The 53,928-nt window shown below is 72.1% G+C and carries 56 protein-coding genes and 1 tRNA gene (2 of these 57 only partly in view); 20 read left to right on the forward strand and 37 right to left on the reverse strand.

All coding sequences use genetic code 11. The annotated features are described in order from the left end of the window. Together ACZ5ID_RS05015 and ACZ5ID_RS05020 are read left to right on the forward strand one after the other, a co-directional pair. Positions 1-360, forward strand: the final stretch of a protein-coding gene (locus tag ACZ5ID_RS05015; RefSeq protein WP_468894193.1) for a C40 family peptidase. 660 nt of this gene lie to the left of the window's left edge; the window shows 360 of its 1,020 coding nt (coding positions 661-1,020); its start codon lies off the left edge, out of view; it ends in the stop codon at positions 358-360. Positions 361-505: 145 nt separating this feature from the next. Continuing rightward, positions 506-1,987 carry a PP2C family protein-serine/threonine phosphatase gene (locus ACZ5ID_RS05020; protein WP_468893519.1) on the forward strand — a complete coding sequence of 494 codons (1,482 nt, stop codon included), beginning with the start codon at positions 506-508 and terminating at the stop codon, positions 1,985-1,987. Between the two features lie 172 nt (positions 1,988-2,159). Here ACZ5ID_RS05020 and ACZ5ID_RS05025 read toward each other — a convergent pair whose 3' ends face one another. The 6 genes from ACZ5ID_RS05025 to ACZ5ID_RS05050 form a co-directional block, all read right to left on the reverse strand. Next, on the reverse strand, positions 2,160-2,501 hold the full coding sequence (locus tag ACZ5ID_RS05025; RefSeq protein ID WP_406556262.1) for a DUF2516 family protein: 342 nt from the start codon (positions 2,499-2,501) through the stop codon (positions 2,160-2,162). Between the two features lie 106 nt (positions 2,502-2,607). Then, positions 2,608-3,249, reverse strand: a complete 642-nt coding sequence (locus ACZ5ID_RS05030; protein WP_468893521.1) for a hypothetical protein — start codon at positions 3,247-3,249, stop codon at positions 2,608-2,610. A gap of 29 nt (positions 3,250-3,278) precedes the next feature. Continuing rightward, positions 3,279-3,710 (reverse strand): helix-turn-helix domain-containing protein, encoded by a 432-nt coding sequence (locus ACZ5ID_RS05035; RefSeq protein ID WP_468893523.1) that lies wholly within the window; start codon positions 3,708-3,710, stop codon positions 3,279-3,281. A 123-nt stretch (positions 3,711-3,833) separates the two neighbouring features. After that, positions 3,834-4,418 (reverse strand): YceI family protein, encoded by a 585-nt coding sequence (locus ACZ5ID_RS05040; RefSeq protein ID WP_468893525.1) that lies wholly within the window; start codon positions 4,416-4,418, stop codon positions 3,834-3,836. Positions 4,419-4,635: 217 nt separating this feature from the next. After that, complete coding sequence (locus tag ACZ5ID_RS05045; RefSeq protein ID WP_468893527.1) at positions 4,636-6,696, reverse strand: HelD family protein; 2,061 nt, start codon at positions 6,694-6,696, stop codon at positions 4,636-4,638. 154 nt (positions 6,697-6,850) lie between these two features. Then, entirely contained in the window at positions 6,851-7,459 is a 609-nt protein-coding gene (locus ACZ5ID_RS05050; RefSeq protein ID WP_468893529.1) for a TetR family transcriptional regulator, read from the reverse strand. A 120-nt stretch (positions 7,460-7,579) separates the two neighbouring features. On the opposite strand from ACZ5ID_RS05050, the gene ACZ5ID_RS05055 reads away from it, so the two are divergent. Beyond that, positions 7,580-8,554 (forward strand): zinc-binding dehydrogenase, encoded by a 975-nt coding sequence (locus tag ACZ5ID_RS05055; protein WP_468893531.1) that lies wholly within the window; start codon positions 7,580-7,582, stop codon positions 8,552-8,554. 151 nt (positions 8,555-8,705) lie between these two features. Here the strand turns inward: ACZ5ID_RS05055 and ACZ5ID_RS05060 are convergent, their stop codons facing one another. From ACZ5ID_RS05060 to ACZ5ID_RS05070, 3 genes are all read right to left on the reverse strand, one after another. Continuing rightward, on the reverse strand, positions 8,706-9,887 hold the full coding sequence (locus tag ACZ5ID_RS05060) for a phosphotransferase (RefSeq protein ID WP_468893533.1): 1,182 nt from the start codon (positions 9,885-9,887) through the stop codon (positions 8,706-8,708). Between the two features lie 166 nt (positions 9,888-10,053). After that, entirely contained in the window at positions 10,054-10,749 is a 696-nt protein-coding gene (locus tag ACZ5ID_RS05065; RefSeq protein ID WP_468893535.1) for an HAD family hydrolase, read from the reverse strand. Between the two features lie 110 nt (positions 10,750-10,859). Next, positions 10,860-11,756 carry a winged helix-turn-helix domain-containing protein gene (locus tag ACZ5ID_RS05070; protein WP_468893538.1) on the reverse strand — a complete coding sequence of 299 codons (897 nt, stop codon included), beginning with the start codon at positions 11,754-11,756 and terminating at the stop codon, positions 10,860-10,862. 161 nt (positions 11,757-11,917) lie between these two features. On the opposite strand from ACZ5ID_RS05070, the gene ACZ5ID_RS05075 reads away from it, so the two are divergent. Continuing rightward, complete coding sequence (locus ACZ5ID_RS05075) at positions 11,918-12,106, forward strand: hypothetical protein (protein WP_468893540.1); 189 nt, start codon at positions 11,918-11,920, stop codon at positions 12,104-12,106. A 15-nt stretch (positions 12,107-12,121) separates the two neighbouring features. Here the strand turns inward: ACZ5ID_RS05075 and ACZ5ID_RS05080 are convergent, their stop codons facing one another. The 3 genes from ACZ5ID_RS05080 to ACZ5ID_RS05090 form a co-directional block, all read right to left on the reverse strand. After that, the gene (locus tag ACZ5ID_RS05080) at positions 12,122-13,429 is read right to left on the reverse strand and encodes a GNAT family N-acetyltransferase (RefSeq protein ID WP_468893542.1); all 1,308 of its coding nucleotides are present in this window, start codon (positions 13,427-13,429) and stop codon (positions 12,122-12,124) included. A 62-nt stretch (positions 13,430-13,491) separates the two neighbouring features. After that, entirely contained in the window at positions 13,492-14,448 is a 957-nt protein-coding gene (locus ACZ5ID_RS05085; RefSeq protein WP_468893544.1) for an asparaginase, read from the reverse strand. Between the two features lie 49 nt (positions 14,449-14,497). Continuing rightward, positions 14,498-15,106 carry an RsiG family protein gene (locus ACZ5ID_RS05090; RefSeq protein ID WP_468893546.1) on the reverse strand — a complete coding sequence of 203 codons (609 nt, stop codon included), beginning with the start codon at positions 15,104-15,106 and terminating at the stop codon, positions 14,498-14,500. 143 nt (positions 15,107-15,249) lie between these two features. Here ACZ5ID_RS05090 and dtd point away from each other — a divergent pair, with 143 nt between their 5' ends. Beyond that, a complete protein-coding gene (gene dtd, locus ACZ5ID_RS05095; RefSeq protein WP_468893548.1) occupies positions 15,250-15,675 on the forward strand; it encodes a D-aminoacyl-tRNA deacylase in 426 nt (141 codons plus the stop codon). 62 nt (positions 15,676-15,737) lie between these two features. On the opposite strand, the gene ygfZ is transcribed toward dtd, so the two are convergent. The 6 genes from ygfZ to ACZ5ID_RS05125 form a co-directional block, all read right to left on the reverse strand. Further along, positions 15,738-16,718 carry a CAF17-like 4Fe-4S cluster assembly/insertion protein YgfZ gene (ygfZ, locus tag ACZ5ID_RS05100; RefSeq protein ID WP_468893550.1) on the reverse strand — a complete coding sequence of 327 codons (981 nt, stop codon included), beginning with the start codon at positions 16,716-16,718 and terminating at the stop codon, positions 15,738-15,740. A gap of 10 nt (positions 16,719-16,728) precedes the next feature. Further along, positions 16,729-17,187 (reverse strand): Fur family transcriptional regulator, encoded by a 459-nt coding sequence (locus ACZ5ID_RS05105; RefSeq protein ID WP_468893552.1) that lies wholly within the window; start codon positions 17,185-17,187, stop codon positions 16,729-16,731. Positions 17,188-17,272: 85 nt separating this feature from the next. After that, positions 17,273-17,845, reverse strand: a complete 573-nt coding sequence (locus ACZ5ID_RS05110) for a heme-binding beta-barrel domain-containing protein (protein ID WP_468893554.1) — start codon at positions 17,843-17,845, stop codon at positions 17,273-17,275. A 238-nt stretch (positions 17,846-18,083) separates the two neighbouring features. Continuing rightward, positions 18,084-18,956: a hypothetical protein gene (locus tag ACZ5ID_RS05115; protein WP_468893556.1), complete on the reverse strand. Its 873-nt coding sequence runs from the start codon at positions 18,954-18,956 to the stop codon at positions 18,084-18,086. Further along, positions 18,953-19,744, reverse strand: a complete 792-nt coding sequence (locus ACZ5ID_RS05120; RefSeq protein WP_468893558.1) for a hypothetical protein — start codon at positions 19,742-19,744, stop codon at positions 18,953-18,955. Before ACZ5ID_RS05120 ends, ACZ5ID_RS05115 begins: the two co-directional genes overlap by 4 nt. Beyond that, positions 19,741-20,451: a hypothetical protein gene (locus ACZ5ID_RS05125; protein ID WP_468893560.1), complete on the reverse strand. Its 711-nt coding sequence runs from the start codon at positions 20,449-20,451 to the stop codon at positions 19,741-19,743. Before ACZ5ID_RS05125 ends, ACZ5ID_RS05120 begins: the two co-directional genes overlap by 4 nt. A 103-nt stretch (positions 20,452-20,554) precedes the next feature. Here ACZ5ID_RS05125 and ACZ5ID_RS05130 point away from each other — a divergent pair, with 103 nt between their 5' ends. Then, positions 20,555-20,920 (forward strand): DsrE family protein, encoded by a 366-nt coding sequence (locus tag ACZ5ID_RS05130; protein ID WP_468893562.1) that lies wholly within the window; start codon positions 20,555-20,557, stop codon positions 20,918-20,920. A 94-nt stretch (positions 20,921-21,014) separates the two neighbouring features. Here the strand turns inward: ACZ5ID_RS05130 and ACZ5ID_RS05135 are convergent, their stop codons facing one another. From ACZ5ID_RS05135 to ACZ5ID_RS05170, 8 genes are all read right to left on the reverse strand, one after another. After that, positions 21,015-21,272 (reverse strand): DUF3099 domain-containing protein, encoded by a 258-nt coding sequence (locus tag ACZ5ID_RS05135; protein ID WP_344080574.1) that lies wholly within the window; start codon positions 21,270-21,272, stop codon positions 21,015-21,017. 114 nt (positions 21,273-21,386) lie between these two features. Then, a complete protein-coding gene (locus ACZ5ID_RS05140; RefSeq protein ID WP_468893564.1) occupies positions 21,387-21,674 on the reverse strand; it encodes a DUF1416 domain-containing protein in 288 nt (95 codons plus the stop codon). 47 nt (positions 21,675-21,721) lie between these two features. Then, positions 21,722-22,567, reverse strand: coding sequence for a sulfurtransferase (locus ACZ5ID_RS05145; protein WP_468893567.1), 846 nt, complete (start codon positions 22,565-22,567; stop codon positions 21,722-21,724). Between the two features lie 167 nt (positions 22,568-22,734). Then, the gene (locus ACZ5ID_RS05150; RefSeq protein ID WP_373979218.1) at positions 22,735-22,842 is read right to left on the reverse strand and encodes a putative leader peptide; all 108 of its coding nucleotides are present in this window, start codon (positions 22,840-22,842) and stop codon (positions 22,735-22,737) included. A 276-nt stretch (positions 22,843-23,118) separates the two neighbouring features. Continuing rightward, on the reverse strand, positions 23,119-23,868 hold the full coding sequence (locus tag ACZ5ID_RS05155) for an LmeA family phospholipid-binding protein (RefSeq protein ID WP_468893570.1): 750 nt from the start codon (positions 23,866-23,868) through the stop codon (positions 23,119-23,121). Between the two features lie 54 nt (positions 23,869-23,922). Then, on the reverse strand, positions 23,923-25,296 hold the full coding sequence (locus ACZ5ID_RS05160; protein WP_468893572.1) for a hypothetical protein: 1,374 nt from the start codon (positions 25,294-25,296) through the stop codon (positions 23,923-23,925). Positions 25,297-25,306: 10 nt separating this feature from the next. Then, the gene (locus ACZ5ID_RS05165) at positions 25,307-25,561 is read right to left on the reverse strand and encodes a MoaD/ThiS family protein (protein ID WP_468893575.1); all 255 of its coding nucleotides are present in this window, start codon (positions 25,559-25,561) and stop codon (positions 25,307-25,309) included. A 33-nt stretch (positions 25,562-25,594) separates the two neighbouring features. Then, entirely contained in the window at positions 25,595-26,401 is an 807-nt protein-coding gene (locus ACZ5ID_RS05170; protein ID WP_468893577.1) for an alpha/beta hydrolase family protein, read from the reverse strand. A 229-nt stretch (positions 26,402-26,630) separates the two neighbouring features. Here ACZ5ID_RS05170 and ACZ5ID_RS05175 point away from each other — a divergent pair, with 229 nt between their 5' ends. Both ACZ5ID_RS05175 and ACZ5ID_RS05180 read left to right on the forward strand, forming a co-directional pair. Beyond that, complete coding sequence (locus ACZ5ID_RS05175) at positions 26,631-27,443, forward strand: response regulator transcription factor (RefSeq protein ID WP_468893579.1); 813 nt, start codon at positions 26,631-26,633, stop codon at positions 27,441-27,443. A gap of 24 nt (positions 27,444-27,467) precedes the next feature. Further along, a complete protein-coding gene (locus ACZ5ID_RS05180; RefSeq protein WP_468893582.1) occupies positions 27,468-28,490 on the forward strand; it encodes a LacI family DNA-binding transcriptional regulator in 1,023 nt (340 codons plus the stop codon). Between the two features lie 234 nt (positions 28,491-28,724). Here the strand turns inward: ACZ5ID_RS05180 and ACZ5ID_RS05185 are convergent, their stop codons facing one another. Both ACZ5ID_RS05185 and ACZ5ID_RS05190 read right to left on the reverse strand, forming a co-directional pair. Continuing rightward, positions 28,725-29,213, reverse strand: coding sequence for a RidA family protein (locus tag ACZ5ID_RS05185; protein WP_468893584.1), 489 nt, complete (start codon positions 29,211-29,213; stop codon positions 28,725-28,727). Further along, positions 29,210-29,368 (reverse strand): DUF4177 domain-containing protein, encoded by a 159-nt coding sequence (locus ACZ5ID_RS05190; RefSeq protein ID WP_003967454.1) that lies wholly within the window; start codon positions 29,366-29,368, stop codon positions 29,210-29,212. Before ACZ5ID_RS05190 ends, ACZ5ID_RS05185 begins: the two co-directional genes overlap by 4 nt. Before the next feature lie 71 nt (positions 29,369-29,439). On the opposite strand from ACZ5ID_RS05190, the gene bagA reads away from it, so the two are divergent. Both bagA and bagB read left to right on the forward strand, forming a co-directional pair. Continuing rightward, the gene (gene bagA / locus ACZ5ID_RS05195; RefSeq protein WP_468893586.1) at positions 29,440-30,402 is read left to right on the forward strand and encodes an ATPase BagA; all 963 of its coding nucleotides are present in this window, start codon (positions 29,440-29,442) and stop codon (positions 30,400-30,402) included. A gap of 2 nt (positions 30,403-30,404) precedes the next feature. Continuing rightward, on the forward strand, positions 30,405-31,694 hold the full coding sequence (bagB, locus tag ACZ5ID_RS05200; RefSeq protein ID WP_468894195.1) for an ATPase BagB: 1,290 nt from the start codon (positions 30,405-30,407) through the stop codon (positions 31,692-31,694). 45 nt (positions 31,695-31,739) lie between these two features. Here bagB and ACZ5ID_RS05205 read toward each other — a convergent pair whose 3' ends face one another. Next, entirely contained in the window at positions 31,740-32,117 is a 378-nt protein-coding gene (locus tag ACZ5ID_RS05205) for a WhiB family transcriptional regulator (RefSeq protein ID WP_468893588.1), read from the reverse strand. A gap of 483 nt (positions 32,118-32,600) precedes the next feature. Between ACZ5ID_RS05205 and ACZ5ID_RS05210 the strand changes: the two genes are divergently transcribed. Then, the gene (locus ACZ5ID_RS05210) at positions 32,601-34,874 is read left to right on the forward strand and encodes a transglycosylase domain-containing protein (protein WP_468893590.1); all 2,274 of its coding nucleotides are present in this window, start codon (positions 32,601-32,603) and stop codon (positions 34,872-34,874) included. Positions 34,875-35,452: 578 nt separating this feature from the next. Here ACZ5ID_RS05210 and ACZ5ID_RS05215 read toward each other — a convergent pair. Next, on the reverse strand, positions 35,453-35,917 hold the full coding sequence (locus tag ACZ5ID_RS05215) for a GatB/YqeY domain-containing protein (protein WP_468893592.1): 465 nt from the start codon (positions 35,915-35,917) through the stop codon (positions 35,453-35,455). A 130-nt stretch (positions 35,918-36,047) separates the two neighbouring features. On the opposite strand from ACZ5ID_RS05215, the gene ACZ5ID_RS05220 reads away from it, so the two are divergent. Both ACZ5ID_RS05220 and ACZ5ID_RS05225 read left to right on the forward strand, forming a co-directional pair. Beyond that, positions 36,048-36,986, forward strand: coding sequence for a metallophosphoesterase (locus ACZ5ID_RS05220; RefSeq protein WP_468893594.1), 939 nt, complete (start codon positions 36,048-36,050; stop codon positions 36,984-36,986). Between the two features lie 162 nt (positions 36,987-37,148). Continuing rightward, positions 37,149-37,222 (forward strand) — tRNA-Pro (locus ACZ5ID_RS05225). Between the two features lie 596 nt (positions 37,223-37,818). Here ACZ5ID_RS05225 and ACZ5ID_RS05230 read toward each other — a convergent pair. Beyond that, a complete protein-coding gene (locus ACZ5ID_RS05230; RefSeq protein WP_468893597.1) occupies positions 37,819-38,745 on the reverse strand; it encodes a nuclease-related domain-containing protein in 927 nt (308 codons plus the stop codon). Positions 38,746-39,190: 445 nt separating this feature from the next. Here ACZ5ID_RS05230 and ACZ5ID_RS05235 point away from each other — a divergent pair, with 445 nt between their 5' ends. Next, entirely contained in the window at positions 39,191-40,120 is a 930-nt protein-coding gene (locus ACZ5ID_RS05235) for a phosphorothioated DNA-binding restriction endonuclease (protein ID WP_468893599.1), read from the forward strand. Between the two features lie 15 nt (positions 40,121-40,135). Here the strand turns inward: ACZ5ID_RS05235 and ACZ5ID_RS05240 are convergent, their stop codons facing one another. After that, positions 40,136-40,363, reverse strand: a complete 228-nt coding sequence (locus ACZ5ID_RS05240) for a hypothetical protein (RefSeq protein ID WP_468893601.1) — start codon at positions 40,361-40,363, stop codon at positions 40,136-40,138. A gap of 129 nt (positions 40,364-40,492) precedes the next feature. Between ACZ5ID_RS05240 and ACZ5ID_RS05245 the strand changes: the two genes are divergently transcribed. Then, on the forward strand, positions 40,493-40,681 hold the full coding sequence (locus ACZ5ID_RS05245; RefSeq protein WP_468893603.1) for a hypothetical protein: 189 nt from the start codon (positions 40,493-40,495) through the stop codon (positions 40,679-40,681). Between the two features lie 70 nt (positions 40,682-40,751). Here the strand turns inward: ACZ5ID_RS05245 and ACZ5ID_RS05250 are convergent, their stop codons facing one another. Beyond that, positions 40,752-42,524 carry a S8 family serine peptidase gene (locus ACZ5ID_RS05250; RefSeq protein WP_468893605.1) on the reverse strand — a complete coding sequence of 591 codons (1,773 nt, stop codon included), beginning with the start codon at positions 42,522-42,524 and terminating at the stop codon, positions 40,752-40,754. A 297-nt stretch (positions 42,525-42,821) separates the two neighbouring features. On the opposite strand from ACZ5ID_RS05250, the gene ACZ5ID_RS05255 reads away from it, so the two are divergent. Together ACZ5ID_RS05255 and ACZ5ID_RS05260 are read left to right on the forward strand one after the other, a co-directional pair. Continuing rightward, positions 42,822-43,583: a TetR/AcrR family transcriptional regulator gene (locus ACZ5ID_RS05255; RefSeq protein ID WP_468893607.1), complete on the forward strand. Its 762-nt coding sequence runs from the start codon at positions 42,822-42,824 to the stop codon at positions 43,581-43,583. 37 nt (positions 43,584-43,620) lie between these two features. Further along, positions 43,621-45,282, forward strand: coding sequence for an FAD-binding dehydrogenase (locus ACZ5ID_RS05260; RefSeq protein ID WP_468893609.1), 1,662 nt, complete (start codon positions 43,621-43,623; stop codon positions 45,280-45,282). 81 nt (positions 45,283-45,363) lie between these two features. Here the strand turns inward: ACZ5ID_RS05260 and ACZ5ID_RS05265 are convergent, their stop codons facing one another. The 3 genes from ACZ5ID_RS05265 to ACZ5ID_RS05275 form a co-directional block, all read right to left on the reverse strand. Then, positions 45,364-45,921, reverse strand: a complete 558-nt coding sequence (locus ACZ5ID_RS05265; protein ID WP_468893611.1) for a hypothetical protein — start codon at positions 45,919-45,921, stop codon at positions 45,364-45,366. A gap of 174 nt (positions 45,922-46,095) precedes the next feature. Further along, a complete protein-coding gene (locus ACZ5ID_RS05270; protein ID WP_468893613.1) occupies positions 46,096-47,634 on the reverse strand; it encodes an alkaline phosphatase in 1,539 nt (512 codons plus the stop codon). A gap of 182 nt (positions 47,635-47,816) precedes the next feature. After that, positions 47,817-49,352: an LCP family protein gene (locus tag ACZ5ID_RS05275; RefSeq protein ID WP_468893615.1), complete on the reverse strand. Its 1,536-nt coding sequence runs from the start codon at positions 49,350-49,352 to the stop codon at positions 47,817-47,819. A gap of 91 nt (positions 49,353-49,443) precedes the next feature. Here ACZ5ID_RS05275 and tatA point away from each other — a divergent pair, with 91 nt between their 5' ends. The 3 genes from tatA (at position 49,444) to ACZ5ID_RS05290 (ending at position 52,582) form a co-directional block, all read left to right on the forward strand. Continuing rightward, on the forward strand, positions 49,444-49,680 hold the full coding sequence (gene tatA / locus ACZ5ID_RS05280; RefSeq protein WP_468893617.1) for a Sec-independent protein translocase subunit TatA: 237 nt from the start codon (positions 49,444-49,446) through the stop codon (positions 49,678-49,680). Positions 49,681-49,849: 169 nt separating this feature from the next. Further along, positions 49,850-51,616 (forward strand): S9 family peptidase, encoded by a 1,767-nt coding sequence (locus ACZ5ID_RS05285; protein ID WP_468894197.1) that lies wholly within the window; start codon positions 49,850-49,852, stop codon positions 51,614-51,616. A gap of 201 nt (positions 51,617-51,817) precedes the next feature. Next, complete coding sequence (locus ACZ5ID_RS05290; RefSeq protein ID WP_468893619.1) at positions 51,818-52,582, forward strand: SURF1 family protein; 765 nt, start codon at positions 51,818-51,820, stop codon at positions 52,580-52,582. A gap of 94 nt (positions 52,583-52,676) precedes the next feature. Here ACZ5ID_RS05290 and ACZ5ID_RS05295 read toward each other — a convergent pair whose 3' ends face one another. Then, positions 52,677-53,928, reverse strand: partial view of a hypothetical protein gene (locus ACZ5ID_RS05295; RefSeq protein WP_468893621.1) — the 3' portion only. It continues 35 nt past the right edge of the window; 1,252 of the gene's 1,287 nt are visible here — the last part of the coding sequence; its start codon lies beyond the right edge, outside the window; its stop codon occupies positions 52,677-52,679.

A 53,928-nucleotide genomic window follows, 5' to 3' on the forward strand; every position in this document is an offset into this window, starting at 1 on the left:
AGCGCGAGCGAGCAGGGCCGCAGGGCGGTCAAGTTCGCGACCGACCAGATCGGCAAGCCGTATGTGTGGGGCGCCGAGGGGCCGCGCTCGTTCGACTGCTCGGGACTGACCTCGCAGGCCTGGCTCGCGGCGGGCCGCGGTATCCCGCGCACCTCGCAGGAGCAGTGGGCACAACTGCCGCATGTCGCCATCAAGGACATGCGCCCGGGCGACCTCATCATCTACTTCGCGGACGCCACCCATGTCGGGATGTACATCGGCGACGGCGCGATCGTGCACGCCCCCCGGCCGGGCCGCAACGTGACGGTCGCGGGCGCGGGCACCATGCCGATCCTGGGAGTGGTCCGCCCGGACAAGTGAGGCAATGTGGCATATGCCATGCGCCATTTGCCGAACAGACACCGAACGCCATTCCGCTGCGCGGCCCACTGCGGCTAGGGTCCCGGACTGGCGGCAACGCAGCCCGGCGTTCCGCGGCGCCCTCGGGAGGAGGGAGACCGGAACGATGCCCGCACCGCACATGGAGTCCCCCCTGACGCCCCCGCGAGGGCCGGACGAACCGGTCCCGGCCGCCTCGTCCGCCGCCGGCCCGTCCACTGCGGCCCCCGCTCTGCCGGGAACGCGGACACCCGGCCGGCCGGGCGGCCCGGACGGCCCGGACGCCTTCACGGGCGCGGGCGGGGCGGTCCTGCCCGCTTCGCCGCACACCAGCGGCACCCACGGCACACGCGGCGCGATCGGTCCCGGACCGAGGGCGGACGCCGCGGGCGCCGCCGCGCACCCCGCCACCGCGCACCCCACCGCCGCACAGCCCGCCACCGCCCTCAACCTGCTCGTCATCGAGGACGACCCCGGCGGCCCCTTCACCGTCTCCGAGCTGCTCGACAGCACCGGGACCCGGGTCCGTATCCGTACCGCGCGCAATCTCACCGAGGCCGAGCGGCTGCTCACCGACGACGTGAACTGCATCCTCCTCGACCTCGCGCTGCCCGGCCGCGACCCCGACGACGAGCTCGCGGCGCTGCGGCATCTGCTGCGCCTGGCCCCCCGGCACCCGGTCCTCGCCCTCACCGCCTCCACCCACGCCGAGCGCGCCGCCGAGGCCGTCCGCGTGGGCGCGCAGGACTACCTCTTCCGCGACGAGCTGGACGGCAGGCTGCTGAGCCGCGCCATCCGGTACGCGGTGGAGCGCAAGCGCGCCGACACCGCGCAGTACAAGCTGGCGGAGTCCCGGCTGCGCGCCCAGGAGAACGCCCGCCTTGAGCGCGGGCTGCTGCCCACGCCCCTGCTGGAGGGCTCCGAGCTGCGCTTCGCCGCCCGCTACCGGCCGGGCCGGTCCCGCGCCCTGCTCGGCGGCGACTTCTACGACACGGTCCGCACCCCCGACGGCACCGTCCACGCCATGATCGGCGATGTCTGCGGCCACGGCCCCGACGAGGCCGCGCTCGGCGTCGAACTGCGCATCGCCTGGCGGGCGTTGACGCTGGCGGGACTCAGCGGCGACGCGCTCCTGACCACGCTCCAGCAGGTCCTGGAGCACGAGCGCGACGACGACGAGATCTTCGCGACGCTCTGCACGGTCGACATCGCCCCGGACGGCCGCCGCGCCGAACTGAGCCTGGCGGGCCACCCGGCCCCGCTGATCGCCCGCGCGGACCGACCGGCGGGCCTGCTCGCGTACGAAAGCGGCGGCCCGGCGCTCGGTCTGCTGCCGCAGACCCGCTGGCCGCGCCGCCGGGTGGAACTGGGCGAGACGTGGAGCCTGTTGATGTACACGGACGGGCTGATCGAGGGCCGTACCGGCGTCGGCAACCAGCGGCTGGGCCAGGAGGGGATGACCGACATGGTCAACCGTCTGCTGACGGAGGGCCTGCGCGGCGAATCACTGCTGGAGGCGGCGGTCACCGAGGCCCGCGAGCTCAACGGCGGTGAACTCACCGACGACGTAGCGGTGGTGCTGCTGGAACGGGCCCGGCCGGGCGGCTGACCCGGCCGGGGCCGGGAAGCTCCGGGTACCGGGGCCGGGCTGGACCGAGCCGAGCTGGACCGAGCCGAGCTGGGCCGGGCCGCACCGAGCCGGACTGGCCTGAGCCGGACCGGGACCCGGACCGGACCGAGCTGGACCGGCCGGGGCCGAGCTGGACCGGATCGGATCCGGTTTATCGGCCGCCGTTGTACGGCCCGTACGGACCGTCGCTGCTCGATCCGCCACGACGGCCGCCGCGCCCGCGCCCACCGCTGATCTGCCGGACGGCGGGACGGACGTCCACGATGTAGACGATCACCGCCACCGCGCCGATGACCGGCAGGAACGACAGCACCGGGAACAACACGCTGACCAGCAGTGCGATGGACAGGATGATCAGCCAGAACGGCTTGGTCTGCTTGTCCACCGCGCGGTACGCGTCTTCCCGGCGGAAGGCCGCGTCCACTAGCGCGAACAGGCTCAGTGCGGTCAGGGCTGTACTCAGCAGCCACATGAACCCCGTGAATCCCTGCATCAGCACGGTCGTCCACCACCTTTCCCGGGATCGTCCCTACGCGGCCAAGGTACCCGTCCGACGTGGCGGACACCGCAAGGGTGCCCGCCGCGGCGACGGACCCGGCTCACTCGGAGGGCTTGACCGCGGTCTTCTTGGCCGTGCTCTTGCGCGCGGCCGGCTTCTTGGCGGTCTCGGTCCCGGACGCGGTCCCGGAAGCCGGCTCGCTCGTGAGGTCGACCGGAGCGGCCGGGGCGACCGGCGCCTCGGCCGTGGTCCCGGTCCCGGAGGGCGACGCGGTCGCCGGACCCTCGACGGCCTCGGCGACCACCAAGATCTCCTCGGCGGCCTCGCCGCGCCACTTCTTGACGGCGGCCTGACCGTGCTCGGCCACCTTCTCGTACCCCTCACGGCCCTTGACCAGCGACTCGACCGCGAGGCCGACCGCCTGGAGCGCGAGGTGCTGGACGGAGTCGCCGAGCTTCTTCACATCGCCGTCGAGCGCGCCGACGACCTCGGTCACCTTGGCGGTGACGACGGCCTGGGCCTCCTTGGCCTGGGCGACGACCTTGTCCTGGACGACCTTCGGGTCGGTCCTGCGTACGGCCTCCAGCCGCGCCGGGACCTCGCTCTGGATCCGCTCGACCAGGCCCGGGATCTTCTCCGGGACCTTCGCGGCCTGCTTGGCGCCGAGGTCGAGCGCGCCTGCGACGAAGAAGAGGGGCTTGGGGTCGGTCAGGGCATTACGCAGCTCATCGGTGACAGCCATGCTGGTTTCCTCCCGGATCGGTACGTGGGTCAGCTCTTGGGAGCCGAGGCGGCATCGCCCGTGTCGCCGTTCTCGCCGGGCCCCGGGCCCGCGGCCGGAGCAGATGCGTCCGCGTCGAGCCCGTTCTCCTTGCGGAAGGACTCGTAGATCTGGATCAGCACCTGCTTCTGCCGCTCGTCGAGCGAGGGGTCGGCGAGGATGGCACTACGTGTCCCGGCCGCTTCCGGCTCGCGTTCGTCGAGGATCCCGGCCTGCACGTACAGCGTCTCGGCGGAGATCCGCAGCGCCTTGGCGAGCTGCTGGAGGATGTCCGCGCTCGGCTTGCGCAGCCCGCGCTCGATCTGGCTCAGATACGGATTGGACACCCCGGCGGCATCGGCGAGCTGCCGCAGCGAGAGCTGGGCGGAACGCCGCTGCTCGCGCAGGAACTCACCGAGATTGCCGACGTTGAGCGATGCCATGCCTCGATACTGCCCCCTGACTGCTAACTATTGCAAGCGACTGCTTGCAAAAGTGCGCCGCGCCACTCCAACGGGCCATGGCCGCCCCACCCCGGAGCCACCCCACCCAAGCCCCACCCCACCTCAGACCCGCCCCGCCTCCACCTCCAGGGTGATCTTGATGGTGTCGCCGAGCGCCGCGCCCGTCGGGCCGCCGGTGACACCGAAGTCCTTGCGGCTGATCTGGGTCGTCGCGGAGAAGCCCGCCACCGAGCGGCCCTCGTAACCCTTGCCGAAGCCGTTCAGCTCCAGGTCGAGCGTGACGGGACGGGTGACGCCGCGCACGGTCAGCTCGCCGTCGACCAGGAAGCCGTCCCCGTCGCCGCGCCGGATCCCGGTGGAGCGGAAGGTCATCTCGGGGAACCCCTCCGCGTGCAGGAACTCCTCCGACCGTATGTGGGCGTCGCGCTGGTCGTGTCCCGTGGAGACCGACCCGATCCTGATCGTGGCGCGGACCGAGGACTCCAGCGGGTTCTCGGCGAGCACGATCTCGCCCTCGAAGTCGTCGAACCGGCCGCGGACGTTGGCGATGCCCAAGTGCCGTACGGAGAAGGCGATCTCGGAGTGGACCGCGTCGATCGCCCAGGTGCCGCTCTCGTAGCCGGGCAGATCGGCCGCCGAGACGGCCGGCTCGTCGGACGCGGACGAGGTGGCGGAAGTGGTGGACATGGCTGGTGACCCCCTGAAGACGTATGCGTCGAGTGGCGGCGTACGCGTCGCCGTCCACCGCCCCGCACCCCCGCGCGGGGCGGGCCTCACCCTCCGTAGGGCTCGGCCTCCTGCTTGAACCATCGACAACATAGTGAGTCGCGGCCGTCCGCGCAGCCGACTCCCCCAGGGAATCCGCGCGTTGAGACGCCGCGCGGGTCCGGGGCGGGGCGACCGCTCAGCGCAGCGCGTCCGGCAGCGGTCCGCTGTGCAGGACCTCCAGGCGCGACACCGCCCGCGTCAGCACCACGTACAGCCGGTGCAGGCCGCGCTCCTCCGCCTCGGCGATCGCGGTCGGCTCCACGGCCACCACATGGTCGTACTCCAGGCCCTTCGCCATCGTCGCGGGCAGCACCGTCACCCGGGCCGCCGCCGTCAGCTCGTCCGGCTCGGCCGTCGCCACGCCCGCCGCCGTGAGGGCCGCGCGCAGCTCCGGTACGTCCGCGTCGCGCGCGATCACGCCCACCGACCCCTCGTGCGCGAGGGCCGCCCTTACGGATTCGGCCACCGCGGCCCGTACGTCCGCCACCCGCCGCACCGTCAGCTCGCCGTCCCGGCGCAGCGAGCGGGACGGGGGTACGGCGACGTCGAGCGCGCCGAGCAGGTTGTTCGCCAGGGCCACGATCGCGGCCGGGACCCGGAAGCCGGTGGTCAGCGGGACCACCGGGGCGTCCGGCTTGCCCAGGTGCGCCAGGTGCCGCGACCAGTCGCGGGCCGCCCACGGGGTGGTGCCCTGCGCCAGGTCGCCGAGCACGGTCAGCGAGCCGAAGCCGGAGCGGCGGGCGACGGCCCGGCACTGCATCGGGGAGAGGTCCTGGGCCTCGTCGACGACGATGTGGCCGTATCCCCGAGGGCGTTCGATCAGCCCGGCGAGCTCGTCGAGCAGGAACTGATCGGCCGCCGACCACCTGGCCGACTTGTACGAGCGCGGCGCCCGGCTCCACAGCAGGTGCTTCTGCTCCTCGGCCGTCAGCACTCCGTCGGCGGCCTCCGCCAGCGCGTCCGGGTCGGTGAACAGCGCCGCGAGCACCTCCTCGGGCGAGACTTTCGGCCAGGCCGCGTCGACGAACGCGGAGACCGGGCGGGCCCGCGAGATCCGCTGGAGCCAGGTGTTGTTCATCGGCCCGGCCCGGCGCTCGGCCTCCAGCTGGATGACGCGCACGGCCCGGCTGCGCACCCGCTCGCGCCCCACCCCGTACGGCGGCGCCTCGGCCCGTACCTCCGCGACGATCCGCGCGAGCTCGTAGTCGCCCACCCGCCAGCGGTAGGAGCCGTCGGGCACCTCGACCGCGCCGAACTTCGCGGACGGGCCGCCGACCCTCGCGTACAGCGCCCGGCGCAGCACCCGCGCCATCCGGACGTCGTGTTTGAGGGCCGCCGCGGTGCCGTCGTCGACGGCCCTCACGGGAGTGCGCGCGACCTCGTCGTCGACCGTGGACTGCCGGATGTCGATCTCGCCGAGGGCGGGCAGCACCTGGGCGATGTAGTGGAGGAAGGTCCGGTTGGGGCCGAGGACCAGCAGGCCGCCGCGCTGGATGCGCTGGGGGTAGGTGTAGAGCAGATACGCGGCCCGGTGCAGCCCGACCGCCGTCTTGCCGGTGCCCGGGGCGCCCTGGACGCACAGGGAACGGCCGAGCTCCGACCGTACGAGGTCGTCCTGCTCGGGCTGGATGGTCGCGGCGATGTCGCGCATCGGGCCGACGCGGGGGCGTTCGATCTCGGCGGCGAGGATGCCGCCGAGCGGCCCGTCCCCCTCGGCCGGGCCGGCCGCGCCCAGCCGCTCGTCCTCCATGCCGGTGAGGTCCTCGGGGGCGCCGTGGCTGCCCGGGGCCCAGCCGAAGCGGCGGCGCACGGCCACGCCGAGCGGGTCGCGGGCCCCGGCCTGGTAGAACGTCCGCGAGACGGGCGCCCGCCAGTCCACGACCAGCGGCGGCGCGGAGGGGTGCTCGCTGATACGGCGGCGGCCGATGTAGTAGCGCTGCCCGGCGTGGTCGCCGGGGGCCTCGCCGTCCTCGAAGTCCAGCCGCCCGAAGAACAGCGGGCCGGCCGGGTCCTGCCGCAGCTCCTTGGCCCAACTGCGCAGTTGGTAGCCGAGCACTTCCGCGTCCGCGCCGGAGGCGAAGGCGTTCTCGCCGGTCACGACCCGCTCGTCCGCGCCCTCCACCATGGCGGCGAGGGCCGCGCGGCAGGCTTCGTGGTGGGCCCGTTCCCGGCTGAGTTCGCGGTCGAGTGGCGTCATGGATCCAGCGTAACGCAACTTGGTTACATTCTTTACCCGGTAACGAAATCTGGGGCGGCGTCCAGGAGACCAAGGACATCGGGCCTCTCCCATGGGCCCCCCGACCCCCGGGCGCCCCGGCGCCACACGGCCGCCGGCCCCCGGCCCCAACCCCTCAGGCGTACCGCTCCAACCCCTCCCTGAGCTGCGCGAACGCCTCCTCCGCCGTCCTCACCGCGTCCCCGTACACCTCCTCGGCGCTCTCGCCGGCCTGGATGCGGCGCCAGTTCTCGTCCGCGAGGATCCGCTGGACGGCGATGATCTGACCGGCCGCGAGGCGCGCCCCGATGTCCGTGCCCAGGGCCGCCGCCAGGGCGCCCTCGGCCCGGCTCTGGTAGGCGAACAGCCGCGCCACCAGGCTGGGCGTGCCGTAGAGGAGCCCGTGGTAGGCGCGCACCCGGGGATCGTCGTTCAGCCCGGTCACCGGGTCGCGGCCGTCGAGCCCCGCCAGGAAGTGGCGGCGCAGGGCGGGCAGCGGCGCGAGCCCCTCCGTACGCCCCTGGGCGACCACCCGCGCGGCCTCGTCCTCGTGGTCGGAGAACCGGTGCAGCGCGAGATCCTCCTTGGCCGGGAAGTAGCGGAAGAGGGTCGGCTTGGAGATCCCGGCGGCGGCGGCCACCTCCGCGACCGGCACGTTGTCGAAGCCCTTCTCCAGGAAGAGGGCGATCGCCACGTCCGAGACGGCCTGGTACGTCTGCTGCTTCTTCCGTTCCCGCAAACCCATGGGGTGAGCGTACGGGGAGGCGGGGCGGCCCGCGCTTGACCTCAACCGCGCTTGAGGCCGAAGACTCCGGATCAAGGACCGGATCAAGGAAACGGCAAACGACGGGGATGGGTGAGCGGTATGCGCGCGGCACAGGTGAGGGAGTTCGGCGGCCCGGAGGTACTGGTTCCGGTGGAGCTGCCGGACCCGGTGGCCGGACCGGACGAGGTGCTGGTCGCGGTCGACCACGTGGACACGCTCTTCGTACATACACAGATACGGGCGGGCGCGTTCGGCGAGTACTTCGACGTCCGGCCGCCGTACGTGCCCGGCGGCGGTGTCTCGGGCACGGTGACGGCGACCGGGGCGCGGGTCGACGCGGCGGTGTGGGCGGGGCGGCGGGTGATCGCCGCCGTGGACGCCGGCAGCTACGCCTCGCTGGCGGCCGTCCCCGCCGCCCACCTCGTCCCGGTCCCCGAGGGACTGGGCCTGCGGGAGGCGGCGGCGCTGATCCACGACGCGGTGACCGCACTGGCCCTGCTGGAGCTGACGGCCCTGAAGGCGGGCGAGACGGTCCTGATCACGGGCGCGTCCGGAGGCATGGGCACGCTCCTGGTCCAGCTGGCCCGTGCGCGGGGCGCGCGGGTGGTGGGGGTGGCGCGGGGCGACGAGAAGCTGGCGCTGGTACGGGACCTGGGCGCCCACGAGGTCGTGGACGCGGCGTCCCCCGACTGGCCGGAGCGGGCGGCCGAGGTGCTGCGCGGGACGGGCGCGGACGTGGTCCTGGACGGTGTGGGCGGCGAACTCGGCGCGGCGGCCTTCCCGTTGACGGCCGAAGGGGGCCGCTTCTCGGCCCACGGCGCCCCCACGGGCCGGGGCTTCGCGCCCATCGACCCGGACCGGGCGGCGGCCCGGTCCGTCACGGTACTCGGCATAGCGGACGTCCAGCTCACCCCCGACCGTCGCGTCACCCTGGCCACCCGCGCCCTGGCGGAGGCGGCGGCGGGCCGGCTGCGCCCGGTGATCGGCGCGGTGTACCCGCTGGAGCGGGCGGGGGAGGCTCATGCGGCTGTCGAGGGGCGGGGGGTTGTGGGGAAGGTGCTGCTCAGGGCGTAGGGGGTGGGGGGGTGCGGGGCGTTTCATCGCGGGAGCGCCCGAGCAGGAGCGCCCGAGCGGGAGCGTAAGCGGAGTGCTTCAGAGCAGGGGGGTGCTCGGGCCGCAGGGGTGAGGGGCCGCCGACGCGTGCGTGCGGGAGTGGGCGGCCCTCCTACCCCCGTCGTTCGGCCCACTCCCGCAGCCAGTCCCCGTACACCGCCCGGATCCGGGCGCGGGTGGGGACCGCGGGCAGGCCGAGGGCCTCCTTCGCCCCGGCCAGCACCCGTTGGATCCTGCCCGCCGCCCGGGCCAGCCGCAGACACCTCGGGCCCGGCCCGGCGGTGGCTCCCGGCGAGCCCGCGACCGCGCCCGCCACCAGAGCCAGCGCACCCGCGCCCGCCATCAGCGCCACGGCCGTACGGATCACGTCCGTGTAGACCGATTGCGCCCGCTTGAACGCCAGCAGCTGCGGCAGGTCCCGCTCCCAGCCGTCGCAGGCACCGGGCCGTGCGGCCTCGACCGCCTCGCGCCACACCCTCTTGACCCGCCGCGCGTCGCACTCGGGGTAGTCCATCAGGTGCAGATGGGTCGCCAGCTCGTACAACGGGTCGCCGATCATGGCGAGTTCCCAGTCGATGAACCAGAGATCACCGGCGGCGTCGACGATCAGGTTCCGGCGGTGCAGATCGCCGTGGACGAGGGAGAACGGCCGCTCGGTCAACTCCACGGACCGTTCCCGCAGCCCTTTCAGCGAGGTGGCCGAAACATTCAGGCCTTCGAATAGCGCACCGAACTCGCCGACATGCTTGCCGTAGACCTGGAACTGCGTGAAGTCGATCAGCCTGCCGAGAAAGCCGGCGCTGTCCCCGTCCCGGACCGGTGGCCGGGAACCGCCCTCGGGGCCCTGTGGCTCCTCGGGCAGCAATTCCAGGGAGAGTTCCCCGTGCTTGATGGTGGCCAGCTGCCCGAATAACTCACCGAGCTGGCGTACGTGGCGGCCGGAGAGGCGGCCGAGCCCGAATCGGGCACGAGGGAGCGTGCGTCCTTCGACGAAACCCTGGAGGAACAGCCCCTCGGTGAATTCGACGCATCGGGGAATACGGGAAACGCGGCCCCTGAGTGCCATCAGAAGCTTTTCCTCGGAGGCGAAAGTACGCCGGTCGAACCAGCGCAGGTTCTCCCGGCGCACCCGCAGTTTTCCGCGCGTGTAGTCCGCGCCGAGCGGGTGCCCCGGCGGGAGCACGATCGCGTACGCCTCGTGGTGGTGCCCCTGGAGCGGGCCGGTCACCCCCCGGTCGCCGTCCCGGCTGAGCCCGGCCGCCGTCAGCCGTGCCGGGGACGTTTCCGTTGCCATCGCGAGCCTTAGAGTGCGGCGCGGGTCGTGCCGCGGGAGGACAGAGGGGCCGGAGCGGGACGCTACAGGGCCACCGGTGCCGGAAGGCGCGGATCCGGTTTTTTCGACCGGGGTGTCGTGCGGACCGGTGCCTCGGTAGACCCGTGCCGCCCCGGCGCCGGCCCCCTCACCTGCTCAGAAGCTCACCGAGGGACTCGACGACCGGCACTCGCTCGTACCATCGGCTCTCAGGATCGTGTTCGCCGGATTCCCGGCTCTCCCTGGCGTGCGGCACGAAGGCGATGAACGGCACCCTGAGCCGGGCGGCGGCGCCGAGGTCCTTCTCCGAGTCCCCGATCATGACGGCCTCCTCCGGCGCGGACCCCGTCGAGCCGAGGACCCGCAGCAGGCAGTCCGGGTCCGGCTTCAGCTTGGCGATGTCGGCCCCGCGGCCGTGGACGTGCGTGCCGAAACTCTCGGTCAGATCCATGCGTCTGAGATAGGCCCCCACCGCTTCGGCGGAATTGTTGGTGGCAATGCCGAGCCGGGTCTCCAGGGCGTCGAGTTCCCGTATCAGGTCGGCTGCTCCCTCCGTCGGCTGGGCCGACTCCGCAGCGCGTTCCTCTTGTTCAGTGAGACGTTTCTCCAGCTCTCGCACCCACCGTCCGCCGTGCAGGCTCCGCTCGACCAGGCCGAGATATCCGAGCGGATCCGCCGCGAACTCGCCGGGCGGGACACTCGCGTCAAGGACCCGTTCCAGCCATTCGCAGAGGTCCTCCACCACATCCGCCGCGGTGTATTTCGCGAAGAGATCGCACACGGGCCCGTCGAAGTCGAAGATGACGCATTGGGCGGCGTCGAGGAGATCGTGCGGGTCGTCCACAGCACTCCGTCCGTCAAGGAGGAGGGCAGAATAGCGTCACCCCGTCCCCCATACTGCCCCGTCCACGCAACTTCCCATTGCCCGCCGCCACTTCGCGGGCGCGCCTTTCCTCAGCGCCCGAGGTCGAGGCTGGTGGTGATGGTCTCCCAGAGGTTGTCGAACCACCGCTGCGAACGGTCCACGAAGGCCGCGTCCCGCGCTCCCGCGCTGCGCAGGAACTGGAACAGCATCGACTGGTTGCCGAGCGAGTCGAAGATCTCCACGGACGTGTCGGCGATCTGCTGCTCGCGCTCGGTGATGTCGTAGTAGCCGAAGAGCGCCTCGGAGCCGTTCAGCAGATACAGCTTGATCGGCGAGGTCAGCGGCAGCGCCTGGAACTCGATGTGGACGTCGATCCCCTCGACGATGTGCAGCGCCTCCAGGTTGTCCCGCAGGACGATGCCCTGGGTGTTGCGCTGGCTCAGCCACCGCTCGTGGACCAGCCGGTCGTCGGCCGCCGAGCGGCGCACGGGCCGGGGGAAGGCCAGGTTGATGCCCCGGTCCGGCAGCAGGACGCGGACGTGGACCGAGGCCGGGCGGAACACCCCCGCGTGGATGGCGGCGAGCGGCTCGCCCAGCGCCAGGTTGAGGGTCTCCGTGGTCAGGCACACCGCGTCGATCCGCACCTCCTCGGCCCGGAACGCCTCCGCCACCCGGGGGCTCAGCACGGCCGCCGTCCGCTTCGGCTCCTCGTCCGCGGGGCGGACGGGGGCCGGCGCGGCGCTGGCGATCCGCGCCGGGGCGCCCTTGCGGCCCTCGGTGATCAGCCCCTCGCCGTGCAGTTGCAGCAGGGCCTGGCGCACCACCGTCCGCTCCACCCCGTAGTGCTCCACCAGCCAGGCCTGGGTGGGCAGTTTGTCCCCCACCTTGAGCTCACCCGCCCGGATCCGGGCCCGCAGCGAGGCGGCCACATCATCGGGCGTGCGCCTGGCATCGCCGTCGTCCGTCACCTCAGGTTCCGACGTCACACCCGCACGCTACAACTATCCGACAGCCAAAGGGAGTTGTTCTGAAGTTGGTTTATGGCTCTTGAGGTAGCGGGACAACTTCACCAAGTTGTCCGCCAACTTGGTGAAGTTCGCGCGGAACCTCCGCCAGGCGGACCTCTCGGGGGAGGGACTCCATGCCCATGACCGCTCTCTTGCTCGCCCTCGCCGTCATCGCCGCCGAGAAGCTGGTCCACCACCGGCTCGGTGTCGTCGGCAGCCTGGGAATCGTCCTGCTGACCGTCGGTCAGCAGACCGGCGAGACCACCTTCAGTCTCATCGGCGCGGCTGCCGTCCTGGCCGCGCTCATCCCGCAGAAGACCGACAAGTGACCCCGCCCGCCGCTCTCAGAACATGTCCGGGCACCAAGCCCGCCGCCCCGTCCGCAAGAGGGCGTCCGCCCGTGCCGCTGCCCCCGCCGTCTCCTCGGCGGCCCGGCCCAGCGCGACCAGTCGTACCGCCGACTCGTCTCCCAGGTACAGCGCCCCCAACTCCCGTACGTCCAGGGTCAGATCCGGGGACGACGTCGTGCGGGAGCAGGACGCGCCGGAGGCGTCGGCGTCCAGGCGGTAGCGGCCCGAGGCCAGGCCGGACGCGTCCGTGACCTCCAGGACCAGGGTGCCCGCCGTCGCGTACGTACGCGCTTCCAGGGCCCGTACGACATCCAGCACCCGCAGCCACAGGAAGTCCGCGTGCGTCACCATCCGGGCCGCGCGCGGGTCCGGCAGGAGCAGGGGCAGCAGGTCGTCGGGGGCGCGGTAGCCGGTGCGGACCCTGGCTATCCAGTCGATCGAGCAGACGAAGTGCCACAGGGCGCGCTCGGCGGCCGGGTTCAGGCCGAACAGCTGGCGTACCGTCGCGGTGTTCAGCGGCTGCTTGGCGTCGGTCCACGTCTCGTCCGCGTGGTAGGCGGCCAGGCCCTCCACCTCGCCCGCCGCCGAGCGGTAGACCGCCCAGAACGGCTCGCTCCAGGGGTGGTCGTCGCGGGTGGCCGCGCCCGTGCTCAGGTCCCACCAGCGCGTGTCGCGGGTGACCGCGCCGGGCTGCCGGGAGCGGAAGCGCTCGAAGAGCTCGGGGCCCAGCTTGCGTACGTCCTCGGAGGCGACGAGGTCGATACGGCCGCCGTCCTCGGGGCCCGACCAGCGCGGGTCCAGGCCCGCCCGGCCCGTGTCGATCTCCCACTCGGCGGTCCAGGTGGCGGGGCCGTAGCCGTACCGGCCGTAGATCGGGTACTCGGCGGCGATCAGTGACGAGACGACGTCGCCGCGCTCCTTCGCCGCCCTCAGGTCGCGTTCCATCATCCGGCTGAGCAGGCCGCGCCGACGGTGGGTCGGGGCGACGACGACGTTGGTGACCGCGCTCGACGGGACGGCCGCGCCGCCCACCACGGTCAGCTCCTGGGCGAACGAGCGGAAGGTCGCCACACAGCGGCCCCGGTCGAAGACGCCCTGCGTACGCGAGAGGTCGCTGTTGGCCAGCCGGGCCGCCCGGTCGTTCTCGCTCACCGCCGGCGGCCGGAGGAAACCGATGTTCACCGCACGCAGCCAGTCGGCGAACTCGGCTTCGGTGACGGGGCGCAGTTCGAGGGAGGGGTCGAGGGCGGGCGCGGGGGCGGGTACGGGCACGGGGGCGCCGTCAGGACGCGTCGGGCTCATGGCCGCCACGCTAGGCACGCCCCGGCCCGTCTGTCGCGCCAATTTCCGGGGCCCGGGAGGCGCTAGAACGCCGCCCGTACCTCCCCCACCCGCTCGGCCCCGCCCAGCAGCGGCGCGCTGCCGATGCGCTCCACGACCGGGCCGTCCACGCCCAGCAGCCGCAGGGCGCGGGCCAGGACCGGGCCCAGCGCGCGGGCGGCGCCGTCGTCGACCTTGAAGGCGAGCGCCCGGCCGTCCGGCAGCGCCACCGCCTGCACCGCCTCCGCGCCCATCTTGGACAGCACCCCGGGCACCTCGCGCATCAGCCAGGTGTCGGGGCGGCGGGTGCCCGCCACGTACTCGGGGTGCGCGCGCATCGCGTCCGCCACCCGGCGCTCCGGCGTCCCGGGGTCGGCCAGGACGAACGTACGGAAGGCGCGGGCCAGACCCGTCAGGCTGATCGCCATCAGGGGCGCCCCGCAGCCGTCCGTGCCGACCGTCGCCACCGGCTCGCCCGCCGCCGCCTCCACCCCGTCGTGGACGAGGCGCTGGAGCGGGTGGGCGGGGTCGAGGTAGGACCGCTCGTCCCAGCCGTTGAGGCGGCAGGCGGCGAGCATGGCCGCGTGCTTGCCGGAGCAGTTCATGGTGACCCGGTCGCGGACCTGGCCGGCCGCCAGGTACGTCTCGGCCTCGGCCGGGTCCAGCGGCAGGTCGGGCGGGGTCTGGAGGTCGTCCGGGGTGAGCCCGTGCTCGGCGAGCATCTTGCGGACCAGGTCCAGGTGGAAGCCCTCGCCCGAGTGGCTGGCGGCGGCGAGCGCCAGGCGCTCCCCGGTGAGGTCGAGCCCGGCCCGCAGCACGGCGGCGGCCTGCATGGGCTTGTTGCTGGAGCGCGGGAAGACCGGCGCCGCCGGGTCGCCGAGCGCGAACTCCACGCCGCCGTCGGCCCCCAGCACCACCAGCGAGCCCCGATGGTGGCCCTCGACGAAACCGGAACGAACGACTTCGGCGAGGACCGGGGATATGACGGTGTCGGTGCTCATGGCGCAGGCCTTCCGGGGCTGGACCGCCCGGTGACCTTCGATTCGTCGGTCAGATGAGCAGGTCGTCTACTTGTGCTTCCCCTTCACGGTACCTGCGGGCGATCTCCGCGCTGCAATCGTCGGCGGTCCGCTGGAGGTGCTGGCGGCGCCGCGAGACATGCTGCTCGTACCGGATCAGGCGCCCCATGGCGGTGTGCAGCTCCTCGTCGGTGCGGGCGTCGAGGTCGGAGAGCTGGACCTCCGCGTCCATCTCGGCCGCCAGGCGCCGGTACTCGGCGCTGCGCGGCGTGGAGAGCGTGACGTGGCGGGCGGAGGCGCGGTGCGGCGAGGGCGCGTCCGCCAGGATCTCGGAGAGCCGCTCCACGACGGGCGTGTGCGGTCCGGTGCGCCGGGCGAGCTCGGCCCGCAGGATGTCGATACGGCCGTGCAGCAGCCGCCGCACATAGCTGAGGTCGGCCTCGTCGCTCTGCGACCGGCGGCGCAGCCCGCGCAGCTCCGGCAGCCGCAGCGCGGTCAGATCGTGCTCCGTGGGTACGGAGAGGTGGTCACCGGCACGCTGTACGGGTGGTCGCGACACGGCCACCCGCCCGGCCGACGCGCTCGTCCGGATCAGCGAAACGGGGCCGGGCGACTGCTGCCCGGCGCCAGGAGTGCTCATGTGTCTTAACCGTCCCCTCGACCGGTGCGGGATGGGGCGCACCGACTGTCAGCATCGTGCCACTCCCCGTGGTGCATATGCAGACCCGCACCACCCGTTCGGCCCCCGTGGGGCCGGATTGGTGCGTGGAATAGGTTGGTTCCATGCGAGCGGTGGTACAGCGGGTCGACGGCGCGAGCGTCGTGGTGGCGGGCGAGACGGTCGGCGAGATCACGGGCGAGGGCCTGTGCGTCCTGGTCGGGGTGACCCACGGGGACACCCCCGAGAAGGCCGCGCAACTGGCCCGGAAGCTGTGGTCGGTGCGGATCCTGGAGGGCGAGAAGTCCTGCTCGGACGTGAGCGCCCCGCTGCTGGTCGTCTCCCAGTTCACCCTCTACGGCGACGCCCGCAAGGGCCGCCGCCCCACCTGGAACGCGGCGGCCCCCGGCGAGGTGGCCGAGCCGCTGGTGGACGAGGTGGTGGCGCGGCTGCGCGAGCTCGGCGCGACGGTGGAGACGGGCCGCTTCGGCGCGGACATGCGGGTGTCCCTGACCAACCACGGCCCGTTCACGGTGCTGGTGGAGGTGTAGCCCCCGACCCGCGTACGGCCGGCCCCCCACGGCGGTGCGCCCCGGCGGGGCCCCGCGAGGGACTACGGCTCGACCACGACCTCCTGTGCGGCGGCGGTGTTCCCCGCCAGCAGCTCCGCGTCCACCGCCACGTTCCGCTTCACCAGCGCCAGCGCGATGGGCCCCAGCTCGTGGTGGCGGGCCGACGTGGTGATGAAGCCGATCTGGCGGCCCTCCGCGCCGTCCGCGGCGACCCGCAGCGGCGTCCCGTGCCCCGGCAGCAGCACATCGCTGCCGTCCAGGTGCAGGAAGACCAGCCGGCGCGGCGGCTTCCCCAGATTGTGGACGCGCGCGACCGTCTCCTGGCCCCGGTAGCAGCCCTTCTGGAGGTGCACGGCGGTGCCGATCCAGCCCAGCTCGTGCGGGATGGTGCGGTGGTCGGTCTCCAGGCCGAGCCGGGGCCGGTGCGCCTCGACCCGCAGGGCCTCGTACGCCAGGATCCCGATCGCGGGGCCCTCCTCGGCGGCGAAGGCCGCCAGCTCCTCGCGCGGCAGGAACAGGTCCCGCCCGTGCGAGGTCTCCCGGACCACCGTGCCCGCGGGCGGCTGCGCGATCGATCCGGCGGGCAGGTGCACCACCGCGAACTCCGCCGTACGGTCGGCGACTTCGACGCGGTAGAAGAACTTCATCGACTCCAGGTACGCGACGAGCTCGTCCTGCGTACCGGGCTCGACGTGCGCCCACACCGTCGTCCCGTCGTCGACGAGGTAGAGCGCGTGCTCGATGTGCCCGTGCGCGGAGAGGATCAGCGCCTCGGTGGCCAGGCCCGGCCGCAGATCGCTGACGTGCTGGGTCAGCAGCAGGTGCAGCCAGCTCAGCCGGTCGTCGCCGGTGACGGTGATGACGCCTCGGTGCGAGAGGTCGACGAGGCCGGTGCCGGCGGCGAGGGCGCGCTGCTCGCGGAAGAGGTCGCCGTAGTGCGCGGCGACACCTTCGTCGGGTCCCTCGGCGGGGACGGCGCCGGGCAGGGCCAGCAGAGGGCTCATCGTGGAATGTCGCTGCATGACAGCAAGCCTACGACGCGGTGCTCGCGTCCCCGGCGGCGTCCTGGGCGGCGTTCTTGGCACAGTCCTGGCACTGGCCGAAGATCGCGAAGTGCTTCATGTCCGTCGTGAAGCCGAACGTCGAGCACAGCTTCGCGGTGAACTCCGCCGCCACGTCCACGTCCGCCTCGATCACCGAGGTGCAGTCCCGGCAGACGAGATGGATGTGGTGGTGGCGGTCGGCCAGGTGATAGGTCGGGGCGCCGTGTCCCAGATGGGCGTGCGAGACCAGACCCAGCTCCTCCAGGAGCTCCAGGGTCCGGTACACGGTGGAGATGTTCACGCCGCCCGCCGTCTTCCTCACCTCGGTGAGGATGTCGTCGGGCGTCGCGTGTTCCAGTACGTCGACGGCCTCCAGCACGAGCTGGCGCTGGGGGGTCAGCCGGTACCCGCGCTTGCGGAGGTCGCTCTGCCAGTCGGTGGTCACCACACGCCCAGTGTAGGAGCCACCGCGGGATTGCCCCCGCGCGGAACGGATCTCCCCCGGATCTCCGTACGGGGCGGTATCGGTCTTCCTACTTGAAGAAGGCGATCCCGTCGTCCGGCAGGTCGCCCAGGCCCCGGGCCATCGCCGCGACCTCCTCGGGCGTGACGACCTTCTTGAGGTGCGCGGACATGTACGGCCGCAGCTCCACCTCGGGGGTCGCCTTCTCGCCGACCCACATGAGGTCGCTCTTGACGTATCCGTACAGACGCTTGCCGCCGGTGTACGGACCGGAGGCGGCGGTGCGCGCGACGGCGTCGGTGACCAGGTCGATCTGCGGCTTCTGGTCGGCGAGCTCGCCGTACCAGATCTCCACGACGCCCTGGTCGCGGACCATGACGACCTCGACCTTGCGGTCCTTGTCGATGCGCCAGAAGCCGGACTCGGTCTCCAGCGGCTTCACCTTGTTGCCGTCGGCGTCGAGGATCCAGGAGTGCGAGACGTACTCCAGGAAGTCCCGGCCGTCGTGGCTGAAGGTGACGGACTGGCCGAAATTGGCCTTCTCGGCGCCCGGGAAGTCGGTGACACCCGCGCCCTCCCAGGTACCGAGGAGGAACGCGAGGGGGACGAGGTCCGGGTTCAGGTCGGACGGGATCTCGATCATGAGGCTTCGATCAGTCTTTCGTTACGTCTGCGGCTGGGGCGCGGTTCAGCGCTGGCCCTGGTACAGCTTCTTCACGGCCAGAGCTGCGAAGGCGAGGACACCGACGCAGACCAGGACCAGCAGGGTTTCGAAGAAAGCCTCAAGCACGGGGTGCTCCTCGGATGAGCGTGTGGGCAGTAAAGGGCCGAACCCCAGCCTAATGGGTTCGGCCACGGCCTTCTCTGTGAGGTGCGCCCCGTCAGCCGAGCAGCTGGTTCTGGAGGACGACGGTCTGCTCGAAGGGGACGGCCTTCGCGGTGCCGGGACGGGACTGGACGACGAGGGCGAGGACGTCGCCCGCGAGCACGTACGCCTGGCGCAGCTGCTCCGCCCCGTACGGCTGGACCTCGTCGTACGGATAGCGGGAGACGCCCTCGACCTGGGCCTCGATCGGGAACGACTGGTCCAGCTCGGCGTAGTGGGCGCCGATGAGCGCGTGGTACGGCGTGCTGTAGCGGGTGACGTCCCGCGACTGCACCCGTTCGGCCAGGGCGTGCGTGTCGAACTGGAGCAGGAAGATCCGGCTCCGGGTGCCGTCGGGCATCACCCAGCCCCGGGCCGCGATGTGCCGCAGCCCGTTGTCGACGAGCGACTGGCCGAAAGCCGCCCGGTCCTCCTTCTCGTACTGCGCGAGGAAGACCGAGGTCGGCAGCCAGCCGTCGTCCCCCTTCAGCGCGGGGTCGGGCCTGGCGCCCTCGGGGGCGGGCAGGACGAGCGCGCGCAGATCGGCGTAGTGCGTCTGCGCGGTGTTCGAGGCCGCGAGCGGCCGGGGCGCGCCGGCGGGCAGCGGCGGCAGCGCGATCTCGGGATACCGCCACCGCCCGTCCGACTCGGTGGCGAGCCCCGGCACGTCGGTACGGGTGCGGTCCACGACGGCGTACGCGGTGCCGGCGCCGACGGAGAGGAAGGCGAGGACGGCGGCGGCCCAGCGAAGAACGGCACGGGCCCTGCGGGGGCGGGGGCGGGGGTCGGAACCGGGGTCGGTGCCGGGGTCGGTGCCAGGGTCGGTGCCGGGCTCGGCCTCAGGGGCCCGCGGGCCGGCTTCGGGGGGCTGCGCCCCGGGCTCGCTCACACCGACTCCCCGGGGGCGCCGATCCGGTCCAGCTGCTTGCTCAGCAGCAGCGCGGCGCCCCTGGCGTTCAGGGGCTTGGGGCCCTCCGCCACGGCGCTCACCAGGATCTCGCCCCGGTAGGCCGAACAGATCATCATGTCGAGCTTCTCGTCCTTCTCGTCGGGACCCAGAAAGCACCGGGCCTCCTTGTGCCCCTTGACCTCGGGGCCCTTGCGCAGGAAGTCCAGGGAGTCGAAGAACGCGTTCTGGAACGTGGCCAGCCCCCGAACGGCCCGGGTGTTCTCCATCCGCGAGAGCACGATCTCGACCGTGAACGCGGCGTCGGCGGCGGGCGCGGAGACGGGCGCGTCGTCGGTGCTGACGTAACTGCGCATCGCCATCCCCTTGACGCGCTCCTTGTCGATCACCTCCGCCATCCTGCGCCGCTGGGCGGACGGCAGGCCGCGCAGGGCGTCCTTGCGCAGCGCCACCGCCTGGGCGCCGGTCAGATCGGCGTCGGCGCCGAAGCCGTCGATGTCGGGCCCCCGGCTGTATCCGTCGGTGCCCAGCGGCACCAGCATCCGCGACAGCTCCGAGGCGGGAGCGCCGGACCCGGTGGCCGGGTCCTTCCGGTCGGCGCCGGCGGCCTCCGGGCCGCTCGACGGGAACGTCCAGTCCGGCGCGCCCGGCGCCCGGTCGGCCCGGTCCACCACGACGGCCGTGGCACCGACCCCGCCCGCGACCAGCGCGAACAGCGCCCCGCCCACCGCGAGCGCGACACCCCGCCGTCTTCCGCCGCTCCCGTTCACATCCGCTCCCACTGCCGCCGTGCCAGGTCCATGGCCTTCTGTGGAGCGATCGGCTCGTCACTGTCGAGCCACACCTCCATGTAGACGTTCCCGCGCCGCGCGAAGGCCTCCGCCCGGTGGCGGCCCCGGGAGTCCAGGTCGCCGCCGGTGTAGAGGCGGCCGTTGCCGGAGCCCGGGATCGCCGTGCTGTGGCCGCTGTCCCTGCCCGCCCACTTGTGCTGGTCGTCCAGAACCTCCTGTGAGGCGACCGCGCGCTCGTCGCGGAACTGGATCAGCCGGATCCGTACGTCGAGTCCCCCCTCGCGCCAGTCGGCCACGGCCGCGCGCCGGAACTCCTCGCTCAGCAGATTCGCGAAGGCCTGGGCCGGGCGGGTGAACTGCTGCGCGTACTCGGTCATGGACATCCAGCCGTCGTGCCCCTCCGGGCTCTCGATGTCCGATGCCCCGGCGGGCCGCTTCAGCAGCATGGTCCGCAGATCGCCGTCGGTCGCCGCCTTGCGGTCGCGCGCGGCGGAGAGCGGCGCGGGCGCCCTGCCCTTCGCCTGGGCGAGCACCGGTTGCGAGAGCGGCGGCAGCGGCGTCGGCGCGCCGCTCGCCTGCACCGCGTAGCCGGTGCAGAGCCCGGCCACCACGCCGAGCAGCGCGCCGCCCGCGATGAGCAGCGGTGTACGGCCGCGCCGGGGGCGCGGCTCGTGTGTCGTCTCCAAAGGGTCCCCCCACGAGACCTCGGTACGGGCCCGATCGCCCGTGCACAGAACTGACTCGCCGGTGACCGGAGGGGTTGTAGGGGCGCGCATTACAGTTCGGGTTATGGCCAAAAAGCTCGTACTGAAGGTGACCGCGGGGGCCGACGCCCCCGAGCGGTGTTCGCAGGCGTTCACCGTGGCGGCGGTCGCCGTCGCCAGTGGGATCGAGGTCTCGCTCTGGCTGACCGGCGAGTCGTCGTGGTTCGCGCTGCCGGGGCGGGCGGCCGAGTTCACGCTGCCGCACGCGGCCCCGCTGCCGGACCTGATCGACGGGATCCTGGCGGGCGGCGGCACGATCACGGTGTGCACGCAGTGCGCGGCCCGGCGGGACATCACCGAGGCGGACCTGATCGCGGGCGCCCGGATCGCCGGGGCGCAGGTCTTCGTCCAGGAGGCGATGGCGGAGGAGACGCAGGCGCTGGTCTATTAGGACGGACGGGTCTATGAGTACGGACGGCACGGGCGCGTACCGGCAGCCGTGGGCGGGCGGCCCGCCCCGGGCCCCGCGCCCCACGCCGGTCCGCTCAGTACTTCTTCTTGCCGTCCAGCTCGTCCCACCACTCGTCGGACTTCGGGTCCCCGGACGGGTCGTCCCACCAGCGGTCGTCCGGGCCGCGCCGGTTCGCCACCATCGCCGCGACCGGTGGGATCACCATGGCGACCACGCACATGGCGACCGCGGCCGGGACGGACCACAGCCGCACGAAGCCCCAGGCGGACACGAACAGGACCAGGCATCCGCCCATCATCCAGAAGTACTCGCGCCGGCGTCGGGCCAACATGAATCCAGCGTACGACCGTACCGGCCGGCCGGAAACGGCACGGAGGACCGCACCCGGTCCAGGTAAGCGTCCAACCCCCTGGGGTGCGGCCCTCCGGCCGGTACGTGCCCGTCGTCAGACGGCGATGGCGACCTCGGCGAGTCCGCCGGTCTCCGCCACGACCGTGCGGTCCGCGGTCGCGCCGGGCACCAGGGCCCGCACCGTCCACGTGCCCTCGGCCGCGTAGAAGCGGAACTGGCCCGTCGCCGAGGTCGGGACCTCGGCGGTGAACTCGCCGGTCGAGTCCAGCAGCCGGACGTAGCCGACCACGGGCTCGCCGTCCTTGGTCACCTGACCCTGGATGGTGGTCTCACCGGGCTTGATCGTCGAGGCGTCGGGGCCGCCTGCCTTCGCTCCACACATGGTTCTTCCTTACGGTCTGTGTTCTCGGGGGGCCGGGCTGTGCGGGGTTACTTGTTGGCGCCGAGCTCGATCGGCACACCGACGAGGGAGCCGTACTCGGTCCACGAGCCGTCGTAGTTCTTGACGTTCTCGACGCCGAGCAGCTCGTGCAGCACGAACCACGTCAGGGCCGAGCGCTCGCCGATGCGGCAGTACGCGATGGTGTCCTTGGCCAGGTCGACCTGCTCCGCCGCGTACAGCTCCTTCAGCGCGTCGTCCGACTTGAAGGTGCCGTCGTCGTTGGCGTTCTTCGACCACGGGATGTTGCGGGCGCTGGGCACGTGGCCCGGGCGCTGCGACTGCTCCTGCGGGAGGTGGGCCGGGGCGAGCAGCTTGCCGCTGAACTCGTCGGGCGAGCGCACGTCGACCAGGTTCTGCGCGCCGATCGCCGCCACCACGTCGTCACGGAAGGCGCGGATGGCGGTGTTCTGCGGCTTGGCCTGGTAGGAGGTGGCCGGGCGGGAGGGCACCTGCGAACCGTCGACCAGGTCGCGGGAGTCGAGCTCCCACTTCTTGCGACCGCCGTCGAGCAGCTTGACGCTGTCGTGGCCGTAGAGCTTGAAGTACCAGTAGGCGTACGAGGCGAACCAGTTGTTGTTGCCGCCGTAGAGGACGACGGTCGTGTCGTTCGCGATGCCCTTCGCCGACAGGAGCTTCTCGAAGCCCTCCTGGTCGATGAAGTCACGGCGGACCGGGTCCTGGAGGTCCTTGGTCCAGTCGATCCGGATCGCGTTCTTGATGTGGTTCTTCTCGTAGGCCGAGGTGTCTTCGTCGACCTCGACGATGGCGACCTTCGGGTCGTCGATGTGGGCCTCGACCCAGTCGGCGTCTACCAGGACGTCGCTGCGGCTCATGCGGGTTCTCCTCCGGGGCAGGTGCGGCGGGTGGTGCGGAGGTGCGGGGGTACGCCACGCGAGCGGGCGGGGCGTTGCCTCGGCACGGGGGTGGCCCTGAAGAAACGTTCAACGGGCCCGGGGAACACGGGAGTTGCCGTCTCTTCACAGAGAGGGACGGGTCCCGGTCAGACGTGGCGACAGAGCATGGCGGCGACGCGGCACAGGTCGACTGCCCGCCGCTTCGTGAGATCCGCCTGTCCCCGCGGTCGGAGGACGCTCGAATAGCTCTGCATGGGTCCGATCGTAGGGACGGACGGGCGGCCATGTCACCGGTGTGTCGCATTTTGAGACACGATCATCCGGATAGTGGGACGGAAGCCCTTCGGACCCGCTCCCCGGCGGTGCACGGACGCCTTCGCCACGGCGGGTATCTGCCTGCCGGACACCGCCGTCTCACCATCCGGGCCTCGGGGCCGCGCAGGCCGTGTCCTGGCGCGCCTCCGCCATGGGCGGGCCCAGCCCCCGTCCGGCCCGCGCCGGCCCTCGGCGGAAGTCAGCGCACCCGGGAATCAGCCCGCCAGCGCGACGTTCGTCCCGGTCCCGGAGAACCGCAGCCCGTCCTGCACCGCACTCACCTTGTCCAGCTTGATCCCCCGGGGCAGACCCTCGATCTTCAGGTCGTAGTCGAGGACCTTGCGCAGCTTCGCGTCGAAGCCGGGCACCGGCAGCTTGGGCAGCTCCGAGGACCGCACCCGCACGGTCGCGCCCCCGTCCGTCGTGACCGTGCTGTACTCGCTGACCGTCCGCCCCGCGAGCAGCACCTTCAGGCTGGCCGGGACCTGCACGCCCGCCCCTTCCAGCAGGTCCGCGAGCGGCCCGCTCACCTGCACCTGCCCCTTGGCCGCCCGCTCCGGCCCGGCGTAGCCGACCGTGGCGCCCTTGGGCGCGGACTTCGTCAGATCCGCGTACGAGATACGCGCCGAGCCGTCCGCCCGTACCGCCGTGGCGGAGGAGTAGCTGCTGTTGACCTTCACGTCGTGCAGCTTGGCGCGGACCTCGGTGACGTTGACCGAGTGGCCGTCGGCCGTCGCGGTGACCCCGCCCAGCTTCACGTCGACCTCGTCGAACTCCTTGCCCATCGCCTGGGTGAGGAAGGGGAAGCCGTTGATCGAGACGTCAGGGGTCTCCCGCAGCCCCTGACTGCTCTTTATCTTGTCGGCCACCTTCGACTCGACGACGTTCACCGCGATGCGGTCCGCGGCGACGAAGAGGCCGCCGAGAACCACCGCGACGATGAGCCAAATCCGGAGTGCGCGCATTGCGTACGAGTCCCCCCACGCTGGTCGTTGACCCTGCGAGCCTAACTCCCGGAATTACCCGATCACTCGACCGATCAGATACAGAGCGGGAACAGCCGCGGTCAGCGGCAGCGCCACGCCGGCCGTCATATGGACGAACCGCGACGGGTAGTCGTAGCTGGCCACCCGCAGTCCGATCAGCGCGCACACACCCGCCGCGAGGCCGAGCAGCGCGCCCGAGGCGCCCACGTCCGTCAGCCGGCCGACCACGATCCCCGCGCCCGCCGCCGCGAGCAGCGCGACCGCGACGGAGACCGGGGCGGGCAGCGGCAGCGCGCGGGCCGGGACGGCGACGGCCACCGCCACCGCGCCCACCGCCACCGCGTGCGGGATCGCCGCGAGGTAGCCGGCGGCCAGGATCGCGAGCGCCGCCGAGGCCACGGTCGCCATCAGGCCGTACATCCGCTCGTCCGGGTCGGCGTGGCTGCGCAGCTGGAGCACCAGCGTGAGCAGCACCCACACCCCGAGCGTGCCCAGGATCGCGGCGGGCGCGTGCTCGTCGCCGACGGCGAGCAGGGCCGCGTCCGCGACCAGGCCGCCGAGGAAGGCGAGGGCGATGCCCTGCCGGGCGGGCCACATCCCGTTGAGCCGGAACCAGCCCGCGGCCGTGACGGCCTGGAGCAGCACCAGCGGCACCACCAGCGCGTACTGCCCGACGCCGGACGCGGCGGCGAGGAGCGCGCCCAGGACGGCGGTGAGGGCCGCGGGGCGCATCCCCGGCGCGATGATCGGCGAGCGGCCCTCGGCGCGGGCCCGCTGGGCGTCCGTGATCCGGGTGTTGCCGACGGTGGTGGGCGAGCCGTAGCCGGGGCCGTCCTCGTCGCCCATGGGCGCGGCGGCCGGCTCAGGCTCGGGCGCCGGCGCCTCCGGGGGCAGCGGCACGGACCCCGTCCGCGGCGAGGGGTACGCGGTGTCGTCGGCGGCGGGCTGGGCGTACGCCTGCGCGTACTGCTGCTGCGCGGGCTGCTGCTGGGGCACGGGCTGCTGCTGCGCGTACTGCTGCCGGTCCGGCTGGGGCTGCGCCTGCTCCTGCGGCTGGACCAGGGGCTGGTACTGGGTGTCCCAGGTCTGGCCCTCCCACGTCTGCGTGTACCGCTGCTGCTCCTGGTACGAGGCGTCGTGCGGGAACTGCTGCTGCGCGGGCTGCTGATGCTGTTGCTGATGCTGCAAGGGCTGCCCGTACTGGTCGTACTGCTCGTACTGCTGCTCGTACTGCTGATACGCGTCGTACTGCTGCGGCTGCTGGGCCTGCTGAGACTGCTGCGGCTCCTGGTACTGCTGCGGCTGCTGCGGCTCGTGGTGCTGCTGGTACTGCTGGACCGGCTGCCCGTACTGGTCGAACCGCGGATAGGGCTCTTCGTACGGATGCGGGTACTGCTGATCGCTCATGACGTGGGGGTCACCCTCCTGCGAACGGCGGGAGCACCTCGACCGTGCCGCCCTCGGCAAGCCGTACGGTCTCATGCCCGCGGGTCCCGACGGGGTTCCCGTCGACCAGGAACGAACACCTCAGCAGCACACGGGTCAGCTCACCGGGGTGCCGCTCGCGCACTCCGTCCAGCGCCTCGGCCAGCGTGGCCGCCGCATACGGCTCCTCCGCGACACCCGCGGCGGACTTGGCCGCGGCCCAGAAGCGGATGGTTCCCGCTGCCATGGCGACCCTCCTTTCGTCGTCCCCCATGATGGGCTACGCCACCGACAGCCACTGCGCGATCCGGCGCAGCAGAGCCTCACCGGCCGCGTTCTCCGCGTGCCCCATGCCCTCCTCCAGCCACAACTGCGCGGGCCCGGCGGCGGCCAGCATCCTGGGGTGGTCGAGCGGGAAGTACGGGTCGCGGTCGCCGTGGACGATCAGCACTGGGGTCGGCGCGATCAGCGGGACCGCCTCGACCGGCGAGAGCGGCACCGGGTCCCACGGGCGGGAGTCGATCCGGGTGGCGAAGCCCAACCGTCCGACCAGGCGCCCGGCGGGCCGGGTCACCATCCAGTGCAGCCGCCGCATGGGGGCCGTCCCCCGGTAGTACCAACGGGCCGGCGCACTGACGGACACCACCGCGTCGGTCCGTGCCCCGATGAGCCCCTTGTGCGTCGCCGCGTGCCGCAGGACCACCGAGCCGCCCATGGAGAACCCGACGGTGACCACGCGCGCGTAGCCGAGTGATCTCGCCCACTCCACCGCCGCCGCCAGGTCGAGCACCTCGCGGTCGCCGACCGTGGAGCGCCCGCCGGAGCCGCCGTGGCCCCGGAACGAGAACGTGACCACGCCCGCGTACTGGGCGAACACCCCCGCCGCCCGCCGCACCGCGGGCCGGTCCACCGAGCCCGTGAAGCCGTGCGCCACCACGATCGCGGTGTCCGCCCCGCCCGCCGCGCAGGGGTCGTGGACGGCCTCCACCGACACCCCGTCCGAGGTGCGAAGAGTGGCGCGCCGCGGTCCCCTGGTGATCGAGGAAACATCCACAGTGTGAAATCGGCCCTCTGCCCCGGAACTCATGTGGGCTATTCTGCTGGGCAGAGGATCCGGGCAGCGCAGCCCCCGGGTCCTTTTGCGTTTCCTGATCGTTGTTACGAGCAGGTGAACAAAGGCTCTCAGGGCGCGGGAGCCTTGTGGATGCGCAGTGCCGTAAACGTCCTCGCAGGGACCGAGGAGGAACCGACGTCATGGGCGAGCAATCCGTGCACGAACCGAAGAAACCGACGACGACCCGGGCAGGTGGGGCGCGATGAGCTCGTTGCTGCTCCTGACCAACGCCCTCCAGCCGTCGACGGAGGTGCTCCCCGCGCTCGGCCTGCTCCTGCACAACGTGCGGGTGGCCCCCGCCGAGGGCCCGGCCCTGGTCGACACCCCCGGCGCCGACGTGATCCTCGTCGACGGCCGCCGCGACCTTCCACAGGTCCGCTCCCTCTGCCAGCTGCTGCGCTCCACCGGGCCCGGCTGTCCGCTGATCCTGGTGGTCACCGAGGGCGGCCTCGCCGCCGTCACCGCCGACTGGGGCATCGACGACGTGCTCCTGGACACCGCGGGCCCCGCCGAGGTCGAGGCGCGGCTGCGGCTGGCGATGGGCCGGCAGCAGATCACCTCCGACGACTCCCCCATGGAGATCCGCAACGGCGACCTCTCCGTGGACGAGGCGACGTACAGCGCGAAGCTCAAGGGCCGGGTCCTGGATCTGACCTTCAAGGAGTTCGAGCTCCTGAAGTACCTCGCCCAGCACCCCGGCCGGGTCTTCACGCGCGCGCAGCTGCTCCAGGAGGTCTGGGGCTACGACTACTTCGGCGGTACGCGGACGGTCGACGTCCACGTACGGCGGCTGCGGGCCAAGCTCGGCCCCGAGCACGAGTCACTGATCGGCACCGTCCGGAATGTCGGGTACCGGTTCGTCACCCCCGAGAAGGTCGAACGGGCGGCCGAAGAGGCCAAGGCGAAGGCGGCGGCGGAAGCCGGCGCCAAGTCGGCCGAGCGATCCGTGGCCTCCCCACCGGTCCCGGCCGCCACGGAGCCGGAGGAAGCCTCCGTACGCCCTGCCCAGAGGTAGGTCACCCCGCGTAGACTCCCGCTCGTGGCCAAGGTGACGCGGGATGATGTGGCGAGACTTGCGGGTACGTCGACCGCGGTCGTCAGCTATGTCATCAACAACGGACCGAGGCCGGTCGCCCCGGCCACGCGCGAGCGGGTACTCGCCGCGATCAAGGAGCTGGGCTACCGGCCCGACCGGGTTGCCCAGGCGATGGCCTCCCGGCGCACGGACCTCATAGGCATGATCGTCCCGGACGCGCGCCAGCCGTTCTTCGCGGAGATGGCGCACGCGGTGGAGCAGGCGGCGGCCGAGCGCGGGAAAATGGTCCTGGTCGGCAACTCCGACTATCTGGACGACCGCGAGGTCCACTATCTGCGGGCGTTCCTCGGGATGCGCGTCGCCGGTCTGATCCTGGTCAGCCAGGGTCCCAGCGAGCGCGCGGCGGCCGAGATCGACGCCTGGGACGCGCGTGTGGTGCTCCTCCACGAACGCCCGGAGGCGATCGACGACGTGGCCGTCGTCACCGACGACATCGGCGGCGCCCAGCTGGCCACCCGCCACCTCCTCGAACACGGTCACGCGTACGTGGCGTGCCTCGGCGGGGTCGAGTCGACCCCGGCGGTCGGCGACCCGGTGGCCGACCATGTGGAGGGCTGGCGGCGGGCGATGCTGGAGTCCGGGCGACCGACGGAGGGGCGGCTCTTCCAGGCGCCCTACAACCGGTACGACGCGTACCGGGTCGCCCTCGACCTCCTGTCCGGGCCGGACCGGCCCCCGGCGATCTTCTGCTCCACGGACGACCAGGCGATCGGTGTGCTCCGCGCGGCGCGCGAGCTGCGGATCGATGTGCCGGGGGAGCTGGCGGTGGCGGGCTTCGACGACGTGAAGGAGGCGGGTCTGACGGACCCGCCCCTCACCACGGTCGCCTCCGACCGCCCCGCGATGGCCCGCGCGGCGGTGGACCTGGTCCTGGACGACGGGCTCCGGGTGGCGGGCTCCCGCCGCGAACGCCTGAAGCAGTTCCCGTCCCGCTTGGTGATCCGCAAGTCCTGCGGCTGCGGCTAGCGCCGCTGTGGGGCGGCCTTCGTCTGCGGACCGTGGCTGGCTGCTCGCGCAGTTCCCCGCGCCCCTGAGGGGGCCCGGCGGATCCAGAGAACAGAGCCGAGCCACAGCCCCCTAGGGGCGCGGGGAACTGCGCGAGCAACCCGGCACGACCCGCAGACGAACACGTCTTTTCAGGGGCGCGGGGAACTGCGCGAGCAACCCACCACCACCCGCAGACGAACCCCGGGCCAGAACCTACGCGGGCTCGACCTCGACCTGGATCTCGACCTCGACCGGCGCGTCCAGCGGCAGCACCGCCACCCCCACCGCGCTACGGGCGTGCACACCCTTGTCACCCAGGACCGCACCCAGAAGCTCACTCGCCCCGTTGATCACGCCCGGCTGGCCCGTGAAGTCGCTCGCCGAGGCGACGAACCCCACGACCTTCACCACGCGCACGATCCGGTCGAGATCACCCACCACGGACTTCACCGCCGCGAGCGCGTTCAACGCGCACACCCGCGCCGCGTCCTTCGCCTCCTCGGCCGTGACCTCCGCCCCGACCTTGCCCGTCAGCGTCAGCCTGCCCTCGACCATCGGCAGCTGCCCGGCCGTGTACACGTACACACCGGACCGCACGGCCGGCTGGTACGCGGCCAGCGGCGGCACGACCTCCGGCAGCGTCAGGCCGAGCTCGGCGAGCTTCGCCTCCGCCACACCCGCAGCCGCACCCGCGCCGCTCATGCCTTCTCCCGCTTCAGGTAGGCCACCAGCTGCTCGGGGTTGTTCGGCCCGGGGACGACCTGGACCAGCTCCCAGCCGTCCTCGCCCCAGGTGTCCAGAATCTGCTTGGTCGCGTGCACGAGAAGGGGCACGGTCGCGTATTCCCACTTGGTCATGGGCCGACTGTATCCGCTGGCGAGGGCAGCCTCATGCGTAGGCCGCCCGGGGACTGGTTAGGCTCGACGACGTGAGCAGGCTCCAGGTCGTCAGCGGCAAGGGCGGTACCGGCAAGACCACGGTCGCCGCAGCCCTCGCGCTCGCCCTCGCGACAGAGGGCAAGCGCACGCTCCTCGTCGAGGTCGAGGGCAGACAGGGCATCGCGCAGCTCTTCGAGACGGAGGCCTTTCCGTACGAGGAGCGGAAGATCGCCGTGGCGCCCGGCGGCGGGGAGGTGCACGCGCTGGCGATCGACGCCGAACGGGCCCTGCTCGACTACCTCCAGATGTTCTACAAACTGGGCTCGGCCGGCCGCGCGCTCAAGAAGATCGGCGCCATCGACTTCGCCACCACCATCGCCCCGGGCGTCCGCGACGTCCTGCTGACCGGCAAGGCGTGCGAGGCCGTGAGGCGTAAGGACAAGCAGGGGCGGTACGCGTACGACCATGTGGTCATGGACGCACCGCCCACCGGGCGGATCACCCGCTTCCTCAACGTCAACGACGAGGTCGCCGGTCTCGCCAGGATCGGCCCGATACACAACCAGGCGCAGGCCGTGATGCGGGTGCTGAAGTCCCCCGAGACGGCCGTGCACCTGGTGACGCTCCTGGAGGAGATGCCGGTCCAGGAGACCGCCGACGGCATCGCCGAGCTGCGCGCCGCCGAGCTGCCGGTCGGCGCCGTCATCGTGAACATGGTCCGCCCGCACCTGCTGGACGAGGAGGCGGTCCGGGGCGTCACCGGCGACCGGCGCAAGGACGTCACCAAGGCGCTCACCCGGGCCGGCGTCACCGGCTCGGCCAAGCTGGTCACCCCGCTGCTCCAGGAGGCCGCGGAGCACGCCGAGCGGGTGGAGCTGGAGCGCGAACAGCGGGCGGTGGTCGCCGGGTTGGGAGTCCCGGCGTACGAACTGCCCCTGTTCGGTGAGGGAATGGACCTGGCCGGGCTCTACCGCCTGGCCGTACGACTGCGAGGGCTCGGGGTGGGGCAGTGACCATGGACGCGGCGGCGCCGCTCGGCATCGACCCCCTGCTCGACGACCGGAGGACGCGGATCGTGGTGTGCTGCGGTTCCGGCGGCGTCGGCAAGACGACCACGGCCGCGGCGCTCGGGCTGCGGGCCGCCGAGCGCGGTCGCAAGGTGGTCGTCCTGACCATCGACCCGGCGCGACGGCTCGCCCAGTCGATGGGCATCGACTCGCTGGACAACACCCCGCGCCGGGTGAAGGACGTCGAGGGCGACGGCGAGCTGCACGCCATGATGCTCGACATGAAGCGGACCTTCGACGAGATCGTCGAGGCGCACGCGGACCCCGAGCGCGCCCGGGCGATCCTCTCCAACCCGTTCTACCAGTCCCTGTCGGCCGGCTTCGCGGGCACGCAGGAGTACATGGCGATGGAGAAGCTGGGCCAGCTGCGGGCCCGCGACGAGTGGGACCTGATCGTCGTGGACACCCCGCCCTCACGCTCGGCGCTCGACTTCCTCGACGCGCCGAAGCGGCTGGGGTCGTTCCTGGACGGCAAGTTCATCCGGCTGCTCATGGCCCCCGCGAAGATGGGCGGCCGGGCCGGGATGAAGTTCCTCAACGTCGGCATGTCCATGATGACCGGCACGCTGGGCAAGCTCCTCGGCGGCCAGCTGCTGCGTGACGTACAGACGTTCGTGGCGGCGATGGACACGATGTTCGGCGGCTTCCGCACCCGCGCCGACGCCACCTACCGGCTGCTCCAGGCTCCCGGCACCGCGTTCCTCGTGGTCGCCGCGCCCGAGCGGGACGCACTGCGCGAGGCCGCGTACTTCGTGGAGCGCCTGGCGGCCGACTCGATGCCGCTCGCCGGTCTCGTACTGAACCGCGTGCACGGCAGCGGCGCGGCCCGGCTGTCGGCCGAACGGGCGCTCGCGGCGGCGGAACACCTGGAGGAGGGCGCCGGACACCTTGAGGAGAGCGCCGGGGAAAATCTTGCCGACGGCCGCATTGTCGATCAGGGGTACGGGAAGGCTGAGGATCGTGGCACCGGTGGTTCCTCTCCCGAAGCTCTCTCCCCCACCGGTCCCGAGGACGGCGTGTCGGTCGACCGGCTGACCGCCGGTCTGCTGCGTCTGCACGCCGAGCGGATGCGGGTGCTCGCGCGTGAACAGCGCACACGTGATCGCTTCACCGCGCTTCACCCCGAGGTTCCGGTGGCCGAAGTGGCCGCCCTGCCCGGCGACGTCCACGATCTCGCCGGGCTCCGGGCCATCGGGGAACGGCTCGCGGCCCAGGAAGAGGCGGCCGGAGCGCTCTGAGCACGGCCGACGCGTCTCCTCAGGTACGCGCCGGACGGATGCGGCCTATCCCACGGCCGCGTACGCCTCCTCCACGGCGCGCTCCACGGCGTGCCGGTAGGCGTACGCCTCGTCGTCGTCCACACCCACGGGCAGGATGCCCGTGCTGCGCTCGTACTCCGTACGCGCCGTCTCAAGAAGACGGCGCCAGGACGTGACGGTGGGGCGCCGGCGCAGCAGCGCGCGGCGTTCCCGTTCCGTCATACCGCCCCACACGCCGAATTCGACGCGGTTGTCCAGTGCGTCCGCGAGGCACTCGGTCCGCACCGGACATCCGGTGCACACCGCCTTCGCCCTGTTCTGAGCCGCACCCTGTACGAACAGTTCGTCCGGATCGGTAGTGCGGCAGGCTGCCTGCGCACTCCAGTCGGTTACCCAGCCCATGCCGGCGCCGTCCTCTCCCGAATCGAGGCTCCCCCACGGCGGCAGCGGCATATTCACCGCTGCCAGTTGAGGACGTTACGGAAGGTGGGCACAGCGCAACACCCCCTTCGGGCCCAATCTTGAATGGCCCGAACGGACTATGCGTACGCGGCAGATCACCCAACGGAGTGAGCGGGGGACAAACGTCAGAAACCCGATATAGGGGGACGTTTCAGTTGAGCCAGAACGGACGCCGGGTGACGCATGAGGCGTAATCGGGCGGCGAATCCGGGACAGCCGCCCTCCTGCGAGAGCCGAACAGCGGGATACAGCGGGTTGGAGCGGACTACATGCATCGACCGGCACCCGACGAATTTTTGCGAACACCGGCGGGTATCGACGCGGGTATCGACTTGGTGCGCGACCGCACTGCTGTGACAGTTGACAGCAGCTTAGGCCAGAGCATTGACCCGTGTCCGGCGAATCAGAACGTAGGCTGCCCCCATGGCAAAGAAGCGCTCGGGCGGTGGTCTGACCGGGACCCAGCAGGCCGCCAAGTTCGTCGGGGTGAGTGTGCTCTCCGGAGCGGTGCTCGCCGGCATCGCGCTGCCGGCGTTCGGCGCGCTGGGGCTCGCGGCCAAGGGCACGGTCGAGGGATTCGACGAGATCCCCGCCAATCTGAAGACCCCGCCGCTGAGTCAGCGCACCACGATCCTGGACAACAGAGGCGGCCAGATCGCCACGGTGTACTCGCGCGACCGCACGGTGGTCCCGCTGGCGGACATCTCGCCGTACATGCAGAAGGCGATCGTCGCGATCGAGGACGCGAGGTTCTACGAGCACGGCGCGGTCGACCTCAAGGGCGTACTGCGCGCCGTGAACAAGAACGCCACGTCCGGCGGGGTGGCCCAGGGCGCGTCCACGCTCACCCAGCAGTACGTGAAGAACGTCTTCGTGGAGGAGGCCGGCGACGACCCCGACAAGGTCGCCGAGGCCACCCAGCAGACGCTCGGCCGCAAGGTCAAGGAGCTGAAGTACGCGATCCAGGTCGAGGAGGAGCTCGGCAAGAAGAAGATCCTGGAGAACTACCTCAACATCACGTTCTTCGGGCAGCAGGCGTACGGCGTCGAGGCCGCCGCCAAGCGCTACTTCTCCAAGCCGGCCAAGGACCTGAAGCTGGAGGAGGCCGCCATGCTGGCGGGCATCGTCCAGTCCCCGAGCCGGTACGACCCGGTCAACGACGCCGCCGAGGCCAAGAAGCGCCGTGACGTGGTCCTCCAGCGGATGGCTGACAAGAAGGACGTCTCGCAGGCCGAGGCGGACCGCGCCAAGGCCGTGCCGATCCGGCTGAAGGTCTCCAAGCCGAAGAACGGCTGCATCACGGCCGTCAGCGGCGCGGGCTTCTTCTGCGACTACGTCCGCGAGGTCTTCCTCTCGGACCCGGTCTTCGGCAGGACCAAGGAGGAGCGGGCCAAGCTCTGGAACCAGGGCGGACTGACGGTCCGTACGACCCTGGACCCGCAGGCCCAGCAGTCCGCCCAGGCCTCCATCAAGGACCACGTCTACCAGTCCGACAAGGTCGCCACCGCCGTAACGCTGGTCCAGCCCGGCACCGGCAAGATCATGGCGATGGGCCAGTCGCGGCCGTACGGCTTCGGCAACCACGAGACGCAGATCAACTTCTCGGTCAACAAGCAGATGGGCGGCTCGAACTTCGGCTTCCCGGTCGGCTCGACCTTCAAGCCGTTCCTGGCCGCCGCGGCGATCGAGGGCGGCAAGCCGCCGACGCAGGAGTACCCGTCGCCGTACGAGATGGACTACCCGGAGACCGTCCAGACCTGCGGCGCCAAGCCGTGGGTGAACACCAGGCACGAGTCGCTGGAGAACGAGAACGAGTCCGAGCACGGGCCGTACTCGCTGAAGAAGGCGATGGAGAAGTCCGTCAACACGTACTTCGTGCAGATGCTCGGCGAGATCGGCATGTGCCCGGTGTCGCAGATGACGGACAAGCTGCATGTGGTGCAGGGCAGTGGCGCCAAGCTCCCGATGGTGCCGTCGGCCCTGACGCTGGGCTCCACCGGTATCTCGCCGTTGAACATGGCGAGCGCGTACGCGGCCTTCGCGTCCCGGGGCACCTACTGCACGCCGGTCGCCATCGAGTCGATCAAGAAGGCGGACGGCAAGGCGCTGCGGGTGCCGAAGTCCACGTGCAGCCAGGCGATGTCACAGAACACGGCCGACGCGATCAACACCCTGCTGCGCGGTGTGACGGACTCCGGTACGGGTGTGCTGGCGGGCCTGTCGGACCGCGACAACGCGGGCAAGACCGGTACCACCGACCAGCGCAAGAACGCCTGGTTCGTCGGCTACACGCCGAACATGTCGGGCGCGGTGTGGGTCGGCAGCCCGCTGCAGAACGTCGAGATGGAGAACATCACGATCGGCGGCGTCTACAAGGAGAAGGTGTACGGCGGTGAGGTCCCCGGCCCCATCTGGAAGGACGCCATGACCGGCGCCCTCTCCGGACTGCCGGCCCCCGAGTTCGTACGGGTGGACATCCCCGACCCGCAGCAGTCGAAGGAACCGCCGGCGGACCCGGACAGCGCCAAGGGCCAGACCCCCGGCAAGAACAAGGGCGGCAAGAAGCACCGCCCCGGCGGCGGCGACAACAAGCCGGGCGGCGGCGGAGGCGTGACGGTCCCGCCGAACCCGGGCATCTCGCTCCCGCCGGGAGTGATCGGCGGGGCGGGCGACACGATCGGGGGGAACTGGCCGTAGGGCCGGCGCGGGCGTGGGGGACTGGCCGTGGGCCGGTGCGGTGTGACCGTGCGGCAGGGCTGAACGCGAGGAGGGGGCACCCGGGATCCGGGCGCCCCCTCCTCGCTGCGGTCAGACATGCACAACCTCTGGCCTCTGCCCCGGGGCTAGCTCCCGGCCCCCGTTGCGGGTAGGTGACCCGGGACCAGCCCCCGGCCCCCCGTTGCGGGTAGGTGACCCGGGACCAGCCCCCGGCCCCCCGTTGCGGGTAGGTGACCCGGGACCAGCCCCCGGCCCCCCGTTGTGGGCAGATGCCCCTGGGCTAGCCCCCGGCTCCCCGTTGTGGGCAGATGCCCCTGGGCTAGCTCCCGGCTCCCCCCCTCGTTGTGGGCAGGCGTTCCGCAGGGCGGAACGGGTGGGCACAACGGCCCACGGTCCGCAGCCGACAACGGGGTTGCGGGGCGAAGCCCCGAGGGGGTTCGCAGGGCGCAGCCCAGCGAGGTGGTCCGGGCCTCAGCCCAGCGAGGTAGCCCAGGGGGCTCGCGGGGCGCAGCCCAGCGGGAGTCCGGGGCACGGCCGGCCCAACGGGGGCTCGCGGGTCAGCCCGCGAGGAGCCCCTTGACGGCCGCCGAGACCCGTCCACCATCGGCCACCCCCGCCACCTTCGGCTTCACGATCTTCATCACGGCCCCCATGGCCCGCGGCCCCTCCGCCCCCGCGGCCCTCGCCTCCGCCACAGCCTCGGCGACGATCGCGTTGAGCTCGTCGTCGGACAGCTGCTTGGGCAGGTACGCGTCGAGGATCTCGCCCTCGGCCCGCTCCTTGGCCGCCGACTCCGTACGGCCGCCCTGCTCGAACGCCTCGGCCGCCTCGCGCCGCTTCTTCGCCTCCTTGGCGATCACCTGCAGCACCTCGTCGTCGGAGAGCTCGCGGGCGCTCTTGCCCGCGACCTCCTCCTTGGCGATGGCGGTGAGGGTCAGTCGCAGCGTCGACGAGCGCAGCTCGTCGCGCGCCTTCATGGCGGTGGTGAGGTCGTCCTTGAGCGTGGCCTTGAGCGTGGTCATGCGCCCAGTGTGGCAGGTGGCCCGCCCGGGGCGCGTGCCAGTTTCACGCGGGGAGCGCGGCCCCCGGGCGCGCGCGGGCGCGGCCCGGGGCGTACGTACCTCCCTCCGCGCGTCTGCGACGATGGAGCGCATGCACGCGCGATACGGGATTCCCTTGAAGGCAACGGCGGCTCTCACGGCGATCGGCGCGGTCGGCGTCGCCTACGCGGCGGGCTTCGAAGCCCGCTCGTTCCGACTGCGACGGGTGACCGTCCCCGTACTGCCGAGCGGGATGAGGCCGCTGCGCGTGCTCCAGGTCTCGGACATCCACATGGTGAGCGGCCAGCGCAAGAAGCGGGCGTGGCTCCAGTCTCTGGCGGGGCTGCGCCCGGACTTCGTGGTGAACACCGGCGACAACCTGTCGGACACGGAGGGCGTGCCGGAGGTCCTGGACGCGCTGGGCCCGCTGATGGAGTTCCCCGGTGTGTACGTCTTCGGCTCGAACGACTACTACGGCCCCAAGCTGCGCAACCCCGCCCGCTATCTGCTGGAGAAGGTCCAGGGCAAGCACGGCCTGAACGGCAACCCGCCGGCGGTCGGGGTGGTCCACAACCCGTGGGAGGACCTGCGGGACGCGTTCGACACGGCGGGCTGGGTGGGCCTGAGCAACACGCGGGGCCGGCTGAAGCTGGAGGGTCTGGAGCTGGCGTTCACGGGCCTGGACGACCCGCACATCAAGCGCGACCGGTACGCGGAGGTGGCGGGCGGCCCGGAGAAGGACGCGGACCTCTCGATCGCGGTGGTCCACGCCCCCTACCTGCGCGCCCTGGACGCCTTCACGGCCGACGGCTACCCCCTGGTCCTGGCCGGCCACACCCACGGCGGCCAGCTGTGCGTCCCCTTCTACGGGGCCCTGGTCACCAACTGCGACCTGGACACGGACCGGGTGAAGGGCCTCTCCACCCACGAGTCCGGCGGCCACCGCTCCTACCTGCACGTCTCAGCGGGCTGCGGCACAAACCGCTACACCCCGGTCCGCTTCGCCTGCCCCCCGGAAGCCACGCTCCTCACGCTTACGCCTCGGGGCTGAGCGCGCAGGGGTACGGGGGGGCTGGGTCCGGGGGCTCGCGTACGGCGGGACCGCGTCCAACGGGGCCACCACACCGCGCTCACCCCGCCCCCCGAAACCGGATTTCGTCTCCAGCCGCCGGTGGGCTAAAGTAAACGACGTCGCCGCGACAACCGGTGACATCGGGGTGTAGCGCAGCTTGGCAGCGCGCTTCGTTCGGGACGAAGAGGTCGTGGGTTCAAATCCCGCCACCCCGACAGCTAAGTACAAGGCCAGAGGCCCTTTCCCTTCGGGGAGAGGGCCTCTGGCCATTGCTGCGTGTCTAACTCCGTGACTACCGCTTCGGAGGCACCGGGGTGCCGAAGATCCCGTTCATGGCGGTGGCCCCGGTTTGAATCGCTGGGCGGATCTGCTTCCGGTAGCCCGTCTCCTGCCACTGGTCACCAGCCGCGACACGCTGCCCGGCCGGCCCCGACGCTTCCGCTGGATCTTCAGCGCGTCGATAGCCCGGCCGGACAGCGCGAGCGCGCGACGGGATTTCCGGGTCTTCGTGGCGCCGGAGCGGCGGACAGGGCGGGACGTAGGACCTCCGGGCGGAGTCCTGGAGCTCAGCGGGGCGCCAGAGGAATGCGTCCGGCGCGAGGTCCACGAAGAGACCGGATGAAGGCCGAGGGCCAGCAGCTCAGCGGGGTCTACAAGAACATGGCTCGCGGAATCGTCGCCCTGGTCTTCCGGTATCGCCTCGAGGGTGGAAGCGAACAGCTTTCGGATGAGTCATCGCCCTCGATTCCCTGAGAGAGCACGGGCCCCGCGACCGCCCCATGACGGCCGCCGACTCGTCGAGACGAGCGGCTCAGGCTCGTAACCAGATGCGCCGATGCCGCGCCACGGCGTAGATCTGCTCCACTCGTTCCGGGGTGAGCTTCCCGTTGATCGGCCCGAGGGTCGCGACCTCTCGTTCTTGGTATATCCGAACGGTGCACTGCGTAGCGGCACGGTCCAGGGTGGCTACACCCACGAAGACGAGAACGGGCTCCACCGGCACTGCGAAGTCGCAGTACCTCTCCAACACCCTTTGCACGTATGCGGCTTCTGCCTTGCTCGCCGCCGCGTACGGCACGGGGCGCCCGCCGTTGACCCTGGCCATCTCGTCGCCGACCCAGACCGTGCCGCCGCCGTGGGACTTGGTGTTGATACTGAACACCCCACCAGGCCCGATCAACAGGTGGTCGATGTCCCCGCCATTGCTCTTGGGTACACCGTGCAGGACGCGCCACCCCTGGGCTGATAGGCGTTGGAGCTCTCGACCGACGCGACGCTCGCCGTCGAGTCCGGCGTACCAGGTATCCCATTCAGAGCGGCGTCCGCGCACCTTGGACCATGCGCGCTGGAGGCGAGAGGGCCCTCGGACGGAGAGAGGTTCCAACAAGCCGGCTCCGGGAGGATTTCTCCCCAGGTCGTCAGCAGCTGTCAACTCGGGAAGTTTGGCAGGGCGATTGCGGTGAGGTGGGGGGACCGGAGATGAGGAACGCCGCATCGGAGTCTGCATCGGCGTTGATCGGGGATTCGCCTTGGTGTCAGGAGGACTGGACCGCACCGTCGCCGACTCGCCCAGATGCCGCCGAAGCAGCGCCACGGCTTCGCGCCGGTACTTCTGAATCTTGATCGTGATGACCTTGGTCTGACGGTCCGCCCACGCGACGGTGGTGCCGTCAGGCAGGTTCACGTAGAGCCGATCCCTGCCGTGCCGCTTCCATGGCTTCACCGTGAGCTCACTCATTGGCCCCCCAACGTGGCTGCGGTTGCCCCTTCCGACATGGGACCAGCCGCCCATGCCCTCGGCAAGACCGCCCGAAGCGGCTTGCCCATCCACAGCCGCACTAGGACGTACGTCTACGGACCTCAGGGCAGCCGAGAGGGCTACCGAGCCCAGGTCAAGGCCCTTCCGAAGTTGCTTCGGGACGAAGAAATCGTGGGTTGAATTCCCGCCACCCGGACAGCTGAAATACCAGGTCAAGGGCCCGCTCCTCACTGACAATCAGGGCCTTGCTGCGTCTTCGGTGATCGTTCGGAGGGCCTGAGTAAAGGAGCAGGCAGGCACCAGCGCTATCGGGCGTCGCGCCTCTGCCACCGGAGAGGCACTGTGACTGCCGAAGGTTCGAGGCTGGGCGAGGAGTTGCCGCCCGCGCACGGTCCTTTCTCGCCCCCTCACTACGATCCCCCTCATGGACTGGCTGGAGCGGGCCGCCAAGCTCAGGCAGTGGAGTCGCGGTGGGGTGCGCGCGCCGCACAAGCCGTTGTTGCTGCTGTACGCGCTGGGGCGTTTTCAGGCCGATGCCGCGGACGAGTTGCCGTACAGCGCCGTGGAGGGGGATCTGAAGCGGTTGCTCGCGGAGTACGGTCCGCCGCGTGGGACCACGCCCGCCTACCCCTTTCACCATCTGGTCAGCGACGGGGTGTGGGAGGTGCGGACCCGGCGCGGTGTCGGCAGCCCTGGCACCGGGGTGCGGGACCTGCGCGCCCACGGGGCCACCGGGCGGCTTGCGCCGGAACTTCAGGCCGCGCTCCGGCGGGAGCCCTCGCTGCTCGGCCGCATGGCACGGGTCCTGCTCGATCTGCACTTTCCGGTGTCGCTGCACCAGGACCTCTGCGCCGCCGTGGGCCTGGAGTTGGAGCTGGCCGAAACCGGTGATCTGGGCGCGGCCGGGAGGCGGCAGCGGGACCGGCGGATGCGGGAGATGGTGCTGACCGCGTACGAATACCAGTGTGCCTTCTGTGGCTACGACGGCATGATCGGCGCCGCGCCCGTCGGGCTGGAGGCCGCGCATGTGCGCTGGTGGGCCTTCGACGGTCCGGACGACGTCGACAACGGGCTGTGCCTGTGCTCGCTGCACCACAAGCTCTTCGACAAGGGCGTCCTCGGCCTGGACGCCGGCCACCGCGTCCTGGTCTCGCAGCAGTTCATCGGCCGCAGCCGAGCCGCTCGCGAGAATGTCACCGCCCTCGCCGGCCGTCCGCTCACGGGACCGCAGCCCGGCGCACTGCCCGTCGCGGCGCGGCACCGCTCCTGGCACACCCGCCAGGTCTTCCGGGGCAGCCCGCGCCCCGGTCCGGGGGCGCCGGCCGGGGAACCTTCGCGCACGCCCGCCCGTTGAACTCTTCGCGACCCCCTACCGCACCGGCCGCGACGCCTCCACCTCGATCCCCTTCACCATCATCCGGTCGTCGTACGCCACCCGCACGAACTGTCCGTCCCGGAACGCGCTCAGGACTCGCTCGATCACGAACTGGCTTGGGTGTGGCAGGCGTACCTCGCGGCCGTTGACCCTCAGCGTCATCTCGGCCTCGGTTCCCGGGAACGCGGCGATCGGCGCCTGCACGGCGGTGGCGTACGCCACGGAGTACTCGGGGGCTGCTGGGACTTGGGGTGCGGGTGCGGGTTGTGGCGGCTGCGGCTCAGCGCCCGGCGGGTACTGCTGCTGGAGCAGTGACTGGAACGGCTGCTGTCGGCCCCATTGGTTCACCTGGTGCAGCTGGTGGAGCTGGTGGAGTTGGTGCAGCTGTTGCTGGATGTGGGGCCGGGCGTCCATCCCACCGCCGCCCATCCCACCGCCCATCCCACCGTCCATCCCTCCCTCCATCCCACCGCCCCCACCCCCGCCCACGCCATGGCCCGAACCGACGCCATGGGCCCCGCCCTGATCGAAGTCCTGTGACCCGTTCATCTCGGGTTCCCTTTCCTCCCGTTGGCGTCTCGTCCCCGCCGCCTCGCGCCCGCCAACCCCCTCACCTCTCCCCCGTCACCCTCACCCCCACCACCTCGTCGTCATCCGTGTACCGCACGCGTACGACATGGCGGGCGCCCGCGAACGCCGTGTGGACCGCGATGCGCACGTGCGGTTCGGGGTCGGTCAGGGTGCGCCAGGCACCGTTTACGTACAGGTGCAGCCGCGTGGGGCCGGTCCGTGGGTCGGGTAGCAGGTCGTCCCGGAAGCGTTCCGCCAGGCCCTCCGTGGTCCGGCGGGGTACCAGGTCGGCCACGATCGCCCGCAGGTCCGGGCGGGTGCCGATGTGCTGGGAGGACGGGCGGCCCGGCGCCTCCCGCTGGGGCGAGCCGGTGCGGCGCAGCAGCGCGCGCAGGGGCTCGGGCGCGAGGGGCGCGAGCCCCGCCGTGCGCAGCATCCCCTGGAGCGCGGCCAGTACGCCCGCGACCTGCGCCGCCGCCGGTGACGTACCGGAGAACGCGTCCGTGTACCAGGTGTCCTCCGACTGACCGCCCTGGAGTTCGCCCGGTCGGTTCCAGAAGCCGCCCGCCGTGGTGACCTCGTGGCCCCAGCCCTGGGCGTCCACGCGCGTACCGAAGTTGGAGAAGCCGAGGCGGGAGCGGTCCGGGCCGTGGTCGCGGCCGTGGGTGCCCGGGGGCGGGGCGCCCGCGCCGACCACGATCGCGCCGGAGGACGGGGCCGCCGGGTCGAACGGGTTGCGCCACCACCCCGGGAAGCCGTCCGGGCGCGACTCGTACAGCGCGTCGTCCAGGCTCTCCGCGCCGTTCCCGGCCGCCTCGACGACCACCACGCCGCGGGCCGTCGCGTACCGTACGGCCGCGAAGTCGTCGGGCCACCACTCCAGCGGGATATGTCCGCGCTGGTCGTCGTCGGTCGCGTAGCCGAAGCGCGGGCCGGGGCGGTGCAGCGGGATCACCAGGATGTCGCCCGCGCCGAGGCGGTCGGCGGCGCGGGTGACGGCCCGGGCCGTGCCGATGCCGTGGATCGACGCGACCGCGAGGACGGCCTCCGGGACGATGCCCAGCGTGCCGCTGCCGTCGCGGCTGCCGCCGAGCACCCCGAGCACGGCGGTGCCGTGGTTGCGCCAGGCCAGGTCCTCGACGGGGGTGCCCGCGACCATCCCGGCGAGTTTCGGGCCGAGGTCGCGGTGGCCGAGCTGCCATGCCGCCTCCACGTCGACGATGCTCACGCCCTCGCCCGAGCCGCCCGCCTGGAGCCACGCCCATGCCGCGTCCACGCCGCCGGGCGCGGGCCCCAGATAACCCTGGCGTCCGCTGAAGTCGGGGGTCGCGGCCCCCTCCTTCTCGCGCCGCCCTTCACCGGCGCGGTCGTCGGGACCTCCGTCGTTCTCCTCCCTCCCGCCGAACGGGCCCGTCGCCGGGAGCGCGCTCGGCTTCACATACGCCGTGTCGATTCCGGGGAGACCCGCCAGCCGGCAGGCGAGTTCCTCCAGGCGGTCCTCGCCGCCGCGGACCCGGTGGAAGAGCGTGAGGTCGGGTACGTCGACACCGTGCCGGGGGAGCAGCGCCAGCGCCTCCCGCACCCTGGCCTCACTGCCGAACAGCGGTTCAAGGGCCAGCTGCTGGTCCATCAGGAACATGTCCAGGGCCCGCGAACCCGGGGGCTCCCCGTCCGGCGCCGAGCCGCCCGCGGTGAGCTCGGGGAGCGCGACGACGATCAGCTCCCGCTCGACGGGGTGGTACGCGAAACCCGCACCCTCGGGCCCTGGGTCCTGCGCCCCGGCCGGACCGGCCGCCCCGAGCGAGTCGCCCATGGCTCGCCTCCCATCCGTCGCGTCTCGGTACGCGCTCCCCCGGGCGCCGCGGCCCTGCCGCCGGGAAGAACCCTGCTGCGGGGAGCGGGAGCTGTACAGGACGCAAACGCGACAAAGGGCGGGGAACGCCGGACGCGGCCGAATCCTTGGGGGTGGTATCGGACAACCCGCCTGATGCGTACGAGGGTCCCGGTCGGACCGTCCGCTTGGCTCGGGACGGTCGCGGTCTGCCTGGTCAGACCCCTTGTGGATACATTCACGTATCCGATACGTTCCCGTATCCAAGAGGAGGACCCCATGGCCCCAGCCGCCGCCCCGGAACACCCGCCCGCGTCTCCGCCCACCTCCCAGCCCGTCTCCCCGGCCGCCCCCAAGCGCGTCACCGGCCGCCGCGCCCGTACCCGGCGGCGGCTGCTCGACTCCGCGCTTGAGGTGTTCGCCGAGGAGGGGTTCGGCCGGTCCACCGTCGAGCAGGTCTGTGAGCGCGCCGGATACACCCGGGGCGCCTTCTACTCGAACTTCACCTCCCTCGACGAGCTGTTCCTCGCCATGTGGGAGGAGCGCTCGGAGCGGCTGCTCACAGATGTGCGGGGCGCCCTGGCCGAGGTGTCGGCTGCGGCGCCCGAGGACGCCGTGCGGGCCGCGCTGCGGGCCATCCCGGTCGACGACGCCTGGTACCGGGTCACTGCCGAGTTCACCGCGCACGCCCTGCGCAATCCCGCCCTGCGGCGGGTGATGGCCGCCCGGGAGCAGGCGATCCAGGACGCGGTGCTGCCCGTGGTCGTGGCCGCGCTCGGGCGCGCGGGACGCCGGGTGACCGATGAGGACGCGCTCGGTCAGGCGCTCGTCGCGGTCCACGACGGCACCGCCGTACAGGTCCTGCTCGACCCCGCGAGCGAGACCGTCCGCGCCCGCCGCGAGGCGCTCTTCCTGCACGTTCTGCACGCCTACAGCACCGAAAGCGCCGGAAACACCGCAAGCACCGAAAGCGCCGGAAACACCGGAAACACGGAGAGCACCCGAAGTACTGAGAGCTCCGAGAACACCGCCGCCCCGTAACCCCGCACCCCGTAACCCCTACCCCCAGGAGACCGCCGTGAGTGACGACGCCGATGTCATCGTCGTGGGAGCCGGCCTCGCCGGGCTCGTCGCCACGTACGAACTCGTCCGCGCGGGCCGCAAGGTGCTCGTCGTCGACCAGGAGAACGAGGCCAACCTCGGCGGCCAGGCCTTCTGGTCGCTGGGCGGACTGTTCTTCGTGGACAGTCCCGAGCAGCGCCGGATGGGCATCAAGGACTCGTACGATCTCGCCCTCGCCGACTGGATGGGCTCGGCGGCCTTCGACCGCGAGCGTGAGGACCACTGGCCGCGCCAGTGGGCCAAGGCGTACGTCAACTTCGCCGCCGGGGAGAAGCGGAGCTATCTGCACGGGCTCGGGCTGCGTCTGACGCCGACCGTCGGATGGGCCGAGCGCGGCACGGGTACGGCGGGCGGGCACGGCAACTCGGTGCCCCGCTTCCATCTGACGTGGGGTACCGGCCCCGAGGTCGTCCGGGTCTTCCGTGAACCGGTCCTGGAGGCCGCCGCGCGCGGGCGCGTCACCTTCAAGTACCGCCATCGCGTGGACGGGCTGGTCGTCGAGGGCGGGGCGGCGGTCGGGGTGCGCGGCGCCGTCCTGGTGCCGTCGTCGGAGCCCCGCGGAGTGGCCTCCTCCCGGGAGGCACACGGCGAGTTCGAGCTGCGCGCGCAGGCCGTCGTCGTCACCTCCGGGGGTATCGGCGGCGACCACGAACTGGTCCGCAGGAACTGGCCGGCCGAGCGGATGGGGCCCGCGCCGCGCTCGATGGTGACGGGTGTGCCCGCGTACGTCGACGGGCGGATGCTGGGGATCACCGAGGAGGCGGGCGGCTCGGTCGTCAACCGCGACCGGATGTGGCACTACACCGAGGGCCTGAAGAACTGGGACCCGGTCTGGCCCGGCCACGGCATCCGGATCCTCCCCGGGCCCTCCTCGCTGTGGCTGGACGCGACCGGGCGGCGGCTCCCCGCGCCGTTCTTCCCCGGCCACGACACCCTCGGCACGCTCAAGCACATCGTGGGGACCGGCCATGACCACACCTGGTTCGTGCTGACGCGTTCCATCGTGGAGAAGGAGTTCGCGCTCTCCGGCTCGGAGCAGAACCCCGACATCACCGGCAAGGACCTGAAGCTGGCCCTGTCGCGGGTGCGCAAGGGCGCCCCCGGCCCCGTGCAGGCCTTCCTCGACCACGGCGAGGACTTCGTCGTCCGCCGTACCCTGCGCGACCTCGTCGACGGCATGAACGCGATCTCACCCGGCCCCAAGCTCGAACTCGACCAGGTGCGACGGGAGATCCAGGCGCGCGACCGCGAGATCGACAACGCCTACGGCAAGGACTTCCAGGCCATGTCGGTGCGCAACGCGCGTGCGTATTGGCCGGACCGCCTCTCCCGGGTCGCCAAACCGCACCGGCTGCTCGACCCGGCGCACGGCCCGCTCATCGCCGTACGGCTGCATGTGCTGACGCGCAAGACGCTGGGCGGTCTGGAGACGACGTTGGAGTCCCAGGTCGTACGCCCGGACGGGACGCCGTTCGAGGGGCTGTACGCGGCCGGGGAGGTCGCCGGGTTCGGCGGGGGTGGGGTGCACGGCTACAACGCGCTGGAGGGGACGTTCCTCGGCGGCTGCATCTTCTCGGGCCGGGCGGCCGGACGGGCCCTGGCCCGCCGGCTGGCGTGACCCCACGGCCCCGTGGCCGCCGCGAACAGGTGCCTGCCGGCTACTCGTTGACGAGGACCGGGACGGCCAGGTGCCTGTGGGTCACTCGTTGACGAGGACCGGGACGGACAGGACCGCGCTCGCCGGGGTCCCCGTCAGGGCGGTCTTCGGGGCTGCGGTGAAGTCGATGCCGGCGCCCTCCGCGCGGGGCTTCGCGTGTCCGGCGGTGCCGTGGGCGGCCTCGCCCGCCTCGCCCTCCTCCGCGTACTGGAAGGAGCCGGTGCCGACCAGACGGCCGCGTTCGTCGTAGAACGCGGCACGCAGCTCCAGGGCGAGCACGTCGCTCACGTCGGAGGTGATGGTGAAGTGGCCGGTGACGGACGGCTTGCGCTCCGACAGCGCCAGCTTCGTGATCCGGACCCGGTCCGTGAACGGGCCCTGCTCCAGCTGTACTTCGCCCTTCGCGGGGGCCTTGGCGAGGGTCGTGGCGGGCGCGGGCGCGCCGCGCGGCGCGGGGAAGGTGACGGCCGGGGCCGCCGCCTGTTCGGCCCGGGCGGGCCGCTGCCCGGCGTCGGCCGTGTCGTCCCCGGAGCCCCCGCAGGCCGTGGTGAGGGCCAGGACGGTCAGGGCGAGAGCGGCCAGCCGGATCGAGCGGTTCACTGCGTACTCCTGAAGTGGCGGTGCGGGGCCGGGGGAGGGTGGTCCCCCGGCCCCTGGTGGGGCGGTGCTGGTGATCAACCGCCTATGTCGTGGCGGGCGTTGGGGTCAGGTTTCACGTGAAACAGCGGTGCGTCGTTTCACGTGAAACAGTGCGCCCTCAACCGTCCCGTCGGATCAGCCGCGCGGTGCCCGGCCGAACAGCGAGCCGTACATCTTGGTGTACAGCTCGGTGTTGATCTGGCTCGCCGCGAACTTCTCGGCGCCCGGCCCGTACGCGTAGATCGGCACATCGGCGCCGGTGTGGTTGCCGGAGAGGTAGGTCAGCCACAGGCTCGCCTCGGGGCTGCCGTCCTTGACGCCCGCCGGGTCGTCCGGCGTACGGAAGGTCGCCGGGGCGAAGTTCTTGGCGTCACCGGAGCCGGCGCCGTTGAGGATGCCGGACGAGCGGACCGGGTCCTTGGCACCCGACTTGTCACGCGACGGCGTGGAGTTGTTCGCCGGGTTGCCGGCGTCCGTGTTGGCCGGGGGCGCGACCGACTCGGCGTTGGTGTAGGTGCCCTTTTCGATGATGTTGAAGCCCGCGCACTCGTGGTCGGCGGTGACGACGACCAGCGTGTGTCCGTCCTTGCGGGCGAAGTCGTACGCGGCCTTGACCGCGTCGTCGAACGCCTTGACCTCGGCCAGCGTCTGGGCGGCGTCGTTGGCGTGCGAGCGCTTGTCGATCTGGGCGCCCTCGATCTGGAGGAAGAAGCCCTTCCTGGAGCGCCCGTTGAGCAGGTCGATCGACTTCTTCGCCATGTCGGCGAGGGTCGGCTCCTGCTTCTGCGGGGCGTCCGCCGGGAGACCGGCCTTGGCCTGCTCGACGGTGAGGTTGCCCCGGTTGAAGAGGCCGACGACCCTCTTGGCCTTGACCGCGTCGAGGTCGGCCTTGGTGGCGACCTTCTGGCTGGCGGCGCTCTGGGCGGGCAGGCTCGGGTCGCCGAAGCTGCCGAGCACCTGGTAGCCCTGGGCCTGAAGGGCCTTCTGGTCGTCCGGCTCGAAGCGGGCGAGACCGCCGCCGAGCACGACGTCGGCCGTGCCGTTGCGGGCGATCTGCTCGGCGACCGGAGTGATCAGCGTCTTGTCCTCGGGAGCCTTCTCGTACGAGCCGTCCGCGTTCTTCGGCAGACAGGCCGCGTCCGAGTACACCGGGCCCTGGCAGCCGCGCAGCAGCACATGGCTGAACTGGGCGCCCGGGGTCGCGTCGGTGATCTCGGCGGTCGAGACGTTGCCCGTGGCGAACCCGGCCTTCTTGGCCTGCTCCATCAGCGTCACTCGGCGCTTCTCGTACGCGTCCACGCCCAGCGCGGCGTTGTACGTCTTCACACCGGAGGACCAGGCGGTCGCGGAGCTGGCCGAGTCGGTGACCAGCGCGGGCTGGTCGGTGCCCTTCTCCACGGCGTACGTGGCGACCGCGCCGGTGTAGGGCAGGCGCTCCATGTTCAGCTTGCCCTGGGCACCGTAGTAGCGCTCGCGGCCGGCGGTGACATGAGTGCGGCCCATGCCGTCGCCGAGGAGGTAGATGACGTTGTGTATCTCCTGGCCGTGGCCCGGGAAAGGCCGGCCGCCGTGCTGCGGGGCGGAGTTGGCCGTGACGGCGCTGCCCGCCGCGACGGCGGAGGCCAGCGCCACCACCGTCAGTGCCTTGCGGCGCTTGTGTCCCATGGATCTCATGGCCGCGAAGCTATGAGCCGAAAATGAACGAGTTGTGAGGCGCGGGCGTACGGCGGACGAACGCCTGCGCCCTTCCACGGTGGCGTATCGGCCGATGCCACGACCGACGGCCTTCAGCGACGGCCCCAGCCCTGGCCCTGGCCCTGCGTCGTAGCGCCACGCCCCGCCCCCGTGCCCCTCCCTCACCCGTACGAGAGTCCCGAGCAGATGTCGGCGTCCGCCGAGCGGGCCTTCTGGGCGACCTCGGAGGGGACGGCGGCGGGGGCGTCGTCCGTGGGCGCGGTGTCCGTGGAGGCGGAGTCCGTGGATGCCTGCGCGTACGTCGAGCCGAGGATGACGGTGAGGCCAGCCGCGCGGGCCGGACGCAGCAGCGCGCCGGGGAAGCGCCGGGCGAGCGTGTCGGCGTGGGTGCGGTCGTCCGGTCCGTACTCGATGACGGTGTGGACGAAGTCCTGCGTGGCGGCGGTCGCGGTGCCGGTGACCCGGTAGCCGCCCGCCTTCAGGGAGTCGGCCGCGCGGGCGGCCAGGCCCGTGGTGGTGGTGCCGTTGTAGACGGCGACGGCCACTCCGGCGCCGGGCGGCGGGGCGCTCGGGCCGGGTGGGGCGGGCCGGTCCGGTTCCTGCTTGCCGCCCGCGTACTTGCCGTCGACCGTGCGGTCCGCCCGCAGGGCCGCGAAGAGCGCGTCGGCCTGCGGCCGGACCATCGCCACGCGCGCGCCCTCGTACCGCCAGGGCAGGGTGACGAACTTGGTGTTGTGCAGGTCGACGCTCTTCATCGACATCGCGAAGGAGATCAGTTTGTCGGCCGATCCCAGGCCCGGGTCGACGGTCAGGGAGCTGGTGGCGGCCTTGGCGAGCGGGAGCAGGGTGGTCGGGTTGAGGCCCTGCTGCTTGACCTTCTTCATGAGGGCGCCGATGAACGCCTGCTGGCGCTGGATGCGGCCGATGTCCGAGCCGTCGCCGATGCCGTGCCGGATGCGTACGTAGTCGAGGGCCTTCTGACCGGAGACCTCCTGGACGCCCTTGGTGAACAGCCGCTCCCCGCGCGCGTGGCGGTTGGGGTTGAGGTCGCCCTCGTAGATGTCCTTGGGCACACAGACCTGGACGCCGCCGACGGCCCGGGTCATCTTGGCGAAGCCCGCGAAGTCCACGACGACGGTGTGGTCGACGCGCAGCCCGGTCAGCTTCTCCACGGTGTTCTGGGTGCAGGCCGGGTTGCCCTGGGCGGTGGCGCCCACGGAGAACGCCGAGTTGAACATCACGTTGTGCTGCGTCCTGGTCCAGTCGCCGTTCGGCAGCTTGCAGGGCGGTACGTCGACGAGGGTGTCGCGGGGCAGGGAGACGGCCGTGGCGTGTTTGTGGTCGGCGTGGACGTGCATCAGGAAGGCGGTGTCCGAGCGGCCGATGTCACCACTGCCGTGGCCGTACTGGACGTTGTCGCCCGCGCGTGAGTCCGAGCCGATGACCAGCACGTTCTGGCCCTTGGCCGAGGCGGCGGGGCGCTCGCCCGAGATCCCGCCGTCGTCGAAGGTGCGGATGTCGCCGTTGAGCTGGAAGTAGACCCAGCCGAGCCCGGCCGCCGCGAGGACCAGCAGGGCCACGGGTACGGCCAGCACCAGGCGCAGCCTGCCGTGTCCGCGCCGCCCGGCCGGGGGCGCGCCGGGGGCGCCCCTCCGGCTCCCGCCGCGTGCCTGTCCCGCCTTGTGGCTGCCTGCCATCCGTACGCCCTGTCCGTGTCCGATTGGTTGTACAGTTGCGCAATGTAGCAAGTCTTGCTGAGAGTGTCGCCGAGAGTGGAAGGACGACGGGATGTTCCTGCGCAACGGACTGGAACCCTGGCATCTGCTGATCGTCGCCGTGGTGCTGATCCTGCTCTTCGGCTCCAAGAAACTGCCCGACACCGCGCGGGCGCTGGGCAAGTCGCTCCGGATCCTCAAGAGCGAGACGCGGGCGATGAAGGACGAGTCCGGCACCCCCCGGCCGGACGCAGCCCAGCCCAACACCCCCCGGCCGGACGTTCCTCAGCCGGACGCCTCGCACCTGTGACCGGCTCCCGGCCGGAGCCCCCGCACCCCTGAGCGCTCCCGGCCGGACGCCCCGCCCCCTCGCCGCCACCGGCACCCTTCGACATGCACACGCCCATAGTTGTCCACAGGCTGCGGACGGTGTGGGCGGGTTGTCGGCGTGGCGGCGCATGATGGGGTCCATGAACGAGATGCCGGAGTGGGAGAAGCGGTTCAGGGCGCCCAGGGTCGGGCTCCCCGACTGGGCGGAGGACGCCCCGGACCGCTCGCTGTTCGTGTCCAACGCGACGGGGACGTACGAGCTGTACGCATGGGACCGCGCGAGCGGCGCCCAGCGTCAGGCGACGGACCGGCCGAACGGGACGACGGACGGGGTGCTGAGCCCGGACGGCGAATGGATCTGGTGGTTCAACGACAAGGACGGCGACGAGTTCGGCGTATGGATGCGCCAGCCGTTCGGTGGGGGCCCCGACGAGCCCGCCGTGCCCGGTCTTGAGCCGTCCTATCCGGCGGGCCTCGCGCTCGGCCGGGACGGCACGGCGGTGGTCGGCCGCTGCACCGACGAGGACGGCACCACGGTCCACGTCGTCCGGCCCGGGACCGCTCCGGTCGAGATCTACCGGCACCGCGAGTCGGCGGGCGTCGGCGACCTCTCGTACGACGGCACGCTGATCGCCCTGGAGCACACCGAGCACGGCGACGCGATGCACTCGGCGCTGCGCGTGGTCCGGCTCGACGGCTCCACGGCGGCCGAGCTCGACGACAGCGAGGGCGGCACCGAGGAGCTCGGTCTTGAGGTGCTGGGCTTCGCGCCGCTGCCCGGCGACACCCGGCTGCTCGTCGCCCACCAGCGCCGGGGCCGCTGGGAGCCCATGGTGTGGGACGTGACGTCCGGCGAGGAGACCGACCTCGCGCTCGAACTGCCCGGTGACGTGGTGGCGGAGTGGTATCCGGACGGGTCGGGGCTGCTCGTCGTGCACAGCTTCGAAGCCCGCAGCGAGCTGTTCCGGTACGACCTGGCGGCGGCCGAGCTGATCGAGGTGGAGACCCCGGCCGGCTCGGTCTCGGGCGCCACGGCCCGGCCCGACGGGACCGTGGAGTACCTGTGGTCCTCGGCGGCCCGCCCGTCCGAGGTGCGGTCCACCACGGGCGCGGTCGTCCTCGACCCGCCGGGGATGAAGGCACCGGCCTCGGTTCCGGTGGAGGACGCGTGGGTGGAGGGGCCCGGGGGCCGTATCCACGCGCTGGTGCAGAAGCCGGCCGGGGCGGGCCCGTTCCCGACGGTCTTCGAGCTCCACGGCGGGCCGACCTGGCACGACAGCGACGCGTTCGCGGCGGGCCCGGCGGCCTGGGTCGACCATGGATACGCGGTGGTCCGCGTCAACTACCGGGGCTCCACCGGCTACGGCAGACAGTGGACGGACGCGCTCAAGCACCGGGTCGGGCTCATCGAGCTGGAGGACGTGGCGGCGGTCCGGGAGTGGGCGGTGTCGTCCGGCCTCGCCGACCCGTCGCGGCTCGTGCTGGCGGGCGCGTCCTGGGGCGGCTATCTGACCCTGCTCGGCCTCGGCACCCAGCCGGACGTATGGGCGCTCGGGATCGCGGTGGTGCCGGTCGCGGACTATGTGACGGCGTACCACGACGAGATGGAAGCCCTCAAGGCGATGGACCGCACGCTGCTCGGCGGTACGCCGGAGGAGGTGCCGGAGCGCTTCGAGGCGTCGTCGCCGCTGACGTATGTGGACGCGGTGAAGGCGCCCGTCTACATCTCGGCGGGCGTCAACGACCCGCGCTGCCCGATCCGCCAGGTCGAGAACTACGTGGACCGCCTGGCCGCGCGCGGCGCGGTGCACGAGGTGTACCGCTACGACGCGGGGCACGGTTCGCTGGTCGTGGAGGAGCGGATCAAGCAGGTACGGCTGGAGCTGGAGTTCGCGGGGAGGCATCTGGGGAGCTGACCCCGGCCCCGGGCACCGCGCACCCGGCCCCCGCACCTGCGGGCCCGCACACCCGGACCCCGCACGCGCGGACCCTGCGCCCCCGCACACGCCGGAGCCGCACACCCCCCAACCCGCGCACCCCGATCCCGCGCACCGCGACCCGCACACCACGGGCACCCCGCGGCCCCGGACCCCCGGGGGGTTCCGTACCGTGGTGGTGTGTACCGGTTCCTGCTGACGCCCCGCTGGTGGGGGATCAACGTCTTCGTCGTGCTGGCCATCCCCTTCTGCGTGTTCATGGGGTCCTGGCAGCTCGGCCGCTTCGAGGACCGCGTGCAGTCGCACAACGCGGCCGAGGAGCGGCCCGACCCCGCCGGGCAGCAGGCCGCGCCGCTGCGCGAGCTGCTGCCCGTCGACCAGAAGACCTCGGGCCGCACGGCGAGCGCGACCGGGCGGTACGGGGAGCAGTTCCTGGTGCCGGACCGGCAGGTGGACGGGCACGACGGGTCGTATGTGCTGACCCTGCTGCGTACCGAGGGCGGCAAGGCGCTGCCGGTGGTGCGCGGATGGCTGCCCGAGGGGCGCCCGGCGCCCGCGCCGCCCACCGGCGAGGTCACCGTCACCGGGGCGCTCCAGGCGTCCGAGACACCGGGGACGGACGGGGTGAACGCCTCGGGCGGGCTGCCCCGGGGGCAGCTCGGGATGATCAGCGCGGCGTCGCTGGTCAACCTGGTGCCGTACGAGGTCTACGACGCGTGGGTCACGCTGACGACGGCGGACCCGGGGATGACGGCGGTGCCGGCCGTGAAGCCGCCGAACACCGGGCTGGATCTGAAGGCGTTCCAGAACCTCGGGTACACCGGCGAGTGGTTCGTCTTCGCCGGGTTCGTGGTGTTCATGTGGTTCCGGCTGCTCCGGCGGGAGGCCGAGGCGGCGGAGGACGCCGAGCTGGGGCTGGCGCCCGAACCGAGCGGTACGGGCTGAGCCCTACAGGCTGAGTGGTACGAGCCAAGCGGTACGAGCCGAGCGGTACGGGCGGACCACAGGCGGCGGCGGCCCCACCCCCACCCCCGTCCCCTCAGGGCGTGGCCGGGGCCGGGGCCGCCAGGACTCCTGTGCGGTAGATCGTTCCGGCGCAGGCGTTGGGAATGGTCGCCTCGGCCGTCGGGGCGCCGGGCTCCGCCACGTGGGTCACCGCGACCTTGCCGTCCGCCGGAGTGGCCGGCGTCGCCGGGTCGACCGCGGCCAGTTGGGGCTGGGTGCCGGTCGTCGCCGTCACGGTGCCGGTGCCCGCGGTCGCCCCGCCGCCGCCCCCTCCGCCGGCCGTCGAAGGCGAGGGGTCGGGCGAGGGCTGCGGCTTGGGGCACGTCTCGGACGGCACCCAGGCGAACTTGATCTCGTAAGCGGCCGTCGGCTTGAGCACCAGGCCGGTGGCTTCGAGCGAGGGGTCGGGCAGCCCGGCCGCCGGGTCGCCGGTGGCGTGGTCGACGACGGTGATCCGGGAGGCGTCGGCCGCGCCGAGCGCCTGGAAGTCGACCCTGCCGGCCCCGCTGACCTGGCAGAGCTTCTTGGAGACATTGGCGACGCGGAACGTGCCGTACACCTTGCCGTCGGCGTCGGGCCTGCTGACGCGCGCGGACTTCACTCCGAGTTCGGTGGCGTCGCAGGCCGGTGAGTCGACCTCGACGGGCCCGCCGACGGGTGCGCTCGGGCCCCCCGCCGTGCCGCCGGCGGCGGTCGGGCCGGGCTCCTGGGACTTCACGGTGCCGCTCGGTGCCGGGGCGGGGGTGCTGCGGCCGGAGGGCCGGCCGGCCGCCCGCCCGCCGTCCTCCACGCCCGGCGCGGTGCCGGTGCCGCCCTGGGTCTGCCTGCCGTGCCCGGCGATGGCGGGCCGCTCCTCGGGCGTCCCGCCGGTGTTGGCGACGTGCAGAAAGGCGGGGATCGCGGTGCCGATGAGCAGTGCCGCGGCGACCGCGCCGACCACCGCCTGCCGCTTGCGCGCCTGCCGGGCGGGGACGGCCCGGCGCAGCTGGTCCAGGGCCCCGTCGGACGGCTCCAGGCCGTCCACCGCGCCGTGCAGCAGCCGGCGCAGCGCGTCCTCGTCGGGTGTGAGGCCAGGTGGGAAGGGGTCGTTCACAATGCCGTTTCCAGTCCGGTCGTCCCAAGGGCGGTCGGACCCGTATGTGCTCTCCCCGTGATGGCGGTCGCCGTGGTGCCCGTGTTCCCCCCGGGCCCCGGCCGCGCCGTCGGCGCCGAGGGCGCCAGGTGCGTAGTCGTCGCGGCGGTCGCGGTGGTCGCCGCGCTCCCCGCCGTCTCCCCGTCGGTCCTCC

The organism is Streptomyces sp. NPDC031670, assembly GCF_055580545.1.

What these genes read in the sequence shown, in the direction of transcription:
- dtd (WP_468893548.1), top strand. Translation starts at nt 15,250, where the DNA reads ATGCGAGCGGTGGTACAGCGGGTCGACGGCGCGAGCGTCGTGGTGGCG.
- bagB (WP_468894195.1), top strand. Translation starts at nt 30,405, where the DNA reads ATGGACGCGGCGGCGCCGCTCGGCATCGACCCCCTGCTCGACGACCGG.
- ACZ5ID_RS05170 (WP_468893577.1), bottom strand. Translation starts at nt 26,401, where the DNA reads ATGAGTTCCGGGGCAGAGGGCCGATTTCACACTGTGGATGTTTCCTCG.
- ACZ5ID_RS05160 (WP_468893572.1), bottom strand. Translation starts at nt 25,296, where the DNA reads ATGAGCGATCAGCAGTACCCGCATCCGTACGAAGAGCCCTATCCGCGG.
- ACZ5ID_RS05060 (WP_468893533.1), bottom strand. Translation starts at nt 9,887, where the DNA reads ATGGCAACGGAAACGTCCCCGGCACGGCTGACGGCGGCCGGGCTCAGC.
- ACZ5ID_RS05190 (WP_003967454.1), bottom strand. Translation starts at nt 29,368, where the DNA reads ATGACCAAGTGGGAATACGCGACCGTGCCCCTTCTCGTGCACGCGACC.
- ACZ5ID_RS05040 (WP_468893525.1), bottom strand. Translation starts at nt 4,418, where the DNA reads ATGTCCACCACTTCCGCCACCTCGTCCGCGTCCGACGAGCCGGCCGTC.
- ACZ5ID_RS05080 (WP_468893542.1), bottom strand. Translation starts at nt 13,429, where the DNA reads ATGAGCCCGACGCGTCCTGACGGCGCCCCCGTGCCCGTACCCGCCCCC.
- ACZ5ID_RS05275 (WP_468893615.1), bottom strand. Translation starts at nt 49,352, where the DNA reads ATGGCAGGCAGCCACAAGGCGGGACAGGCACGCGGCGGGAGCCGGAGG.
- ACZ5ID_RS05285 (WP_468894197.1), top strand. Translation starts at nt 49,850, where the DNA reads ATGCCGGAGTGGGAGAAGCGGTTCAGGGCGCCCAGGGTCGGGCTCCCC.
- ACZ5ID_RS05270 (WP_468893613.1), bottom strand. Translation starts at nt 47,634, where the DNA reads ATGAGATCCATGGGACACAAGCGCCGCAAGGCACTGACGGTGGTGGCG.
- ACZ5ID_RS05235 (WP_468893599.1), top strand. Translation starts at nt 39,191, where the DNA reads ATGGACTGGCTGGAGCGGGCCGCCAAGCTCAGGCAGTGGAGTCGCGGT.
- ACZ5ID_RS05230 (WP_468893597.1), bottom strand. Translation starts at nt 38,745, where the DNA reads ATGAGTGAGCTCACGGTGAAGCCATGGAAGCGGCACGGCAGGGATCGG.
- ACZ5ID_RS05050 (WP_468893529.1), bottom strand. Translation starts at nt 7,459, where the DNA reads ATGGGTTTGCGGGAACGGAAGAAGCAGCAGACGTACCAGGCCGTCTCG.
- ACZ5ID_RS05045 (WP_468893527.1), bottom strand. Translation starts at nt 6,696, where the DNA reads ATGACGCCACTCGACCGCGAACTCAGCCGGGAACGGGCCCACCACGAA.
- ACZ5ID_RS05135 (WP_344080574.1), bottom strand. Translation starts at nt 21,272, where the DNA reads ATGTTGGCCCGACGCCGGCGCGAGTACTTCTGGATGATGGGCGGATGC.
- ACZ5ID_RS05075 (WP_468893540.1), top strand. Translation starts at nt 11,918, where the DNA reads ATGACCGCTCTCTTGCTCGCCCTCGCCGTCATCGCCGCCGAGAAGCTG.
- ACZ5ID_RS05165 (WP_468893575.1), bottom strand. Translation starts at nt 25,561, where the DNA reads ATGGCAGCGGGAACCATCCGCTTCTGGGCCGCGGCCAAGTCCGCCGCG.
- ACZ5ID_RS05250 (WP_468893605.1), bottom strand. Translation starts at nt 42,524, where the DNA reads ATGGGCGACTCGCTCGGGGCGGCCGGTCCGGCCGGGGCGCAGGACCCA.
- ACZ5ID_RS05090 (WP_468893546.1), bottom strand. Translation starts at nt 15,106, where the DNA reads ATGAGCACTCCTGGCGCCGGGCAGCAGTCGCCCGGCCCCGTTTCGCTG.
- ACZ5ID_RS05255 (WP_468893607.1), top strand. Translation starts at nt 42,822, where the DNA reads ATGGCCCCAGCCGCCGCCCCGGAACACCCGCCCGCGTCTCCGCCCACC.
- ACZ5ID_RS05055 (WP_468893531.1), top strand. Translation starts at nt 7,580, where the DNA reads ATGCGCGCGGCACAGGTGAGGGAGTTCGGCGGCCCGGAGGTACTGGTT.
- ACZ5ID_RS05215 (WP_468893592.1), bottom strand. Translation starts at nt 35,917, where the DNA reads ATGACCACGCTCAAGGCCACGCTCAAGGACGACCTCACCACCGCCATG.
- ACZ5ID_RS05220 (WP_468893594.1), top strand. Translation starts at nt 36,048, where the DNA reads ATGCACGCGCGATACGGGATTCCCTTGAAGGCAACGGCGGCTCTCACG.
- ACZ5ID_RS05030 (WP_468893521.1), bottom strand. Translation starts at nt 3,249, where the DNA reads ATGGCTGTCACCGATGAGCTGCGTAATGCCCTGACCGACCCCAAGCCC.
- ACZ5ID_RS05145 (WP_468893567.1), bottom strand. Translation starts at nt 22,567, where the DNA reads ATGAGCCGCAGCGACGTCCTGGTAGACGCCGACTGGGTCGAGGCCCAC.
- ACZ5ID_RS05020 (WP_468893519.1), top strand. Translation starts at nt 506, where the DNA reads ATGCCCGCACCGCACATGGAGTCCCCCCTGACGCCCCCGCGAGGGCCG.
- ACZ5ID_RS05110 (WP_468893554.1), bottom strand. Translation starts at nt 17,845, where the DNA reads ATGATCGAGATCCCGTCCGACCTGAACCCGGACCTCGTCCCCCTCGCG.
- ACZ5ID_RS05185 (WP_468893584.1), bottom strand. Translation starts at nt 29,213, where the DNA reads ATGAGCGGCGCGGGTGCGGCTGCGGGTGTGGCGGAGGCGAAGCTCGCC.
- ACZ5ID_RS05035 (WP_468893523.1), bottom strand. Translation starts at nt 3,710, where the DNA reads ATGGCATCGCTCAACGTCGGCAATCTCGGTGAGTTCCTGCGCGAGCAG.
- ACZ5ID_RS05140 (WP_468893564.1), bottom strand. Translation starts at nt 21,674, where the DNA reads ATGTGTGGAGCGAAGGCAGGCGGCCCCGACGCCTCGACGATCAAGCCC.
- ACZ5ID_RS05205 (WP_468893588.1), bottom strand. Translation starts at nt 32,117, where the DNA reads ATGGGCTGGGTAACCGACTGGAGTGCGCAGGCAGCCTGCCGCACTACC.
- ACZ5ID_RS05025 (WP_406556262.1), bottom strand. Translation starts at nt 2,501, where the DNA reads ATGCAGGGATTCACGGGGTTCATGTGGCTGCTGAGTACAGCCCTGACC.
- ACZ5ID_RS05150 (WP_373979218.1), bottom strand. Translation starts at nt 22,842, where the DNA reads ATGCAGAGCTATTCGAGCGTCCTCCGACCGCGGGGACAGGCGGATCTC.
- ACZ5ID_RS05130 (WP_468893562.1), top strand. Translation starts at nt 20,555, where the DNA reads ATGGCCAAAAAGCTCGTACTGAAGGTGACCGCGGGGGCCGACGCCCCC.
- ACZ5ID_RS05155 (WP_468893570.1), bottom strand. Translation starts at nt 23,868, where the DNA reads ATGCGCGCACTCCGGATTTGGCTCATCGTCGCGGTGGTTCTCGGCGGC.
- tatA (WP_468893617.1), top strand. Translation starts at nt 49,444, where the DNA reads ATGTTCCTGCGCAACGGACTGGAACCCTGGCATCTGCTGATCGTCGCC.
- ACZ5ID_RS05210 (WP_468893590.1), top strand. Translation starts at nt 32,601, where the DNA reads ATGGCAAAGAAGCGCTCGGGCGGTGGTCTGACCGGGACCCAGCAGGCC.
- ACZ5ID_RS05175 (WP_468893579.1), top strand. Translation starts at nt 26,631, where the DNA reads ATGAGCTCGTTGCTGCTCCTGACCAACGCCCTCCAGCCGTCGACGGAG.
- ygfZ (WP_468893550.1), bottom strand. Translation starts at nt 16,718, where the DNA reads ATGCAGCGACATTCCACGATGAGCCCTCTGCTGGCCCTGCCCGGCGCC.
- ACZ5ID_RS05085 (WP_468893544.1), bottom strand. Translation starts at nt 14,448, where the DNA reads ATGAGCACCGACACCGTCATATCCCCGGTCCTCGCCGAAGTCGTTCGT.